The sequence below is a fragment of the Leadbetterella sp. DM7 genome (assembly GCF_040829825.2).
GTDB lineage: Bacteria > Bacteroidota > Bacteroidia > Cytophagales > Spirosomataceae > Leadbetterella.
On sequence record NZ_JBFOLH020000001.1, the window covers coordinates 246,060 to 303,730 of the forward strand.

Annotated in this window: 44 protein-coding genes (1 of these 44 only partly in view); 12 read left to right on the top strand and 32 right to left on the bottom strand. The window is 51.5% G+C overall.

What is annotated here, in order from left to right; translation table 11 throughout:
• Positions 1–628: 628 nt before the first annotated feature.
• Both AB2U10_RS01055 and AB2U10_RS01060 read right to left on the bottom strand, forming a co-directional pair.
• A complete protein-coding gene (locus AB2U10_RS01055) occupies positions 629–2,275 on the bottom strand; it encodes a VRR-NUC domain-containing protein (RefSeq protein ID WP_367914573.1) in 1,647 nt (548 codons plus the stop codon).
• Between the two features lie 12 nt (positions 2,276–2,287).
• Positions 2,288–3,241 carry a CPBP family intramembrane glutamic endopeptidase gene (locus tag AB2U10_RS01060; protein WP_367914572.1) on the bottom strand — a complete coding sequence of 318 codons (954 nt, stop codon included), beginning with the start codon at positions 3,239–3,241 and terminating at the stop codon, positions 2,288–2,290.
• A gap of 118 nt (positions 3,242–3,359) precedes the next feature.
• On the opposite strand from AB2U10_RS01060, the gene AB2U10_RS01065 reads away from it, so the two are divergent.
• Positions 3,360–4,802 (top strand): APC family permease, encoded by a 1,443-nt coding sequence (locus AB2U10_RS01065; protein ID WP_367914571.1) that lies wholly within the window; start codon positions 3,360–3,362, stop codon positions 4,800–4,802.
• 51 nt (positions 4,803–4,853) lie between these two features.
• On the opposite strand, the gene AB2U10_RS01070 is transcribed toward AB2U10_RS01065, so the two are convergent.
• The 4 genes from AB2U10_RS01070 to fbaA all read right to left on the bottom strand — a co-directional run bounded on the left by AB2U10_RS01070 (position 4,854) and on the right by fbaA (position 12,805).
• The gene (locus tag AB2U10_RS01070) at positions 4,854–6,359 is read right to left on the bottom strand and encodes an FG-GAP repeat domain-containing protein (protein ID WP_367914570.1); all 1,506 of its coding nucleotides are present in this window, start codon (positions 6,357–6,359) and stop codon (positions 4,854–4,856) included.
• Between the two features lie 67 nt (positions 6,360–6,426).
• Positions 6,427–8,208 carry a RagB/SusD family nutrient uptake outer membrane protein gene (locus AB2U10_RS01075; RefSeq protein WP_367914569.1) on the bottom strand — a complete coding sequence of 594 codons (1,782 nt, stop codon included), beginning with the start codon at positions 8,206–8,208 and terminating at the stop codon, positions 6,427–6,429.
• Positions 8,209–8,228: 20 nt separating this feature from the next.
• Positions 8,229–11,435 carry a SusC/RagA family TonB-linked outer membrane protein gene (locus tag AB2U10_RS01080; protein WP_367914568.1) on the bottom strand — a complete coding sequence of 1,069 codons (3,207 nt, stop codon included), beginning with the start codon at positions 11,433–11,435 and terminating at the stop codon, positions 8,229–8,231.
• A 287-nt stretch (positions 11,436–11,722) separates the two neighbouring features.
• A complete protein-coding gene (gene fbaA, locus AB2U10_RS01085; RefSeq protein WP_367914567.1) occupies positions 11,723–12,805 on the bottom strand; it encodes a class II fructose-bisphosphate aldolase in 1,083 nt (360 codons plus the stop codon).
• Positions 12,806–12,929: 124 nt separating this feature from the next.
• Here fbaA and AB2U10_RS01090 point away from each other — a divergent pair, with 124 nt between their 5' ends.
• The 4 genes from AB2U10_RS01090 to AB2U10_RS01105 are packed head-to-tail and all read left to right on the top strand — an operon-like array spanning position 12,930 to position 16,079.
• Entirely contained in the window at positions 12,930–13,451 is a 522-nt protein-coding gene (locus tag AB2U10_RS01090) for an NADPH-dependent FMN reductase (protein WP_367914566.1), read from the top strand.
• A gap of 13 nt (positions 13,452–13,464) precedes the next feature.
• A complete protein-coding gene (locus tag AB2U10_RS01095) occupies positions 13,465–14,247 on the top strand; it encodes a 3-keto-disaccharide hydrolase (protein WP_367914565.1) in 783 nt (260 codons plus the stop codon).
• A 27-nt stretch (positions 14,248–14,274) separates the two neighbouring features.
• Entirely contained in the window at positions 14,275–15,102 is an 828-nt protein-coding gene (gene prmC, locus AB2U10_RS01100) for a peptide chain release factor N(5)-glutamine methyltransferase (RefSeq protein WP_367914564.1), read from the top strand.
• 5 nt (positions 15,103–15,107) lie between these two features.
• Positions 15,108–16,079: an AAA family ATPase gene (locus AB2U10_RS01105; RefSeq protein WP_367914563.1), complete on the top strand. Its 972-nt coding sequence runs from the start codon at positions 15,108–15,110 to the stop codon at positions 16,077–16,079.
• Between the two features lie 108 nt (positions 16,080–16,187).
• On the opposite strand, the gene AB2U10_RS01110 is transcribed toward AB2U10_RS01105, so the two are convergent.
• From AB2U10_RS01110 to AB2U10_RS01125, 4 genes are read right to left on the bottom strand one after another with little or no spacing between them, the layout of a single operon-like run.
• Complete coding sequence (locus tag AB2U10_RS01110) at positions 16,188–17,174, bottom strand: VWA domain-containing protein (RefSeq protein ID WP_367914562.1); 987 nt, start codon at positions 17,172–17,174, stop codon at positions 16,188–16,190.
• Positions 17,171–17,998 (bottom strand): N-acetylmuramic acid 6-phosphate etherase, encoded by an 828-nt coding sequence (gene murQ, locus AB2U10_RS01115; RefSeq protein WP_367914561.1) that lies wholly within the window; start codon positions 17,996–17,998, stop codon positions 17,171–17,173. Before murQ ends, AB2U10_RS01110 begins: the two co-directional genes overlap by 4 nt.
• A complete protein-coding gene (locus tag AB2U10_RS01120) occupies positions 17,995–19,374 on the bottom strand; it encodes a dipeptidase (protein WP_367914560.1) in 1,380 nt (459 codons plus the stop codon). The genes murQ and AB2U10_RS01120 overlap by 4 nt, the downstream gene beginning before the upstream one ends.
• Before the next feature lie 35 nt (positions 19,375–19,409).
• Positions 19,410–21,824: an alpha-ketoacid dehydrogenase subunit alpha/beta gene (locus AB2U10_RS01125; protein ID WP_367914559.1), complete on the bottom strand. Its 2,415-nt coding sequence runs from the start codon at positions 21,822–21,824 to the stop codon at positions 19,410–19,412.
• A gap of 204 nt (positions 21,825–22,028) precedes the next feature.
• On the opposite strand from AB2U10_RS01125, the gene AB2U10_RS01130 reads away from it, so the two are divergent.
• The 3 genes from AB2U10_RS01130 (at position 22,029) to AB2U10_RS01140 (ending at position 24,202) form a co-directional block, all read left to right on the top strand.
• Positions 22,029–22,421, top strand: coding sequence for a DUF1573 domain-containing protein (locus AB2U10_RS01130; protein ID WP_367914558.1), 393 nt, complete (start codon positions 22,029–22,031; stop codon positions 22,419–22,421).
• A 97-nt stretch (positions 22,422–22,518) separates the two neighbouring features.
• A complete protein-coding gene (locus tag AB2U10_RS01135) occupies positions 22,519–23,724 on the top strand; it encodes an ATP-grasp domain-containing protein (protein WP_367914557.1) in 1,206 nt (401 codons plus the stop codon).
• Between the two features lie 31 nt (positions 23,725–23,755).
• Positions 23,756–24,202, top strand: coding sequence for a 3-oxoacyl-ACP synthase (locus AB2U10_RS01140; protein ID WP_367914556.1), 447 nt, complete (start codon positions 23,756–23,758; stop codon positions 24,200–24,202).
• A gap of 267 nt (positions 24,203–24,469) precedes the next feature.
• On the opposite strand, the gene AB2U10_RS01145 is transcribed toward AB2U10_RS01140, so the two are convergent.
• Together AB2U10_RS01145 and AB2U10_RS01150 are read right to left on the bottom strand one after the other, a co-directional pair.
• Positions 24,470–25,240: an MBL fold metallo-hydrolase gene (locus tag AB2U10_RS01145; RefSeq protein WP_367914555.1), complete on the bottom strand. Its 771-nt coding sequence runs from the start codon at positions 25,238–25,240 to the stop codon at positions 24,470–24,472.
• A gap of 6 nt (positions 25,241–25,246) precedes the next feature.
• Positions 25,247–25,627 (bottom strand): response regulator, encoded by a 381-nt coding sequence (locus AB2U10_RS01150; protein ID WP_367914554.1) that lies wholly within the window; start codon positions 25,625–25,627, stop codon positions 25,247–25,249.
• A 127-nt stretch (positions 25,628–25,754) separates the two neighbouring features.
• On the opposite strand from AB2U10_RS01150, the gene AB2U10_RS01155 reads away from it, so the two are divergent.
• Complete coding sequence (locus AB2U10_RS01155; protein ID WP_367914553.1) at positions 25,755–26,534, top strand: UDP-2,3-diacylglucosamine diphosphatase; 780 nt, start codon at positions 25,755–25,757, stop codon at positions 26,532–26,534.
• A 171-nt stretch (positions 26,535–26,705) separates the two neighbouring features.
• Here the strand turns inward: AB2U10_RS01155 and AB2U10_RS01160 are convergent, their stop codons facing one another.
• The 7 genes from AB2U10_RS01160 to AB2U10_RS01190 all read right to left on the bottom strand — a co-directional run bounded on the left by AB2U10_RS01160 (position 26,706) and on the right by AB2U10_RS01190 (position 35,394).
• Positions 26,706–28,160, bottom strand: a complete 1,455-nt coding sequence (locus AB2U10_RS01160) for a Gfo/Idh/MocA family protein (RefSeq protein ID WP_367914552.1) — start codon at positions 28,158–28,160, stop codon at positions 26,706–26,708.
• A gap of 88 nt (positions 28,161–28,248) precedes the next feature.
• Entirely contained in the window at positions 28,249–28,773 is a 525-nt protein-coding gene (locus AB2U10_RS01165; protein WP_367914551.1) for a DUF2911 domain-containing protein, read from the bottom strand.
• Entirely contained in the window at positions 28,770–30,779 is a 2,010-nt protein-coding gene (locus AB2U10_RS01170) for a ComEC/Rec2 family competence protein (protein WP_367914550.1), read from the bottom strand. The genes AB2U10_RS01165 and AB2U10_RS01170 overlap by 4 nt, the downstream gene beginning before the upstream one ends.
• The gene (panB, locus tag AB2U10_RS01175; protein ID WP_367914549.1) at positions 30,780–31,589 is read right to left on the bottom strand and encodes a 3-methyl-2-oxobutanoate hydroxymethyltransferase; all 810 of its coding nucleotides are present in this window, start codon (positions 31,587–31,589) and stop codon (positions 30,780–30,782) included.
• Between the two features lie 27 nt (positions 31,590–31,616).
• Positions 31,617–32,990 (bottom strand): murein hydrolase activator EnvC family protein, encoded by a 1,374-nt coding sequence (locus AB2U10_RS01180; protein ID WP_367914548.1) that lies wholly within the window; start codon positions 32,988–32,990, stop codon positions 31,617–31,619.
• 2 nt (positions 32,991–32,992) lie between these two features.
• Positions 32,993–33,769, bottom strand: a complete 777-nt coding sequence (gene lolB1 / locus AB2U10_RS01185) for a lipoprotein insertase outer membrane protein LolB1 (RefSeq protein ID WP_367914547.1) — start codon at positions 33,767–33,769, stop codon at positions 32,993–32,995.
• Positions 33,769–35,394 (bottom strand): tetratricopeptide repeat protein, encoded by a 1,626-nt coding sequence (locus AB2U10_RS01190; RefSeq protein WP_367914546.1) that lies wholly within the window; start codon positions 35,392–35,394, stop codon positions 33,769–33,771. The genes lolB1 and AB2U10_RS01190 overlap by 1 nt, the downstream gene beginning before the upstream one ends.
• A 216-nt stretch (positions 35,395–35,610) precedes the next feature.
• Between AB2U10_RS01190 and AB2U10_RS01195 the strand changes: the two genes are divergently transcribed.
• From AB2U10_RS01195 to AB2U10_RS01205, 3 genes are all read left to right on the top strand, one after another.
• Positions 35,611–37,356 (top strand): tetratricopeptide repeat protein, encoded by a 1,746-nt coding sequence (locus AB2U10_RS01195; RefSeq protein WP_367914545.1) that lies wholly within the window; start codon positions 35,611–35,613, stop codon positions 37,354–37,356.
• A 108-nt stretch (positions 37,357–37,464) separates the two neighbouring features.
• Positions 37,465–45,699, top strand: coding sequence for an MBG domain-containing protein (locus tag AB2U10_RS01200; RefSeq protein ID WP_367914544.1), 8,235 nt, complete (start codon positions 37,465–37,467; stop codon positions 45,697–45,699).
• A gap of 9 nt (positions 45,700–45,708) precedes the next feature.
• Complete coding sequence (locus AB2U10_RS01205) at positions 45,709–46,542, top strand: outer membrane beta-barrel protein (RefSeq protein WP_367914543.1); 834 nt, start codon at positions 45,709–45,711, stop codon at positions 46,540–46,542.
• A 4-nt stretch (positions 46,543–46,546) separates the two neighbouring features.
• Here the strand turns inward: AB2U10_RS01205 and AB2U10_RS01210 are convergent, their stop codons facing one another.
• The 13 genes from AB2U10_RS01210 to AB2U10_RS01270 all read right to left on the bottom strand — a co-directional run.
• The gene (locus AB2U10_RS01210) at positions 46,547–47,350 is read right to left on the bottom strand and encodes a siderophore-interacting protein (RefSeq protein ID WP_367914542.1); all 804 of its coding nucleotides are present in this window, start codon (positions 47,348–47,350) and stop codon (positions 46,547–46,549) included.
• Between the two features lie 38 nt (positions 47,351–47,388).
• Positions 47,389–48,315 (bottom strand): siderophore ABC transporter substrate-binding protein, encoded by a 927-nt coding sequence (locus AB2U10_RS01215; protein WP_367914541.1) that lies wholly within the window; start codon positions 48,313–48,315, stop codon positions 47,389–47,391.
• 101 nt (positions 48,316–48,416) lie between these two features.
• Positions 48,417–49,172, bottom strand: coding sequence for an iron ABC transporter ATP-binding protein (locus AB2U10_RS01220; protein ID WP_367914540.1), 756 nt, complete (start codon positions 49,170–49,172; stop codon positions 48,417–48,419).
• Positions 49,169–50,119 (bottom strand): iron chelate uptake ABC transporter family permease subunit, encoded by a 951-nt coding sequence (locus AB2U10_RS01225; RefSeq protein ID WP_367914539.1) that lies wholly within the window; start codon positions 50,117–50,119, stop codon positions 49,169–49,171. The genes AB2U10_RS01220 and AB2U10_RS01225 overlap by 4 nt, the downstream gene beginning before the upstream one ends.
• On the bottom strand, positions 50,116–51,033 hold the full coding sequence (locus AB2U10_RS01230; protein WP_367914538.1) for an ABC transporter permease: 918 nt from the start codon (positions 51,031–51,033) through the stop codon (positions 50,116–50,118). Before AB2U10_RS01230 ends, AB2U10_RS01225 begins: the two co-directional genes overlap by 4 nt.
• A 129-nt stretch (positions 51,034–51,162) precedes the next feature.
• Positions 51,163–52,353, bottom strand: coding sequence for an OmpA family protein (locus tag AB2U10_RS01235; protein ID WP_367914537.1), 1,191 nt, complete (start codon positions 52,351–52,353; stop codon positions 51,163–51,165).
• Between the two features lie 182 nt (positions 52,354–52,535).
• A complete protein-coding gene (mnhG, locus tag AB2U10_RS01240) occupies positions 52,536–52,889 on the bottom strand; it encodes a monovalent cation/H(+) antiporter subunit G (RefSeq protein WP_367914536.1) in 354 nt (117 codons plus the stop codon).
• A gap of 36 nt (positions 52,890–52,925) precedes the next feature.
• On the bottom strand, positions 52,926–53,192 hold the full coding sequence (locus tag AB2U10_RS01245; protein ID WP_367914535.1) for a cation:proton antiporter: 267 nt from the start codon (positions 53,190–53,192) through the stop codon (positions 52,926–52,928).
• Positions 53,189–53,665, bottom strand: a complete 477-nt coding sequence (locus tag AB2U10_RS01250; protein ID WP_367914534.1) for a Na+/H+ antiporter subunit E — start codon at positions 53,663–53,665, stop codon at positions 53,189–53,191. The genes AB2U10_RS01245 and AB2U10_RS01250 overlap by 4 nt, the downstream gene beginning before the upstream one ends.
• Before the next feature lie 15 nt (positions 53,666–53,680).
• Positions 53,681–55,180, bottom strand: coding sequence for a proton-conducting transporter transmembrane domain-containing protein (locus AB2U10_RS01255; protein WP_367914533.1), 1,500 nt, complete (start codon positions 55,178–55,180; stop codon positions 53,681–53,683).
• Positions 55,177–55,533 (bottom strand): Na+/H+ antiporter subunit C, encoded by a 357-nt coding sequence (locus AB2U10_RS01260; RefSeq protein ID WP_367914532.1) that lies wholly within the window; start codon positions 55,531–55,533, stop codon positions 55,177–55,179. The genes AB2U10_RS01255 and AB2U10_RS01260 overlap by 4 nt, the downstream gene beginning before the upstream one ends.
• 4 nt (positions 55,534–55,537) lie before the next feature.
• Positions 55,538–55,951 (bottom strand): Na+/H+ antiporter subunit B, encoded by a 414-nt coding sequence (locus AB2U10_RS01265; protein ID WP_367914531.1) that lies wholly within the window; start codon positions 55,949–55,951, stop codon positions 55,538–55,540.
• 5 nt (positions 55,952–55,956) lie between these two features.
• On the bottom strand, positions 55,957–57,671 hold the 3' portion of the coding sequence (locus AB2U10_RS01270; RefSeq protein ID WP_367914530.1) for a putative monovalent cation/H+ antiporter subunit A. Its footprint extends 595 nt past the window's final position; the window shows 1,715 of its 2,310 coding nt (coding positions 596–2,310); the start codon falls outside the window, past its right edge; it ends in the stop codon at positions 55,957–55,959.

Consider the following 57,671-nt stretch of genomic DNA (forward strand, 5'->3'; position numbering starts at 1 on the left):
GAGGAAAGGGCCGGGGAATAGCTCCCTATGAAAATGGTAGTATGAAAACCTTGCAAAGGGCTCCACCCTCTGCAGGGGGATTGCGCCACTTCGTGGCTGAGGCAAGGGCCGGGGAATAGCTCCCTATGAAAATGGTAGTATGAAAACCTTGCAAAGGGCTACACCCTCTGCAGGGGGATTGCGCCACTTCGTGGCTGAGGAAAGGGCCGGGGAATAGCTCCCTATGAAAATGGTAGTATGAAAACCTTGCAAAGGGCTACACCCTCTGCAGGGGGATTGCGCCACTTCGTGGCTGAGGCAAGGGCCGGGGAATAGCTCCCTATGAAAATGGTAGTATGAAAACCTTGCACAGGGCTCCACCCTCTGCAGGGGGATTGCGCCACTTCGTGGCTGAGGAAAGGGCCGGGGAATAGCTCCCTATGAAAATGGTAGTATGAAAACCTTGCACAGGGCTCCACCCTCTGCAGGGGGATTGCGCCACTTCGTGGCTGAGGAAAGGGCCGGGGAATAATTCCCTATGAAAATGGTAGTATGACAACCTTGCACAGGGCTCCACCCTCTGCAGGGGGATTGCGCCACTTCGTGACTGAGGCAAGGGCCGGGGAATAGCTCCCTATGAAAATGGTATCTATGAAAATCGCACGCGAAGTACACGGGCGTTGACTCCCAGATCGCGAAAGGTCTTCAGCCAGAACAGCTGCTGATTGCTCAGGGTATCGTTAGGCGATTTTATTTCCAGGAGCTCGTAGTGTGTTTCGTTCCAGATCAGCAGGTCGGGCATCCCCCGGGAGTTTTCCACCAGGTTTTCAGCCATGGTCTCCATTATTTTTCTCAGGGCGGGAAGGTCAATACGGGAAGCCAGCACTTTGACCATGCCCCATATTTCCGGATCCCACACCACAAACGGGTTGGCCGTACCGAAATTCTTTTCAAAGGTTTCCCATAAGCCGGCTACCAGCTCATCCGGGTCACGGAAGTTATCGAGGCGCTGCTGCACCTGTACCCGGCGCTTTTCGTAAAAATCAGGCAGGTACAGGTCAGAGGGCCTGCGCTGGAAAGGGTGGTGGAAAGCTACCAGGGAGGGGTCAAAGATGATATCCCACAAAAGCAGCCCGAACAGGGCTCTCCAGGAGAAGTTTTCGGAAAAAGCACCCGAATACCCCTGCTCCAGGAAATATTCGAGGCTACCCAGCTCTACACTGTGCCGGTATTCTGCCCCAATAGTGATCTCATCGGCTTCCTTCAGCCATTCGGTAGTTTGCTTCCGGTTCTTTTTGCCTGACAGCGTAGTGAGGAAGTATTCTGCAAAATATTGCTCATCTACATTGTAGGGAGAAACGATCATCTCCTCGCATACCGCCCGGGCCTCATCATAGAATTTACCCCGGGCCAGGCAGCGGGCCTTGCGCTCACGTGCCGGTGGAACCTGTGCGTCATCATACAGCTCAATGGCCAGGTCATAGGCTTTGCACCGCTCCAGGTGCCGGCCGATGTTCAGCTGAAGCTTCTGAAAGGCCGGAACGGCAACAGGGCTTAGCTGTCGGTGGGCATCTCTGAAGCTGCAATACCAGTCAAAGACCTGTTCAGGCCCGTAGGTCTCTTTTATTTCAGCAAAAACAAGGTATTGCTCGGATACCAGCCACTTGTCTTCTGCCTCTTTCCGGGTGGTGAACCGGGCCACCAGGTGATCGTCATGCTGCTTATAGTACTGCACCAGGCCCAGGTCGCGCAGCACAAATTCGGTCATATCCATGCTGCGGTTACCAAAAAAGAGAAACTTCAGGAAGGAAACCTCTTCTTCAAAGTTCACCTTCACCAGGGGAAAAGAGCTGCTGATAACGTGGATGATTTCTTCTACACTCAATGAAGCCCTGAGGTACCCGGTGATCTCTTCTTTTTTAGCCGTTTTCAGCTCCCGGAGGCCAAAGGCTCCTACCAGCTCGCTGCGGGTAAGGAGGGCCAGCAGCTCATTGAGCCAGAGCTGATGATCTTCAAAGTTCAGCGGGGTAATAAACCCGCGCGTCTTCAGTATTTCCAGGTTTCCCGGAATATCTTCTATTTCTGCATATTTGAGGGTGCTGACCTTAAAGAACAGGCCTTTCCGGTTCGTAAAACGGATAAACAGGCATTGGGCGTCTTCGGGCAGCGTATAGTATTTCCGCAGGAACCTCCACTCTGATTCTACCAGCAGATCTGCGTATTTGTCTTTGACAAAGCTTAGCAGGTACTCAAAGTTATCGTGATAGTACTTGGGCGGCAGCTCTATGGTACTCATAAGCAGCTACGATCAGGCGTCGGTTTGAGGGGCTTTTTGCCGGTAGTAAAACCTGTAGAGAAGAGCTGCAAATACCAGGGTGGAAAGCACTACCCAGGGCAGGGGAATGTTATCCATTTTCTCCAGTTCGGGTGACACTACCCCTTTGTGAATAAAATGAAAAAGGATCACCGCCACGGTATTGTTAAAAATATGCGCCGCTATAGGTACCCGGATATTCCCTGTCCATACATACAGGTATCCGAAAAAGGCACCCAGCATCATGCGAGGCAAAAAGCCGTAAAACTGAAAATGGATAGCGCTGAAGAGGATAGCCGATAACCAGATGGCCAGATGTTCATTATTCAGCCCTCTGAGCAGCTTCCGCAATACAATACCCCGGAATATGAGCTCTTCCCCGATACCGGCAATAACGCCGATCACCAGGATATTCATCAGCAGCTGCGGCAGGGTGTCTGATTTGGCCAGGTATTCGGTAATTTCTGCAGCCGACCGTTCCATTTCTTTCAGCGTATTTTCCAGTCCGCTCAGGAAGCCGGGAAGCTGAACATTTTCATTAATGCTGCCCAGGTAGGAGTTGAACGGCAGGAAGGCCATCTGGAGAATAAAAACCGTGAGAATTACACCGGAGGAGCTGAGTTGGCTGGAGCTGAAATCAGCTATTGGCTTTCTTTCTATCCACCGCCAGTAGGCCAGGGCCGTCAGGACAAATAAGATCAGTGAGGAAAGCCCCTGGGCCGTCACCAGCAGCCACCAGCCCGTCCGGCTGCCCATCATGCTACTCATTCCCCGGCTAAGTGCTTCGAGGTCAATGCTGCCTGATTCTTTTACAATAGCCGCTATCATCAGGCCTGCCTGCACCACGGAAGCCAGCACAAAACCCAGGCAAATAAACCCGAACAGGATCAACAGGGAAGACCAGGCGTCTCTTTCAGAGGAGTTCCTTACAAAACGTACAAAATCCATACGATCAATTTTTCAGCAAATATCGTTAATTTCCGATAGGATTTTAAGCCCTTCAAAATTGATTTTTTCTAAGCTATTTATGTATTTTTGCAAGCAACACCTTAACCAACTATTGTGAATGGCAAATTTTAAGCGCGAGATCAACCTCTACGATGCGGTAATGCTCGTATCCGGTACCATGATCGGTTCCGGTATTTTTTTAGTTTCTTCTGATGTAGCCCGGCAAACGGGCGATACCGGCTGGCTGCTTCTTTCCTGGCTTATTGCAGGCGGGCTGACCATGATGGCAGCCCTTTCTTATGGTGAGCTGGCTTCTATGTTTCCCCATGCCGGCGGACAGTACGTTTTTCTTCAGAAAGCCTATAACCGGCTGATCGGCTTTTTGTACGGCTGGTCGTTTTTTGCCGTTATCCAAACCGGGACCATCGCTGCAGTAGCCGTAGCGTTTGCCAAATACACCGGTGTGCTGGCGCCTTCGGTGATCAATGATGAGCCGATCATCCCGATATACGGTTCTTTCCAGATCTCGTCTCAGCGGCTGCTGGCTATAGCCACCATTATTCTCCTGACCTATTCCAATACCAAAGGGGTCAAGCTGGGCAAAATCATCCAGAATATATTCGGCAGCACCAAGTTGATCGCCCTGGCTTTCCTGATCGTAATCGGCTTTATCTATACCAATTCTGAGGTCATATCGGCCAATTTCTCGCATATATTCCAGGCCAACCCTACGGCGATGCTCTCTGTCAATAACGAATGGACAGCCACGATGATCGGTGGCATGGGCATTGTGCTGGCACTGGGTGTGACCCAGGTGGGTACGCTGTTTTCAAGCGACGCCTGGCACGGGCTGGCTACTGCCGGCGATGAGGTGATCAATCCCGAAAGGAATATCCCGCGGGGACTGGCCATCGGCACACTCCTGGTGACCGTTTTATACCTGCTGACCAACCTGGTTTATCTTTTTATACTTCCGCTGGAAGGGAGCCCTGAGGCCACTGATGTGATTGGGAGAGGGATCCAGTTTGCCTCCCAGGACCGCGTGGCAGCCGCAACGGCCGAGGCAATCGGCGGGCCGTCTATGGCTGTGTTTATGGCTATACTGATTATGATCTCTACGTTCGGTTGCAATAACGGGCTTATCCTGACCGGTGCCCGCATGACCTATACCATGGCCAAGGACAACCTGTTTTTCAAAAGCTTCGGAAAGCTGAATAAAGCGGCCGTTCCGAGCACTGCACTGTGGTGGCAATGTGCCTGGGCCGGGGTATTGTGCCTGAGCGGCAAGTATGGCGACCTGCTTGATTACCTGATGACGGTGGTTATCCTGTTTTATGTGCTGACCATTATCGGTATTTTTATTCTCCGGAAGAAAATGCCCGATCACCCCAGGCCCATCAAAACGCCTTTGTACCCGGTTCTGCCGCTGTTGTATGTCATAATTGCATCGGCTATCGTTATTATCCTGATTAAGGAAAAGCCGCAGTTTACGTTTCCCGGGCTGGGTATAGTGGCCCTGGGTGTGCCGGTTTATCTATGGTTCAGGAAAGGATTGAAGTAATAAAAGAGAGCAGAGAGAAGCGGCTCCGGCTATGCCGGAGCCGCTTCTGACTTAATTTTTGTTGATCAGTACGGCTACTTCTGACGGCAGGTGAGTAGCTTTGTTTTTCCGGGCCAGGTCATGAGCTCCCAGCAGGATATCCGGACGCCCGTCGCCGTTCACATCGCCCAGCTCCAAAGTCATCCACTGGCCTGATTCCACTTCTTTAAAGGTAGCAGGCGAGAAATCATAAGCACCGTTATTTTCGAGATAGGTAAACCCTTCTCTGGCATCTTTCCGGTAATAGGCAATAGCGGCAATATCGAGGTCGCCATCGCCGTCAAAATCAGCCGCCATGGCTTTGGTGGCCCCGTAAAGCGGGTAGAACCAGGCCTGCATAAAAGTATTTTTTCCTTTGTTTTCGAATATCCTTACGCCGTGGTAATTCTTCAGGGTAAAAGAATAGTCGGCGTTATCCCCGTTAGCATAGAGAATATCGGGCAGGCCGTCATGGTTAAAATCGGCCAGCTCAAACCACGAAGAGCCGTACACCGGTGAAAACGTTAAGACCGCCTCCTCTTTAAACCGGCCTTTTCCTTTGTTGTAGAAGATCGAAATGCCCTCCAGTCCCTGCGCGTACAGCACCACAATATCGTCTTTGCCGTCGTTATCCATATCTTTAATTACCATGTTCCGGGCTCCGGGCATATTTTTGATCACCTGCTCTTTCCGGGTTTTACCGTCATACCAGGCCAGGCTACCGGTTTCAAAGCCGAAGTTGCAGACGATGATATCTTCGGTACCGTCCTGGTTAATATCGGCAAAGGCAAAATCAGCCGGTTTGTGCAGCTTTTCCAGCACGTAGGCTGAACCTGTTTTATCGTTATACCGGATGAGCTTCCCCAGGCTTTTCTCGTGCGGGCCCAGCTGGCCCAGGTCCAGGAAATACCAGTCGTTTTTCCATTTCCTGATCACCGAAAACACGCCCGGCTCCATGATGGAATCGGTGACTACTTCGCCGTTTTTCCATACAAACCGCTTGATCTCACCCCTCGGGCTACCGGCCAGCACGGCACCCGATTGCCGGTCAAATCCAAGCGCCGTGGTGTTGTTCTGGTAACCTTCACTCCGTAAAAATGGGGTAAAGCTGAATCCGGGCAACTCTTCTTTCAAGGGCTTCCGGGCCGCCTGCGGCAACGGCGATTCCGGTGCATTTTTAAGGTAGAATTCTACTATTTTCTGATAATCTTCTTCGTGGATCTTCGGTCTCAGCGGGTATACGTTCTCATACACCAGGTTTTCAGTGCCCTGCTGCACCTGGAGTACATTTTTACTGAATACATCTCCTACGCCCAGGCGGAGGCCCATCTCAGGCAACGTCCGGGTTTCCCAGGTTTTCTTATCCAGCATCCAGGGCTCCACATACTGATGGCAGCTGCCGCAGTGCATTTTGGCCAGGGTTTCACCGGGCAGGCCAGAGGGTTCAGGAGGGTTTGTATTCTCTGCCTGATTACCTGAAGAGCAGGAAACCAGGGAGAAGCCAAAAACTGCAAGAAGCAGTACAGGAAAACATTTCATAAATAATTACTCAAAATAAAAGGGTCGAAGAATCACTTCTCCGACCCTTTTCGCATTTAACACATTTTTAATTATATCCCGGATTCTGCTTCAACGGCGATTGTCCGTTCTTGGTGCTCAGGTCAATCTGACGTTGCGGAATAGGATAAATTTCATTTTTGCCCTGGGTAAATTTGCCATTTCTTACGTCAGGAGTAATGGCTCCTTCATAGCTGAAATAGGCATTCATCGTTGTTGCGGCAATACCCCATCTCGACAGGTCAAAGAAGCGGTGGCCTTCCATAGCCAGCTCCAGTTTTCTTTCGAAATAAATGGCCTGCAGGGCACCGTCTTTACCTTTAGCAGCAAAGGCTCCGGCCGGATAGGTCTTAACCACATAGTTTGCAGCAGGCTTGCTTGAGAATCCAGCCGTCGGATCGCTTGGATCGGCATAATCATGCAGCCAGCTGTCTTCTTTGGCTGCCCGTGCCCGTACCATGTTCACCAGCTCCTGAGCCCTGGCCAGGTTACCCAGCTGAGCTTCTGCCTCGGCATTCATCAACAGAACATCTGCAAAACGGATAATGTTAACGTTAATGGCTGAACCCGGTGCCCATGAGCTTTTATCGGCATATACACCCTGAGTAGCTTGCCAGTAAACACTTTTCTTAGGTGAATACGGACCGGCGTAGCTCTGGTCACGAATCCAGGTTTGTCCGGGATGGTAGCCCCAGTCATGATAAGGAAGACCTCTTCTACCTACGGTCCAGTCAAGTCTTGGATCCAGAGGAGTGGTGTTATCCGGCGTAAAGGTCGCACTCGAAAGGACACCCTGGTCGTTTTTCAGCGCCTTGGCATTGTATGTACTTACTAAAGGCAGCCCGGCAGCATCGGTCTGGAACGAGTTGGCCAGGTCAATACTTGGCTGGTAGAATCCACAACATCCGAAAGGCGAGTTATACGGGAAGTTCAACATCCAGCCCTGGTTTCCGTTATTAATGGAGTTTGAACCGTCATTGGCCACCTGCTGTACTGCAAATACCGATTCCTTGCTGTTTTTGGTAGCGGCATCGAAGTTGTCCTGGTAACGATCCAGGAGACCGTATTTTTCACCGCTGGAAGTTACCCCATTGGCAATCACCGCATCAAAAGTGGCTTTGGCTTCGGCCCATTTTTTCTGGTACAGCTGTGCTTTACCCAGGTAAGACCCCGCAGCCCATTTGTTGGCCCGGCCTTTCTGGCTCTGGGTATTGGGCAGGTTATCGTAGGCAAATTTAAAATCAGCCTCAATTTTTGGCCATACATCTTCGGTATTGCCCACTGCTGTGGCATCTTCTGTGGTTTCATCCACCCACGGAATATTGCCAAACATTTTTTTCAGCTCAAAGTAATAGTGTCCTCTCAGGAAACGTGCTTCCGCCTGGATCCCTTTCTTATCTGCATCAGAAATATCAGAGGCTTCCACCACATTCTTCAGCACAGCGTTGGTCCGCGCCACACCTTCGTAAGACACCACCCATTTGCTGTTAAAGAAGCCGTTGCTGGGGTCAGCGATGTGCTGCATGATGGTGTTGATACCGGCCTGGTCGGTTCCGTCAGAACCTTTGTGGGCTTCTCCCCCACCAACTGTGCCATAAATCCAGTTATCGGCGGCCACATCCCAGGAAGAAGCGGCCCCCATATCGGTTCCGTCTAGTCCACCGTAGGCACCGATCAGGAGGGCATCCACACCGGCGCGGCTTTTCAGCTGGGCATCAGATAAAGCCCCCAAAGCAGGAAGGTCAAAGAATGAATCCTTACAGGCCGTAGTTCCGAAGGTAAGGGCGGCCGCCAGGATTATCGAATATTTAAATCTATTTGATGTTTTCATTTTCTCGAATAATTTAAGACTTAGAATGATAAGTTAAGACCGATCAGGAATTGCTTCGTATTTGGATAGGTTCCTTCGTCCAATCCGAACGCCGTAGAATTCTGTACCTGTCCCACTTCAGGGTCTGGTCCTGAGTACTTGGTGAATGTAAACAGGTTAGCTGCCTGAATATACACCCTTGCACTTTCAATTTTCACTTTCGACAGCAGATTAGCCGGGAGCCGGTATCCGATCTGCGCGTTTTTCGCTCTTAAGTAAGAACCGTCCTCAATGTAGTACGAGTTAGGTACTGTACTGGTACTGAACGACCCGGTGTTCTCCTGGATAGGCGCTGTAGCATTCTGGTGGCTAGGAGTCCAGGAATCATACAAGGCGGTTTTGCTCTTAGCGCCCTGGAAGCTTGGATAGAAATCTGTCCACCACCTTACCTGGTTCCAGATGCTGTTGCCCTGAACGCCATACAGGAAGATGCTTACATCAAACGCTTTGTATTTGGCACCCAGGTTCAAACCGTACGAAAAGTCGGGGCTGGGGTTGCCCAGGAAAGTCCGGTCATCGGCTGTGATTCTACCGTCACCGTTCACATCTTTGTACCGGAACCGGCCTACGGCCACGTCAGACTGGTATTCTCCGCCGGCTTTGGAATTGGCCGCATCAATTTCAGCCTGCGAGTTCCAGAAGCCTTCTATCTGGTAACCGAAGAAGCTGCCTACGGGGTGATCTACCTGGTTTCTTACGATAGCCGAACCGTTAAACCGGCGACCTTCCTGGTCAAAGTAATTGGCTCCGTCTGAGATCTTGATGATCTTGTTATTGTAGGTGGTAAAGGTCAGGGTAGCGTTCAGGCTCAGGTCTTTCTGTACCTTCTTCTCCCCGTAAATGGTCAGGTCGATACCCTGGTTTCTCATGGAACCGATGTTTACCGAAGGCCGGGTTCCCTGTCCGGCAGTAGCCGGCATATCCGGTGCAAACAGCATACCGTTGGTTTGCTTTTTGTACCAGTCAAAGTTAACCACAAGGGCATCGTTAAAGAAGCCGGCGTCAAAGCCTATGTTGGTGTTAACCACTTCTTCCCATTTCGCATTCGGGTTACCGATACGGGTTCTGATAAAGCCCATGACGGTGCTGTTACCGGTGCCGTTAATATCGTAGAAAGCACCACCACGGCTCTGGCCATACGTAGTGAACTGGTTGGCCTGATTTACGTTAAATTGGTTACCCATGGTACCCCAGCCACCGCGGATTTTCAGGTCGGATAACCACGAAACATCGCTCATAAAATCTTCCTGCTTAACTTTCCATGCAGCAGACACAGCCGGGAACACCCCGAAGTTTTGTGTAAACTTGGATGAACCGTCACGACGTACAATGGCACTCAATATATATTTATCAAATGCAGAGTATTCTACCCGGCCAAAATACGAGAACAGCGCCTCCTGGTACCGGCTACCTGCGTTGGTCTGGGCTCCGGAACCGGTGCTCAGCGTGGTGTAATCGGGGTCAAAGGAGAAATAGCCCAGGGTATGCGCTTCCATAGACTTAGATTTGCTGTTGTTCGCTTCAGTACCGGCCAGCACCTTGAAAACGTGGTCAGAGCCCAGGTTAAAATCATAGGTCAAGGTATTACTCCAGGTCCATCCAAAACCCTGAGAGGCATATTCATTATAGGCATTGGTTTTACCGTTTTCAGCATTCTCATATTCCGGATAGTTGAATGTGCTGCTATGGCTGTTAAACGAAGCTCCACCGAAATTGCTCCTGAACACCAGGTTTTTCAGGACGTCTATCTCCGCAAAAACATTTCCGAATACTTGGGTATCCAAACCTTTGTTGTTGACGGCACGCTCACGGATGGCCACCGGGTTCCGGGCGTTACCCATCCCGGAAGCAAATGAACCGGCAAAATTACCCTTGATATCGTATACCGGGATGATAGGCTGCTCGCGGTAAGCCATACCGATCGCACTACCCTCCGTTAAGAAATCTGAAGTCGGGTTATCTCTAAACGCCACGGCCAGGTTTTCTCCTACACGAATTCTTTTAGATATGTTGTACTGGCTGTTGGATCTCACCGTATACCTTTTCATGTAGGTATTCATGAGGTTACCCACCTGATTATAGTAATTCAGCGAGAGAAGGTAGCTTCCCTGCTGCCCGCCGCCGCTTACGCTAAGGTTATGGCTTTGCATGGGCGCATCTTTAAATATCTCGTGGAACCAGTCGGTACCTGCCTTGTTGGATTTCACAATCCGGTAAAATCCGTCGATATCACCCGAATTTGTATAAAAGGGGTTTACATTGTACAACGACTCATCTGCCGTAGCCGCACCGGTAGGAATAATGTAGTTCGGCAGAACAGGAGTAGCGCCTGTGCCGTACTGGGCATCTGAAAGCGGCAGGTTCATGTTTTTGTACATCATCCACTTCAGGTCTGCCATTTCCTGCGGATTCAGCAGGTTATATACATTTCCTTTGGCCACGGTCTGGGTGCCCAGGAAGGTATCGTAGGTCACTCTTACTTTGCCTTTTCCTTTCTTGGTGGTAATTACCACTACCCCGTTAGCCGCTCTTGAACCGTAGATAGAAGCTGTACCGGCGTCTTTCAGCACCTGCATGGTCTCAATATCGTTCGGGTTCAGGTAGTTGATATCCTGGGTAGGCATACCGTCAACCACAAACAGGGGGGCGTTATTACCGAAAGAGTTGATACCCCTGATCCTGATCTGCGGAGAAGTACCGGGCTGTCCGGTACCCAGTACCGTAATACCGGAAGCACGACCCTGCAGCTGGTTAGCCACGTTAGAGTTAGGCTGTTCTACCAGCTCAGATACTTTAACGATAGAAACCGCACCGGTCAGGTCTTTCTTTTTAGCGGTACCGTAACCCACAATCACCACTTCATCTAAAGCAGCCTGATCACTTTGAAGAGCCACATCCAGCTGGCTCCTGGTTCCTACGGTCTGTTCCTGGGTGATCATCCCTACGAAGGAGAACACCAGCACCGCATTATTTCCGGGCACTGAAATACTATACTCCCCGTCAACGTTGGTCTGTGCGGCCGTGTTTGTGCCTTTGACCTGTACGGTTACACCCGGGAGCGGAGCATTGTCTGCCGCATCTGTTACCCTTCCTTGAATTGTCCTGGCCTGTCCGAAGGTGTCGGTCTGAATCAACAGAAATCCCAACAATAAGACGAAGCCGTACTTAAAAAATAGATTTGTTTTCATACGGAAAATTAAAATGGTTGAATAATTGCCCGAAATATAAAGGATAATCTGAAATACCGTATAAACTGGCCGGTGAGAAATACTCATATTTTTTATATTTTTTTTACAAACTTCGCTTTTTATATGAATATTAAATATTATTTGTTAAAATTGTGTAAATATCACACATTTATATTAAAATAATACAAAAGCATTAGTTGCCATGACCAGGAAATCATGGCCGGAAAATAAAAAACCCCGGAGGCAAATCTCCGGGGTCTGTTATGTTGGTCAGATTAAAAAAACAATCAGAACAGGCCTTCGTTCCTGTTAAGGCAATTCAGGTCTTCAAAAGCGACTTTCAACCGGTTGACCATAGATTCTTCTGCTTTACGCAACCAGACTCTCGGATCGTAGTATTTTTTATTGGGAGAGTCTGCGCCTTCGGGGTTGCCCAGCTGCGACTGAAGATAGCCTTCCTTACTCTTATAGTAGTTCAGGATACCGTCCCAGGATGCCCACTGCATATCGGTATCAATGTTCATTTTAACGGCACCGTATTCTATAGCCTCCCGGATCTCTTCTCTTGAAGAGCCGGAGCCGCCGTGAAACACAAAGTTTACGGGCAGATCACCCGTACCGTATTTTTTCTGAATATAATCCTGTGAATTTTTAAGGATAACCGGCTTCAGCGATACGTTTCCGGGCTTATACACGCCGTGTACATTTCCAAATGCGGCCGCAATGGTAAAGTTCGGGCTGATTTTCAGCAGTTCTTCGTAGGCATAGGCTACCTCTTCCGGCTGGGTGTAGAGCTTTGAGCTGTCCACATCGGAGTTGTCCACGCCATCTTCTTCTCCGCCGGTCACACCGAGCTCGATTTCGAGCGTCATGCCCATTTTGGCCATTCTTTCAAGGTACCGCTTAGAGATCTCGATATTCTCCCGGATCGGCTCTTCTGAAAGGTCGATCATGTGCGAGCTGAACAGGGGGCTTCCTGTGGCCGCAAAATGTTTTTCACCGGCATCCAGGAGGCCGTCTATCCACGGAAGCAGCTTTTTAGCACAGTGATCGGTATGCAATACCACGGGGACACCGTACATTTCGGCCAGGTTATGCACGTGCAATCCGCCGGAAATGCTGCCGGCGATGGCTGCCTTCTGCCCGTCGTTAGAAAGACTTTTCCCTGCATAAAACGAGCCTCCGCCATTGGAAAACTGGATAATTACCGGTGAATTGACGGCTCTGGCCGTTTCCAGAACAGCGTTGATGGAGTTTGTTCCTACCACGTTAACCGCAGGCAGGGCAAAGTTATTCTCATTGGCAATTCTCAGAAGCTGGTTTAAAGCTTCTCCGGTAACCACCCCGGGCTTTATTAATGACTGACTCATCTGATATTTCGGGTTTAAATATTAAAGTGTGACAAATTTACGAATATTTTTGTGCAACTGCTTCATTTTTTAAGAACTGAAACGTCACAATATTGTTTTTGAGAAGAAAGATTTAAATTGCAACATGAGTATTGGTATTATAGTGGGTACTAACCGGGAGGATTCCTTTTCTGAAAAGATAGCGGGTTATTATTCGCAGCGGCTGACAGAAAGAAACAGGGAACATGAGATCATACATCTGAAAGATTTGCCTCATAATTTTATTTTTTCCAACACCTACGGCGCTTCTGACCCGGCCTTTGCTTCGTTTCAGAAACAGATAGACGCTCATCCCAAGCTGATCTTTATCATCCCGGAGTATAACGGCTCTTTCCCGGGTGTGCTGAAGTCGTTTGTGGATGCCTTGCGGCACCCCGACAGCTTCAGCCGGAAGAAGATTGCCCTGGTGGGCGTATCGTCAGGGGCGTACGGGAACGCCGTGGGCCTGAGCCATTTCAGTGACGTACTGGCCTATCTGAATGCAGATATTTTAGGTTTACGTTTAAAATTAGCCAATATTTTGGCCCATTTTTCAGACGGAGCCTTTACCTTTGAGGTGTACGCCCGGTTTGTGGAAAAACAGATAGACACTTTTATTGAATTTTAATCATATACCTATCATGAAGACCCGATTTCTAACGACAATTGCAGCCTTAACGCTTGCCGCCGGCACTGCCCGTGCACAATACTCCGATATTCCGCCGAAAGAATCTCCCATGAAGATGAAGCCCGAAATGACGGAAATCTGGGAACCCGAAGTAAAAGTAGTCACCCCGGGCAAAAATGCCGGTAACGCCCCTTCAGATGCCATCGTGCTTTTTGACGGGAAAAACCTGGACCAATGGGTGAGCAAGAAAGACCCCAAAAAACCCGCCCCCTGGAAAATCGTAGACAATGATTATATAGAGGTAGTGCCCCGCTCAGGCGATATCCAGACCAAAATGAAGTTTGGCGACTGCCAGCTGCACATAGAATGGAGCGCCCCTGATGTGGTGGAAGGCGTAAGCCAGGGCCGCGGAAACAGTGGTGTGTTCCTGCAGGACCGGTACGAGATCCAGATTCTTGACAGCTACAATAACCGGACATACGCCAACGGACAGGCCGGAAGTATTTACAAGGATCATCCGCCGCTGGTGAACGTTACCCGGGGCCCGCTGGAGTGGAACACCTACGATATTATTTACCGGGCTCCGCGCTTTAAGCCTGACGGCCGCCTGGATGCCCCTGCCACTGTAACGGTGATTCATAACGGTGTGGTAGTACAGAATAATTCAACCATTAACGGACTTACGCTTTACATCGGCCTTCATAATTATCCTGAAGCGCACGGTGAAGACGTTATATCATTACAGGATCACGGCAACAAAACCCAGTTCAGAAATATCTGGATCAGGAAGCTGTAAGCCCCGCTCCCGAGCGTTAAAGAATGTATGAGAAGCCTGAAAGAAATTTATGAGAAGGTTTGTGCGGAGATCTGGTTTTACAGCAAAGACGAGGCCCGTGAAATCGCTTTTCTGCTTTTACAAAAACTCTGGGGAATCACCCGGACCGATATCCTGGTGGGTGAAACCGACCGGGATGCCGGTTCCCTGGAGTTTTACATTGAACGGATCAACCAGGGCGAGCCCGTTCAGTACATCCTGGGAGAAGCCTGGTTTATGAACCGGCGCTTTGAAGTAAACCCCTCTGTGCTCATTCCCCGCCCGGAAACCGAAGAAATGGTCACCCGGGTTTCTTCCCTTTCGCCCAAAACAATTCTTGACCTGGGTACAGGTTGTGGCTGTATTGCAGTAACCCTGGCCCTGGAGATTCCGGATGCCCGGGTATATGCCATTGACATTTCAGAACATGCGCTCGTTACGGCAGAAAACAATGCCCGGGCTCACCAGGCACAGGTAACTTTTGCCCATGCCAATATGCTGGATTTCAAAAATCCTTTTGATACAGACACTTTTGACCTCATCATCAGCAATCCGCCTTATGTAAAGGAAAACGAGAAACCGGAGATGCGTAAAAACGTCCTGGATTTCGAACCCCACCTGGCCCTTTTTGTGCCCAACCAGGACCCGCTGGTTTTTTACCGGCATATTGCCGAAACCGGTTTCCGCCACCTGGCCCCGCGGGGCTCCATCTGGGTGGAGATCAACAGCTACCTGGGGGAAGAGACAGCCGGGGTCTTCCGGGACCGGGGTTATCGCCATGTTAAGCTACTGAAGGACTTTTTCGGAAAAGAAAGGTTCCTGGAAATAAAGAAATAATACCAATGGAAAGAAAAGAATATCTTCATCGTAAAATCAGTGAAATTCACACCGAAATAGGCAAGGCGGTCATTGGACAGGAGCACCTGATCAACCGTCTCCTGATCGGCCTTTTTACAGATGGTCATATTCTGCTGGAGGGTGTTCCCGGCCTGGCAAAAACCAAAACCATCAACTCGCTGGCCCAGGTGCTTGACCTGGGTTTTCAGCGGATCCAGTTCACCCCTGACCTCCTCCCCTCAGACCTGGTAGGCACCATGATCTACAACCAGAAATCAGGGGATTTCGAAGTAAAAAAGGGGCCTATTTTTTCTAACCTGATCCTGGCCGATGAGGTAAACCGCGCACCGGCCAAAGTGCAGTCAGCCCTCCTGGAAGCCATGGCCGAGAAGCAGATCACTATAGGCGAGGAGTCGTTCAGGCTGGATACGCCATTCCTGGTACTGGCCACCCAGAACCCCGTGGAGCAGGAAGGTACCTATCCCCTGCCCGAAGCCCAGGTAGACCGTTTCATGATGAAGGTATACGTGGATTACCTCGACAAGCGCTCCGAGCTGGAAATGATTCAGCGGGTTTCAGGCTATGATTTTGACCCGAAGATTCACCACGTACTGAACAAACGGGAGATTGAGGAAATAAAACGCCATATCCATGCGGTAACCATTTCGGAAACCCTGGAAAAGTATATTGTGGAGCTGGTGTTTGCCACCCGGAACCCGGAAGAGTACGGCTTAAAAGACGAGGCCCGGTATATTCTTTTCGGTGTTTCACCAAGGGCAGGCATTTCTCTTTATAAAGCCGTTAAAGCACATGCTTTCTTTAACCACCGCGATTACGTGCTGCCCGAAGATGTTAAGGCGCTGGTCAGCGATGTGTTCAATCACCGGATCATCCTGAATTACGAAGCAGAAGCAGACGGGATCAATACCCGGCAGATCATTGCTTCGGTGCTGCAGAAGGTAGCGATCGGGGGGTGAGTTCTCGACTACGCTCGAACTGACAGGAAGTGCTGTCACTTGTCAGTTCGAGCGTAGTCGAGAACCAAGCCTTAGTAAATCAAATGTACACAATCCGGAGACACTGCATCAGTCCTCCAAAAGATTTCCCAGGAAAGTAAATCTCAGGAATAGCGACATCAAAAAGAAGAGGATGCCCCAGTTGAGGTACTGGTAATAATAATCGGTCATGTCATACACCCGGGCGCTTTCGGCCAGGCTTTTCTCCAGGTGGTCAATCTGGTCAAAAATGCGGGTAAGCGCCGTATTATCGGTAGCCTGGAAAAAACGGCCTTCCGGTCCGCCGGCCAGCATACGCAGTGTTTTTTCATCCACTACTTCGTCTGAGCCCGGTTTTCCGATAGCAATGGTATATACCCGCACACCAAACGAACGGGCCAGCTCCAGGGCCGTTTCGGGCGGAATAGCCCCCGCTGTATTATCGCCGTCGCTGATAATAATGGCCACCCTTGATTTGCCCGGCACATCCCTGAGCTTGTTCACGCAGGAGGCCAGTGCCGTTCCTATGGCCGTTCCGGAGGTTTTGACCAGGTCGGTGCTAAGGTCTGCCAGGTACTCTTTCAGCGATACGTAGTCTGTGGTTAGCGGGCTCAGCGTAACGGTTTCGCCGGCAAAGGCTACCAGCGCGATGCGGTCATTGATCCTTCCCTCAATAAAGCGCCGGCCGATATTTTTGGCGGCTTCCAGCCGGTTGGGCTGCAGATCACGGGCCAGCATGGATTCAGAAATATCTACCGCAATGGCAATGTCAACCCCTTCCGTAAAGTTTTCAGAACCCGAACCGGGCAGCTGCGGCCGGGCGATAGCCAGCACCAGGCAGCCCACCCCCATCATGAAAAAGAGCGGAACCAGGAACCGGAATTTCACCAGAAGGCCCCTCTTCCCGGCCAGGCCTTCTACCGATAAAAGGAGCGTTTGTTTCCGGTGCGAGCTGAATACCCATTTCAGGAAGAAGAAAAAAGGAACCAGCCCCAGCAGCCAGAGCAGGTAAACGTTTGCCCAGTAAAAGGAAAGCAACGTTTTGGGATAGAACCAATAAGGAGAAAACCAATTCATTTACCCCGGTAAAAATCTACGGCATTCCGCACACTCCCATGCTCCAGCAACCCTGCTTTGGCCTGCGCATAATCTACACCGGTTTCGGCCATGATCATACGCACACCCCGCTCTACCAGCTTTTCATTGCTCAGCTGCATATCTACCATTTTATTGCCCCTCACCTTTCCCAGGCGGATCATGAGGGTAGTAGAGATCATATTCAGCACCAGCTTCTGGGCCGTACCTGATTTCATGCGGGTAGAGCCGGTCACATATTCGGGACCCACCACCACTTCTACCGGAAACTGCGCACCGGCCGCCACCGGGCTGCCCGAGTTACAAACGATACAACCGGTCAAAAGGCCATTTTCATTGGCCGCTTTAAGCCCGCCCACCACGTAAGGGGTACGGCCCGAAGCAGCTATGCCGATAACCGTATCAAGGGGGCCGGGATGGTACTGCGCCATATCTTTCCAGGCCTGATCGGGGTCATCTTCGGCATTCTCCACCGCTTTACGGATAGCTGAATCACCGCCGGCGATCAGTCCGATCACCAGGTCAAAGGGCACTCCGTAGGTTGGCGGACACTCCGAGGCATCTACAATGCCCAGGCGGCCGCTGGTGCCGGCACCGATATAGAACAGCCGCCCGCCCTGCTGCATTCTTTCTGCCGCCCGGTTCACCAGGCTTTCTATCTGCGGAATAGCTTTTTCTACAGCCAGGGGCACCGTTTTATCTTCGGAGTTGATCCCTTCCAGGATTTCCCGTACAGATTTCTTCTCCAGGTTATCGTGGTGAGAACCGGCTTCGGTCGAAAGCCCGTTCAGGTCAATAGAACTCATTGGAAACTCTCGCTATAGTATTTGTAAAACAGGGGAATCGTCTCAATGCCTTTCATGAAGTTGAAAATCCCGTAATGCTCGTTGGGCGAATGCAGCGCATCGGAATCCAGGCCGAAGCCCAGCAAAATCGATTTCAGCCCCAGCTCTTTTTCAAACAACGACACGATCGGGATACTTCCGCCGCCGCGGGTAGGTACCGGGGTTTTCCCGAAAGCCTCTTCCATGGCTTTAAAAGCCGCCTCATACCCCGCAGAATCGGTAGGCGTCACGTAAGGCTGCCCGCCGTGGTGCGGCTTCACTTTTACTTTGACGGTAGGCGGCGCAATGGCCGTAAAGTGGGCGGTAAACAGGTCGGAGATTTCGTGCCAGTCCTGGTCAGGCACCAGGCGCATGGAGATTTTGGCAAAGGCTTTTGACGGAAGCACGGTTTTCGAACCTTCTCCCGTGTACCCTCCCCAGATCCCGTTCACATCCAGCGTAGGGCGTATCGAAGCTCTTTCTCGGGTGGTATATCCTGTCTCTCCGCTGACTTCTGCTATGCCCAGGTCTTTTTTGTATTCTTCCAGGTCGAAAGGTGCAGCTTCCAGGGCCTCCCGCTCTTCCGCACTCAGCTCCTGCACCTTATCGTAAAACCCTTTGACGGTCACTTTCCCGTTCTCATCGTGCAGCGAAGCAATCATCTGTGCCAGCACGTTGACCGGGTTGGCTACCGCTCCGCCATATACACCGGAATGAAGGTCACGGTTCGGACCCTCTACTTCCACTTCCATATAGGCCAGTCCGCGGAGGCCGGTCTCTACGGAAGGAATATCGTTTCCAATGATAGATGTATCGGAAATAAGGATAATATCGGCTTTCAGCTTTTCTTTGTTTTGCCGGACAAATTCGCCCAGGTTTTCTGATCCCACCTCTTCTTCTCCTTCAAACATGATCTTTACGTTACAGGGAAGGCCGTCATGCTTCAGCATGGCCTCTATGGCCTTTACGTGCATATAGATCTGTCCTTTGTCATCGCAGGCACCGCGGGCAAAGATGGCTCCTTCGGGGTGAACAGGCGTGGTTTTTATGACCGGCTCAAAGGGAGCGCTGTGCCAGAGCTCGAGGGGGTCGGCCGGCTGCACGTCGTAATGGCCGTACACCAGGATAGTGGGCAGGGAAGGATCTACATTTTTTTCCGAATATACAACGGGATGCCCGGCCGTAGGACAGATTTCTGCCGTGTCCATACCGGCATCCAGGAGCTTTCCCTGAATGTATTCGGCGGCACGCAGCATGTCCTGCTGATGCCTGGAGTCTGCACTAACCGAGGGGATCCTCAGGAAATCAAAAAGTTCGTCGAGATAACGTTGTTTATTCGATTGGATGTAATCCTTCATGTATTTATAGTTTTAAAATCTTCTTATTCTGTCTTTCAGAAGGGCGGAAACCGGTCCGGCCGGGCTTCAGACATGAGCTCATAAACCACATCAAATACGGTTTCCGGGTTGGGCTTGGAATAATAATCCCCGTCGTTTCCGTAAGCCGGCCGGTGCGCTTCAGCGCTGATGGCCCTGGGTTTGGAGTCGAGGTAATGGTAGGCATCCTGTACCTCCAGCACCTGCTGCATCATATAGGCCGAACACCCGCCGGGCATATCTTCATCGGCAAACACCACCCGTCCTGTTTTTTTAACGGAATCCAGGATCATGTGATGAATATCAAAGGGCAGCAGCGTCTGCACATCGATCACCTCAACGCTGATGCCGAACTGCGCCAGCTGCTCAGCTGCCTTTTCCACGATACGGCACATGGATCCGTAGGTTACCACGGTCACATCGGAGCCTTCGCGGATGATCTCCGGCACGCCCAGCGGCTCACAGACCTCCGTAAGGTTAACCGGCATGAGCTCTTTCACCCGGTAGCTGTTCAGGCTTTCAATGATGAGGGCGGGGTCATCGCCTTTTATCAGCGTATTGTAAAAGCCGGCCGTTTTCACGTAATTCCGCGGCACCACCACGTGCAGTCCCCGCAATGAGTTCAGCATAACGGCAACGGGTGAGCCCGAATGCCAGATCCCCTCCAGGCGGTGGCCGCGGGTTCTTACAATCAGCGGTGCCCGCTGCTTTCCTACGGTCCTGTAGCGCAGCGAGGCCAGGTCATCGGTAAGAGTGGCCAGCGCATAGTAGATATAGTCGAAATACTGAATCTCTACAATCGGTCTCAGTCCCCGCATGGCAGCGCCGATACCCTGCCCGATAATGGTGGTTTCACGTATGCCCGTGTCGGTTATGCGAAGCTCGCCGTATTTTTCCTGGAGGCCGGCAAATCCCTGGTTTACATCGCCTATCTTACCGATATCTTCACCGATGGCAAAAACGCGGGGGTCGGCCGCAAAGAGCCCGTCAAAGTAGGTATTGATAATGGTTCTGCCGTCTACCAGCTCACTGTCTTCCGTATAAACCGGTGCCACCCGGCTCACATTCATCGGCGAATAGGGTGTTTCCGAATAGAGGTGGGTATTGAATTTCCGGCGGTTTACCTGCTCCAGCTCTTCCAGCAAAGCGGTGCCCTGCTGCCGTACCTGCCGGTCTTCCACGATACGGATAAACATTTTGAGCGCGGAGATCCCCTCCCGGCGGGTCGTCTGGGAGTTCCCTGACGCCAGCCGCTTTTTTATTTTTTCCAGCATTTCCGGGAACCCGCTGACCTGTGCGGTATGCTCCTGCACAAAGCGGGCTACGCGGCCGTTATGCTCGTCTATTTCTTTCCGGTATTCTTCCCAGGCTTTTTTGCGTTCATTTTTGACAAATTGTTCCGCTTCCTTTTCTATCCTGAGCAGCTCTTCTTCTGACGAGATCCCGTTTTCCAGTATCCATTCCCTGAATCGCGGGTTACAATCAAAGTCCAGCTCCCACTGCAGGCGCCGCGCCGGCTTATAGCGCTCGTGCGAGCCCGAAGCCGAATGGCCCAGCTGCTGCGTGATTTCTTCCACGTGAACCAGTACCGGGATATGCTCTTCCCGGGCCAGGATCTCGGCTTCCCGGTAAGCCCGGATCAGGTCGGGGTAGTCCCACCCTTTAACGGTGATGATCCGGATGCCGTTTGTACCGGGTTCTTTTTCAAAGCCTTTCAATGCTTCGGAAATGCTCTCCTTAACCGTCTGGTACTGAATGGGTACAGAAATCCCGTAGCCATCGTCCCATACGGAGATCACCAGCGGCACCTGCAGCACTCCGGCGGCATTAATGGTTTCAAAGAACATGCCCTGTGAGGTAGAGGCATCGCCTATGGTGGCGTAGCATACCTCGTTGCCCCTGTCGGAAAAAGGATTTTCCCCCTGCAGCTCCCTGAGGTGGCGGTACAGCTTGGAGGCATAAGCCAAACCGAGCGAGCGCGGGATCTGCCCGGCGGTAGAGCTGACATCCATCACGCTGTTTTTCATTTCTTTCAGGTTCAGCCAGTTGCCGTTATCGTCTATCCAATGGTTGCCGAAATGCCCGTTCATGGCTCTTCCGCCTGAATGAACGTCGTGGTCGAGATTGGCATGGGCATACATCTGGGCAAAGAACTGCTGCCAGGTGAGGCCACCGATAGCGGCCTGCAGGGTCTGGTCACGGTAGTATCCCGAGCGGTAGTCTCCTGCTTTAAAAACTTTGGCAAGTGCTATCTGAGCCAGTTCTTTTCCGTCGCCGAAAATTCCGAACTTCGCTTTACCCATGAACACATCTTTCCGGCCTATCACGCTGGCAACCCTGCTTTCGCAGGCCAGCCGGTAGTCCCTGAGAATTTCGTCTGTTGTGAGACCAATATCTCTGAAAGTATTGTTTTCAATAAGTATTTCACTCATATATGGTCTGTTAATTAGATAAGCGCACGCTAAATGCCTTAAATGATCAGGTTTCGTACGGTAAAGTTAACCTAATTTTTTTAAAGTTTACGTGTTTAAAAGCTTTGTTAATGCGGTGTTAAAAATTTTTATAGTTCAAAAATGACCGTTTAATTTGTATCGTTATATCAGAAACGGCATTTATTAAACTAAAAGCAATTAACGATGAAAAAATTATTTTTTACCCTGGCAGGTATCCTTTTTTTCGCAGTAGCATCGCATGCCCAGGGAAAACTGAAGTTCAACAAAATGGTTCACGATTTCGGTAAAGTGAAAGAAGCCGGTGTAATCAACTATTCTTTTGAAGTAACCAATATCGGAACGGCTCCTGTGGTGATCACCAATGCGCAGGCATCGTGCGGATGTACTACCCCGGAATGGTCTAAAGACCCTATCATGCCCGGCCAGACCAAGGTTATCAAGGTAGGATATGACACCAAAAACCGGCCTAACGCCTTTCACAAAACCATCACCGTGATCAGCAACGCCGAGAACAGCCAGGAAGTTTTAACCATCAAGGGTGACGTGATTCCCAAAGAAAAAACTTCAGGCAAATAAGTTCTGACAAAAAAATATTTGGCAAAAGCCGTCCGAAAATCGGACGGCTTTCTTATTTTTAGGCGAATTACCAAATTTCCTCCAATCGAAAAGCCTTATGACTATTCTTTGTATATGTACTTATTTCAAAGGTGTGGACTTCCTGCGTTCGGCCCGGGAAAGCGGAAACACCGTTCTCCTGCTGACCAATAAAAAGCTGGAGCACAAGGCCTGGCCCCGTGAAAGCATTGATGAATTCTTTTACCTGGAAGATATAGAGAATAGTTTCAGCACTTACCAGACCATTATTGAAGGAACCGCTTTTATTTTCCGGAACAGGAAGATCGATCTTGTGGTGGCCCTCGACGATTTTGACGTGGAAAAGGCGGCCCTGGTGCGCGAACACTTCCGGATACCCGGCATGGGACAAACCACCGCCCGCTATTTCAGGGATAAGCTGGCCATGCGCATGCAGGCACGCGACCACAACATTCCCGTTCCGCAGTTCAGCGCTTTGTTCAACGACGGGGATATCCGGCACTACCTCAGTACGGTTCCCGGCCCGTGGATCATCAAGCCGCGCTCGGAAGCCTCTGCCACGGGCATTAAAAAAGTGCTGACAGAAGACGAAGCCTGGGAGCACATCAACAGCCTCGGAGAAAAACGGCACAATTACCTGATCGAATCGTTTAAGCCGGGCGATGTTTTCCATGTGGATTCGCTGGTTTATGAAAACAAAGTAATTTTTGAACGGTGCAGCCGGTACCTCAACACCCCGTTTGAAGTGGCCCACGGAGGCGGTATTTTCCGGTCGGTGACGGTAGAGCACGGTTCCCTGGAGCAGGAGGCCCTTTCGCTGGTGAACCACCAGGTGATAGAGGCTTTCGGACTGCGGTTCTCTGCCGTGCATACGGAGATCATTCAATGCCACAGCGACGGCAACTTCTATTTCCTGGAAACCGCCTCACGCGTGGGAGGTGCCCACCTGGCCGAAATGGTGGAGGTATCTTCGGGTATCAATCTCTGGAAAGAATGGGCCCGGATAGAAACAGCCGTAGGAAACAAAACCCGGTACAAGCTACCGAAGGTCAGCAAAAACTACTCGGGCATCCTGATCACGCTCTCGGGTCATAAGCACCCCGACATGAGCCCGTTTAACGATCCGGAAGTGGTATGGACCATGGACGATGAATACCACCTGGGTTTAATTGTAAAAGCCAAAACGCAGAAAAAGGTCATCGACCTGCTGGATAAATACGCCCGGATGGTCATGGACCAGGGGTACCACGCTTCTGCACCGGCACCCGATAAAACACTGCATTAACCCGGTGATACTCCCATTATAACGGCAAAAAGTGGATAAGCACCAGGTGGTAACACAGGCACGGGTCCTGTTCGGAAAAAGGCTGGATGAGCTTGAACAGCATATCCTGAGCGTACAGCAATCGGCCAACCAGGAATCAAAAAGCAGCATGGGCGACAAATACGAAACCGGGCGGGCCATGGCCCATAACGAAGTGTTTATGCTGCGTACACAGCTGGAAAACCTGGGGCAGGAGCTCAGGAAATTTGAAGCAACCGACTTTACCGTTACCCGCGAAGAATGCACGGCAGGCAGCCTGGTACAAACGGGCAACGGGTGGTTTTTGCTATCCGCCGCCCTGGGAAAGGTAACCGTTTCGGGCCGGGTGGTGATGTGCATCTCGCTCGATTCTCCTCTCGGCCGTGCGCTGGCCGGGAAAAAGAAAGGAGAGCTCTTCTTGGTCAACGGCAGGGAGGGCAGGGTGCTGGAGGTCAGTTAAGGGAAAGAAGACTTTTTACAAACCGGTTTTTTCTCACCAGATTGTGAGCAGTGCGCCTTTTTCAGCCTTTCGTTTTTCTATACGTCCAAAGCCAGGCGTCTCCAATTTCTTCCTCCTGCACAATTTCGGTAAACACAAAATTATTGTTCTCCAAAATTTTGGTTGAAGCATTGTGCTTGGGCGCTGTCCTGGCTATAATGGTTAAGCCCGGATTAGTTTGGGTTGCAATAGTGACGAGTTCTTTACAGGCAGCGGTGAAATCCCTTTTCAGGCCCGTACCGCTAACCCGTCATAGGCCAGCTTTACACCTGCAGGAAGCTCCTTTTCTACCTCATGGTGGAGGCCCAGCTTGTGGCTGATGTGTGTAAAATACGTGGTTTCGGCGCCCAGCTCACCGGCCAGGGCCACGGCTTCAGAAAGCGTAAAATGAGAAATATGGGGGGTGCGCTGAAGCGCATTCAGCACCAGGATCCTTGAGCCTTTTATTTTTTCTTTTTCAGATTCCGAAATAAAATTGGCATCGGTAATGTAGGTAATATCGCCTACCCGGAAGCCCAGCACGGGAAGCTGATGGTGCATCACTTCAATGGGCCGGATGGTCATGTCACCTACCTCGAAGGGCTCGCTCCCGATGCTGTGCGTACTGACCAGCGGTACACCCGGATAGGGATTTTCTTCAAAAATATAGCCGAACTCCTGCCTGATCTGGGCCAGCACGTGCGGCCGGGCGTAAAGCGGGATCTGCTCTTTTCTGCCCCGCAGGTAGTTGTACGGACGGATGTCGTCAAGGCCGGCCGTATGGTCTTTATGCTCGTGGGTGTAGAGAACGGCATCTATGCGTACTCCGCCGGTCTGCAGCATCTGTTGCCGGAAATCAGGGCCGGTGTCAATGACCACACTTGTATTTCCTGACCGGATAAGCACCGAAGACCGCAGGCGCTTGTCGCGGTAGTCTGCCGAGCGGCACACCTCACAGGTACAAGTAAGAACAGGCACCCCTGAAGAAGTGCCTGTTCCTAAAAAAGTAATATTGACCACTGCTTTTTACTTATCGGTGAGCTCTTTTACCACCATAACCAGCTTATCAAAATTAAGCGGCTTCATCAGTACTTCATTGAAGCCGGCTTCCTTAAATTCTTCTTCCGAGTAGTTCCGGGCATTTCCCGTAATGGCCACTACAGGTACCCTGGCCTTGTCTTTATCGGCCAGCGCACGTATGGCTTTCACGCTTTCCATACCATCCATAACGGGCATATTGATATCCAAAAGAATGATATCAAAATGCTCTTTTTGCAACATTTGCAATACCTGTTCCCCATTTTTTACGGCTGTTATTTCAAAATTCTGGAATTCCAGGATCTTTTTTACCAGGTTCTGGATGACGGAACTGTCTTCAGCTATAAGCACCCTGTTTGGAGTAGGCATATCTAATAAATTTATTTTCCTCAAATATAGGTCAAATATAAATTCAACAAAAGTACGGGCAGAGTGATTTGCATTATTTTTTACATTTCCATCGGGATTATAATTAATTTTGAGGAAAAAATACCTTTTGGAACAAATCAATCTCAGGCCCGGAAAAAAAATTTACTTTGCCTCTGATTTTCACCTCGGCGCTCCGGGGCCCGAAAAGAGCAGGCAGCGTGAAAAGCTGATCTGTCGCTGGCTGGACGGGATCAAAGCCGATGCCCAGGTGATTTTCCTGGTAGGCGACCTGTTTGATTTCTGGTTTGAACATAAAAGAGTGATGCCCAAGGGGTATTCCCGCCTGTTTGGCAAGCTGGCCGAGCTAAGTGACTCCGGCATCCGCCTCATCATTTTCCAGGGCAACCACGACATGTGGATGCGGGATTATTTCACGCAGGAATTCGGCGCCGAAATTTACCGCGGGCCCCGCGAATACCTGGTAGGGGGAAAGCGCCTGTATGTGGACCACGGCGACGGCCTGGGACCGGGCGACTATACCTATAAATTCCTGAAAGTGATTTTTGAAAGCCGGATCTGCCGCTGGCTTTTCCGCAAGCTGCTGCACCCTGACCTCAGCTTATGGCTGGGCTATACCTGGGCCGGTAATTCCTGGAAAAAACACGATAAGGAGGAAGACGCTGACGGGTTCATTTCAAAAGAGAAGGAGCTGCTCTACCTCTACAGCCTCGAAGAAGAGAAAAAACAACACCGCGATTATTATATTTTCGGACACCGGCACCAAAAGCTGGATATTGCCCTTACTGAAAACAGCCGGTACATCAATCTCGGCGACTGGATCCGCTTCTTTTCGTATGCGGTTTTTGACGGAACGGAGCTGCAGCTGAAAGATTTCAGGGTGGAATAAGGGCTATGGTTATACCCGGTTCCCGACTTCGCTCGAACTGACAAGTGGCGACGGCTCCTGTCAGTTCGAGCGAAGTCGAGAACCGGGCGAAGTCGAGAACCGGGCGAAGTCAAGAACCGGGCGAAGTCGGGAACCAGGTACAATCAGGGAAACTCTCCCATCTCCTCCCGGTTAAATTTCCCAGCCTTTCCGGTATTTACGCGTTACAAACTGGTTGGCTTCTTCCATGTTGGTGATGCGCATATTCTCACCGTCCCAAAGCAGCTTTCTGCGGGCAAAAAACTCCCAGGCTCCTTTTTCATTCTGCCTGCGCATCATGTAGCTCCTGATGGCCAGGTTACCCATGAGCACGGTTTCGGTCATAGGGCCGGCATAGTCAAATGAAGAGGTAAGACCTTTGTGCTCTTTGCTGCTGAAGCCCGCTTTACAGGCATCCACCCACCGCCGCTGATGGCCGTATTCCGGCTCTTTTTCGCCGGCAGGTTCCTGGGGAAACTCGGTGGTGCCGTCGTTCAGGTACAGCTTGGGCGTCATGGGCGAGCTGTCATTGATATTGGTAGAGATAATTCCCTTCTCGCCGATCATCAGTACCCCGTTAGCACTTCCGGGTCCGCCGATATCGTGGTCTGCCGGGATGATCTCAGGGTGGGGTGGCCTCAGCCCGCCATCCATCCAGGTCATTTCTATTTTTGAGGCATTCTTTTTCGTTGCATTAAAATGGAGCGTGATAATAGACGACGGAGGCGCGCCTTCGGGGTTGTAGTCGGCATTCCACATTTTAGAGAATACCGAACCCACGCTGCATTCCGCATCGGTAGGATACATCAGCCCGAGCGTACGGAAAGGAATATCAATCAGGTGGCAGCCTACATCACCCAATGCGCCGGTACCGTAATCCCACCAGCCCCGCCAGTTGAAAGGATGCATGTTCGGAATATAGGGGGTTTCTTCGGCTGGTCCGAGCCACAGATCCCAGTTCAGATCCTGGGGCTTCTGGCTGGCATCCGGCTTCGGCATGGGATTTCCCTGGGGCCACACCGGACGATTGGTCCAGATCTGCACTTTTGACACCTTGCCGATCTTCCCTGAGTCTACCCAGGCCTGAACATTCTTCAGGAGGGGATTGGAAGCCCCCTGGTTGCCCATCTGGGTCACTACTTTATATTTACGGGCCATTTCGGTCAGCAACCGGGCCTCGCGAATATTATGGGTCATGGGTTTCTGCACATACACGTGCTTGCCTCTCTGCATGGCAAATGCCGCTGCCGGGCCATGTACATGATCAGGTGTAGAGATGGTCACGGCATCAATTTCCTTCATTTCTTCCAGCATGATGCGGTAGTCTGCAAAGAGCTTAGCTTTGGGGAATTCTTTCACGCTGGCCGATGCGCTTCCGGAGAAGTCTACATCGCAAAGGGCAATAACCCTTTCCCTTCCGTTTACCGAAGCATTTTTAATGTCGCTGCGCCCCTTGCCGCCCGCTCCGATGGCCGCCAGCACCAGCTGGTCACTGGGCGCAATAAAGCCCGGTCCACCCAGCACATTCCGCGGAACAATATAAAAGCCTGCGGCGGCCAGGGCTCCCTTCCGGAGAAAGTCTCTCCTTGAATTGTTGTTTTTTTTCATAAGGTCTACGAATAGTTTTTATCAAATGTATGAAAAATTCCGGGTTGTGAGCGCTTCATTCCGGGTGCAGCTGCGTAAAAAAACGTTTCTACCTGATTTCTACTTCTACCCGGGTGTATTCCCAGCGTATCTGTAAAACCGGTTTCCCCCTGCGGTTTTCCATTACCCGGATACTCAGGCTCTCCCGCCGGTCTGCCAGCTTCTCTGAGGGCACCCTGATCTGCAGGTAATCGCGCGAGGGGTCATAACGGGTACCGTACTGCCCGGTTTCCGAGTTCAGGATAACGATCCACTCTTTCTCGCCGGGCACGGTCCAGAGGCTGTAGGTACCGGCTTTAATTTTCTTTCCGCCAAAAAAGCAATCTTCTGAAAAACGGATTTCCGTGGCGTCACCTGAACCCGTCCGCCACACAATACCGTAGGGTACCCGGTAGCCGAAGATCCGGTCTTCCCCGGCTTCGGCTTTGTTGTATTTCACCGACACCACCAGGCTTCCTATCCGTTTTTCAGACTCTTCACTCTCATACAGCCGGCCAATGACGATCTTGAGCAGAACGGCCATGATAGCCATCAGGATGAACGTCCAGAAAAGGGTATTGAATAGTTTGTTCATAGGCGGGTTCCGGTAGGATATTCCGGATCGGGCAGCGCAAAGGTGGCTGACCCGGTCTCGTTCAAAACAATAACATCTGCATGGGCGGTCCGCATCTTTTCAATGTAGCCCCAGCGGTTGGTGGCATCCAGGATCAGGCGGGTTCCCTGCACTTCGGTACCCGGATCCAGGGCATTGTGCGACACCACCGTATAGCGGGCCCGGGGCAGGGTGCGCGTATTCCCGGCTTTCACCCAGAAGATATCGCCCAGCTCACTCCTGATCAGCTCATTGCTGCGGTCGGCCACGATCCCGGTTGTTTTCCCGGAAATGCCCAGGGCATCATAATAATTCCGGAGCTGGTATTTCTCTACCAGCGACTCACGGGTAAGCGAGTCAGACGATAAAAATACGGCCGACCGGCCTTTTACCATACTTATGCCGTACCCCCCGGGAATAGCATGAAAAGTAAGCCCTGCCTGCCGCGATTGCCGTATTCTTTTGCCCGTACCCCAGATCATCAGGCAGCACACCAGCGTAGCCGCCAGGTTGAGGTATACCACCCTTCCGAACTTCAGATAAGCCTGGAAAAGAAGAATTATACCGTACAGGAGGATTACACCGGTCACCGATAGCGCCAGGCCGTACGTAACGGCTGCAGGCAGTGTATGCACATAATACACACAGGCGTTCATGATCACAATAAGCCCTTTGAAAACCCAGCCCAGCACGAAGCCGGCCACCGGCACTTTAAACAGGAAAAGCAGCAGCAAGCCTACAGGGAGCAGGGGCATGGAGATCAGCCCCACCACCGGGTTGGCCAGGAGCATATAATTGGGAAACTGGTGAAAATAGTATAGCGTAAGCGGCAGTGTATACACCTGGGCAGCCACAGACACCGCCGTAGCCTCCCACAGCCATTGGAGGGCCCGCTGCCGGAAACGGAGCTTCCGGAGCAGCCAGGGATAAAGCACCAGGATGCCCAGAACAGCCAGGTAAGACAGCTGAAAGCCCACGTCATAGATCCAGGCCGGCACCATCATCAGCAGGATCAGTGCCGAAAAAAACAAGGTATTGACCGGGTTACCCGATCTTCTCAGGAAAATTCCTACCTGGAAGATGGTGAACATCAGCGTAGAGCGGCAAACACTGGGGCTCAACCCGGTAAAAACGGCATATGACCACAGGAAAAAGAGCACACAGGCAATAAAAGGCAGCTTACGCCTGTTCAGGAAAAAACCGAATACGGCGTTAAGCACCCAGAAAAGAATGGCAATGTGCATTCCGGATACGGCCAGGGCGTGCACAGTGCCGGTATCGGTATACCATTGCAGGGTTTCTGTGTTCAGCTCGGAACGCATGCCGCCGATCATGGCCTCTGCCACGCCCAGCAGAGCCGGGGTGTTCAGCACTTCGCTGAATACCCGGTGGGTATAAACGTTGGCCCGGTTGGCATAGTAAAACAACGACTTCTTTTCCGTGACGCCCAGCTTCCGGAAGTCGCCCTCCCGGAGAAACTGCTGGTGAAAGATGCCGTTCCGGGCCTGGTATTGCCGGTAATCAAATTCATAGGGGTTTTTCGGGCTTTCTATTTCCCTGAAGGGGCCCTTTACCGCATAAATCTCCCCGAATTCAGGGATCACCCCAACCTTCCGGTCAAAATACAGTAGGGCTTTACCTTCGGAAGGCTGCCACCTCTCCTGCCGGTATTCTGCCAATACCCGGGCCGTTGCCTTATACGAAGCCGGCCGGGTTTCGGTATACGAGCCGATCTCCACCAGGAGTCCCTCAGCCCTATGCAACAGGGGAGCCGGCGGCTGATGAAGCAGGGGAAGAGCCCCGCCCAGGAAGAAAAAAAATACGGGAACTGTGTGTCTCAGGCCTTTTATTTTCAGGGAAAGAAGGACGAAAAGAAGGAATATCCCGGCACCGGCCAGGAGCCAAAAGGAATTCAGCTTATCCGAAGATAAAATACCTGCTACAAGAAAAAGGAGGTATCGTAAAGCCGGATACGTTCTGAATATCATTTAGTACGATTCTTTTTCGTTCGGGAAGTCTCCCGCTTTCACATCGCTGATATAGTGGGTAAAAGCCGTTGTCATTACCTGGGCCAGGTCGGCATACCGGCGGAGGAAACGCGGGGAAAAGTCTTTGCTGATTCCCAGCATATCGTGAATCACCAGGATCTGTCCGTCGCAACCGCCTCCTGCGCCTATGCCTATGGTAGGAATATCCAGGGAGCGGCTTACTTCAGCAGCCAGGCGGGCCGGGATTTTCTCGAGCACCACGCCAAAGCACCCCAGGTTCTCGAGCAGGCGGGCATTAGACCGCAGCAAGGCGGCTTCCTGCTCTTCTTTTGCCCGCACGGTATAGGTACCGAATTTATAAATGGACTGGGGGGTGAGGCCCAGGTGGCCCATCACGGGGATTCCCGCACTTAATACCCGCCGTATACAATCTTCTATCTCCACACCGCCTTCCATTTTTACGGCATGGGCTTCTGATTCTTTCATGATTCTCACGGCAGTGCGGAGGGCCTCGGAAGAGTTGCCCTGGTAGCTGCCAAAGGGCAGGTCAACCACCACCAGTGCCCGTTTTACGGCCCGCACCACGCTTTGGGCATGGTAAATCATCTGGTCTACCGTAATGGGGAGCGTGGTTTCATGCCCTGCCATTACGTTGGAGGCCGAGTCGCCTACCAGGATCACCTCTATGCCGGCGGCATCCACCAGCCTGGCCATAGAGAAATCATACGCCGTAAGGCAGGCTATTTTTTCACCCTTCTGCTTAAATTCGCGAAGGGTGTTGGTGGTTATCCGTTTAATTTCTGTTTGCATACCGCTTACTGTTTTGCATACCGCTTACTATTTAGATCCCAGCCAGAGCTCAGGGTTTAATTTGGTAAAATTATGCCAGACCTGGAAGTTGATCTCGGGAACGCCGTCTTTCTCGGCTACCGTACCGATAATCTCCCGGCCCGAAACTTTCTGGTTTACCCGTACAGCCACGCTGGCCAGGTTGGCATAAACCGTATAATAATCGCCGTGCTGCACAGCTACCACATAGTTCAGCCCGGGAATTTCCGAGATATCCAGCACTACGCCTTCAAATACGGAACGTACCTCAGCCCCCGGCGCGGTACGGATGTCTACGCCGTGATTATCCACTTTAATGCCTTTCAGCACTGCATGGTCACGTACACCGAACTGGCTGGAGATAAAGCCGTTTGCCGGCCACGACAGCTTGTTTTTAGCGGCACTGAACTTACCGGTGGCCACGGTAGCCACTTCTGCACGGGTAGGTGCGGCTGCAGGCTCACGAACCGGCGCTTCCTCCCGTTTAGGGGCGGCCTCGGTTTTCGGCGGAGGGGCCTCCTCAACCGTTTTACCCGACGATTTTGCCAGCTCGGCCTTGCGGCGCTCGGCTTCCCTGCGTTCGGCCTCCAGCCGGGCCGTTTCTTCGGCCTTCTTGCGGGCCGCCTCCCGGGCTTTCGCCTCTTCTTCGGCTTTCCGCGCGGCAATCTCACGGGCAATGGCCACCGAGATCACCGAGTTCAGGCGCCGGAGGGCGTCCTGCTGTTTCTTCAGCTCGGTTTTCAGCTGCCCTTCTTTCGAAGTGAGCTCTTTGACGATCTGATCCTGCTTCTGCTTCAGGTCATCCAGCCCCTTTTTATCTTCAGATACCTGCTGGATCACGTTGGCCTGCCTTACCTTGCCCTGGGCCAGCTCGGCCTGCCGCTTCTTCAGCGCTTCGGCCAGGTTTTTGATTTTCTCGAATTTCCCCTTCCGGTTTTCCGAATACTGCTGCAGGTATTTGTACCGCATAAACAGCTCGGTCAGGGAGGTCGATGAGAAGAGAAAGCCCAGGCGGGTGAGCTTCCTGCTGTTTTTGGCTTCGCGCACAATGATCTCCGCATATTCTTTCTGCAGCGTTCCCAGCTCCAGTCGCAGGGTATCCTGCGTAGCCAGGTTTTCGGCCATTTCCCGCTGGATAAGGTCGTAATCCTGCTGGGCCAGCGATATCTTTTTCTCCTGGTTATCAATCTGGCGCCGGAGGGCCTGGGCCTGGCTGAGCGAAGTGCGCTTTTCTTTCTGGGTCTGGCCCAGGATCTTCTTCACCTGCTCTATTCTTTCCAGGTTTTCCTTCTTTTCCGCTTCCAGCGCCGCACGGCTCTTCTGTGTCTGTCCGAAAACAGATGAAACCGCTACCAAAAGTATTATAAATGTTAATCTCATCATTTCTATAGTCCGGGAAGCGGCTCTGTTTTGTAACCCGCGGGCACGCTAAAAGAGAAGCTCAGCCCCTCGTCGGCCAGTTCAATCCGTGAATGCGTGATCTCCAGGCGGGCATCGCTCCTGCCTGTTAAAAGCATGGAAATGACCGAAGGGATCAGCTGCTCTTTCTGTTCAATAAAACGGCTGAAGCTGAGTTCCAGCTTCGAGCCGCTGTGCGGGTCTTCTCCTTTTACCGCGAAAAGCTTATTCACCGAATTATCGATCCGGCTTTCAAAGGAAACCCCGTTACGCACCTGGCGGATAAGCGATACGCTGTTGCCCGGCTCGACGACGTCTTCTGCTTCAGGAGAAAACAGCATACCCCCGGTAAGCACGGCCTGCAGGAGGTTGTAATTCAGGTCAAACCCTGAAGACCCGCTCAGCTCTTTCCAGGTGCCAATATAGGCTTTCCGGTTAAATCTGTCTAAAAAAATAAGGGAATCCTTCGTGATTTTTGCCCGGCCCAGCTCCAGTCCTACGGAAACCGACGCCCAGATGACCGAGTCTTTCCGGATATGAAACGTAACCGGGAATTTCTGGGACAATGCAGCCGAGGAGATACGGGCTTCTGACCGTAAGCCCAGCTCGGTAAACTGCGGCCCGGTAACAGACACGTCCGGGGTAAAAACCGCAGAGTCGGCCGTTGTCTTTCCCAGATCCACTCCTTTCTTTTGCAATTTTCCTGATCGGCAGGAGGCCATCAGCAGGACAAGCAGAACGGTCACTATGGGGGTTATTCGCATCAGATCTGTTTTATTTTTTCCTGAATAATTTTGTTGGTCTTGTCAAGTTGCAGGGCTTTTTTCCATTCTTCCTGTGCCTCGGCGGTTCTTCCCAGGGCCGAGAGGGCATCGCCTTTTGCATCAAAATACCCGGGGCTCAGTAAAGCCTCTCCGGCAGGAATAAACCCGAGGGTTTTCAGGGCCTCTTCAGCCTTTTTATTGGCCGTTAAAACCTGCGCAAAAAGTATTTTGCAGGCATTGTTATCCGGGTACCCGGCGCTTAGCGCAGCGGCTGCCGGCAAAGCTGCTGCCGGCTGAGATGCCAGGATATGCCGTATAAAGAAGTATTGCACATACGGGTTGTCAGCATGGCTTTTGGCCAGGGTTTGCAGGGTTTCACCTCCTTTGAGCGCAGCCATCCCGGCTTCTGCTCCTGCTTTTACAGCGGCATCTCCACCCAGGCGAAGGGCTTCTTCAAAGGCTATTTCGGCGTCATCGGGCCGGCGGTTCTGCTGCTGTGCCAGGCCCAGATATAACCAGATGGCAGGTTGATTCGGGAAGTAAACGGTAGCCTGATCCGCATCTTTTTCCAGGCGGACAAAATCAGCCAGGCGGTAGTTGATCTGGAGCAGGGCCAGCCATACTTCAAACTGGTTTTTGTCCAGCTCCACGGCTTTGCTGTAATGCGCACGGGCCTGCAGGGGTTTCCCCAACCGGAAGCTGATATCGCCGGAATAGAGATAAGCACGGGCCTGATCCGGGTAGGCCGCCGCAAGGGCCTGGGCACTTTCGAGCAACGATTCCAGGCTGGCGGCATTATTCCCGAACGCCCGCAGGTGGTTTCCCAATACATTTACTTTTAACGAATAGGGGAAGGCCGCCTGCTGCAGCACCTGACCGGTGAGCTGACGGGAGGCTTCCCGGTTTTTCTCACCGGCATACAGCTCACTGAGCAGCCCGTAGGCATCGGCAAGATCGGGGTGGCCGGCAATGGCCTCCTCCAAAAGCTTTACGGCCTCTTTCTGCTTCCCGTTACGGATCAGTATAGCGGCCTGGTTAAGTACAAACTCCGGGTTCTCCGCTGCCATTTTATCGCCTTCTTTGAGGGCGGCTCCTACTTTATTTTCCTTCAGCAGGATAAGCTGCCGGGCTTTCGTGATCTTTTCTGAAGCGCCAAATTGCTTTTCTGCCAGCTCCAGGGTTTTCAGGGCTTCTTTAGACTCTCCTGCATCGGCCTGGAGCTCAAGCAGGTGATAATAGGCATCGGCATCACCGGGCTTCAGACGGATAAGCTCACGCCAGGCGTTCCGGGCTTCTTTGCTTTTATGATTTTTCTGCAGGATATCCGCATAATTCTGAAGGTAGTAGACGCTGCTGGGGTCAAGCTCTACGGCTGAGGCCGCACTTAATTCTGCTTTTGCGTTCTGTTCGAGCGCGCTTTCGGCCCGCGACTTCATGTAAAACGCCGCCGCCGACTTCTCGTTCACTTTTACGCAGGTCTCAAACTGCTTCAATGCCCCGGCATAATCTTCCAGCACAAAAAGCTTCATGCCCTCTGTGAAGGTGCTTTCTCCTGCCGTAGCCTCTGGCCGGGTCTGCCCCAGCGCCACTGCTGAAAAGAAAAAGAGAAAAGCCAGTAATCGCATGGTGAATAATGATATGCCTTTAAAAAACGTAAATTTCACTATTTTCTTGTTAATGCGCAAATCAGGGGTTGTTTCTTTCGGGCCTGCAGTACCCTTCTGTTCGGGTGAAAAACAGTTTTGACGGTCGTAAAACCACCGGAATTCCCGAGTTTCCCTTATCTTTGGTTTCGTTTTTGTCGGATGACCCTATTTATCAATCAAAAGTGTCTGCGTGTCATGGGGCTGAATCCTTGTTTCCCGGTATTGATCTGCCCGGTCAGGCACATAAGCAAATCGTTCTCTTTTACGGGACTACTGGTGCTGTGCCTGCTTTCTTCTCTTGCTGCACCCGCCCAGTACGACTCGCTGCTGCATAAGCCATACGGCAAAAAGGTATTGGGCATTCATGCCATGTACACCGACCTCATCCATATAAGCGACTCCGTAAAACGGGCCGAGAAAGCCGAAGAAATTAAAAGCTTCGCCCGAAAGCACAAAGACCGGCCCCTGGAGCTGAATGTAGACTTTTTTCTTGTTTTCTGGAATACCTTCTACCAGCTTCAGCCCAAAGACGTATCGCTTGCACAGCTAAAGAAGCAGCTGGACCAGGCTACCAAAGAAAATACCGATTTTTTAAGGGCCCGCTCCTTACGGGCCTTAGCCGAATTTTACTGGAAGATCGAGAAAAATTACGAGCTGGCTTTTGAGCAGTACCTGCTGCTGGACAAAGAGCTGACCACCATAGATGCAGACCAATACCCCGAAATGGCCCGCGACCTGATGCAGATAGGAGAAGCGTATTTTTATTTCCAGGATTACCCGCTTGCCAAAAGCTACTTCAAAAGAGCCGTGGCATTGCCCGAGAATACGTTTAATACCATGGTCATCAATGCGGCACGGAACAACCTGGGCTTATGCTACCAGCAGGAAAGTAAGCCCGACAGCTCCGATTACTACTTTGGGCAAGTGCTGAAGACCACTTTCCCCGAAGCCCAGGTCTGGAAAAGGATAAGCACGGGTAATATGGGTGCCAACCGCTACCTGAGCGGACAATACGACCTGGCCATTCCCCTGCTGGAGACCGATTTCTCCGGTGCGGTGGCTGAGAACGACTATGGCTGTGCTGCCGGGGCTTCTATCCTGCTGGCCGACATCTACCGCGAAAAAGGGAAAATGAACCTGGCGAAAACGTTCATTGCCCACGCCCGGCACTACATTCAAAAGGCAGAACAGCCCGACCGTCTACGGCTGCTGTACCCGGTCATGAGCAAATGGTATGCCGCTGCCGGAGATATGGAACGGTCCAAGCAGTACGTAGATTCCTCCATAACCGCACTGAACCGGTACAATGAAAAATTCAGCGCATTAAAAGTATTGCGGGCCCAGCAAAAAGTAGACCGCCAGAACGAAGAGCTGCACCAGGCGGCCATTACCCTGGAACGTGAAAGGAAAGCCGCCGAAAGAAACCTGCTCCTGCTGCTGGTGCTGCTGCTGTGCATTGCTATGGCCCTCACGTATTTCGTCCAGAAGAAAAGGCAGCTGGCCAAAGACCTGAAGCTGCAGAAGGCCTCCCAGGAACTGGAAGCGGCCCGGCTTAATTTAAAACGATTTACCGAAAGCATCCTGGAGAAAAACAGGCTGATAGAAGAGCTGGAAAAACAGCTGGATAAGCACACAGACCCTGACCTCCTTCTTCAGCTCCAGCAGACTACCATTCTCACCGAAGACGACTGGCTCCAGTTCAAATCTCTTTTTGAACAGGTGCACGGAGGCTTTCTCTACCGGCTCAGGGAAAAATACCCCAACTTCTCCCCTGCTGAGATCCGGTTTATTTCCCTCACCAAACTCAACTTCTCGACCAAAGAAATGGCCACCGCCCTGGGGGTCTCGTCGCAGAGCATTCGAACCAACTGGTACCGGATCCGGAAAAAGCTGGACCTCCCGGAATCAATGACGGTTAACGAGCTGGTTAAGACGATTTAACGAATATTTCGCTTAAAGTTGTGACGTTTTTGTGACAGCCTGCAGGCTGGCCTCTGCCCTTTCGTGATCTAATTTTGATCCACTTAATTACCGATAATACGTGCATCAATGAAGCACCCCGGACTCTTTTTCACCGTTATTGTATTTCTTTTTTCGTTAAGCCCTTTTGCCGGCGCTCAGACACCTGATGCCCAGGGTATCGTATATGTTACTCCCAACGGGGGCGGAGACGGCAGCAGCTGGGGAAGCCCGACCTCCAGCCTGCACAACGCCATCAATGCCGACGGAGCGAAAAAGGTATTTGTGGCCATTGGCACCTATAAGGTAGGCAATACCAGCTTTGTGATGAAAAACGGGGTAAAAATCTACGGTGGTTTTGATCCGGCCCATAGCATTACCAGCTTATCCCACACCCGTATTCTTCCGAACAAAGATACGAATGTCGGCTCCATACTGGATGGTGAAAATGTAAGGCCTGTTATCTGGAACGATATGCCGGAACGCGGACGCGGCCCGATGGACACGTCGGCCGTATTAGACGGTTTCACCATTACAAAAGGAAGATATTCCAGCCACGGGGCCGGTATCCGGAATATCAACGCTTCGCCGGTGCTCCGGAACCTGGTCATCAGGAACAATGACTGCTACTACCCGGGCCAGGGTGCGGGAATATACAATTATAATTCCTCGCCGCACATCAGCGATGTATTCATCACCCGGAACTCTGCGTCGGGCAACGGTGGTGGTATCTACAACGACATGGGGTCAAGCCCCTTACTGACCCGGGTTGCCATAACCGCCAACGTGTCAGCCTACCAGGGAGGAGGCATATACAACGATATGAACTGTAAGCCCGTGTACATCAACGTTCTTGTGGCAGACAATACGGCAAACGGGGCCAGTAATGCTGGCGGCGGTATTTTTCATGCGTTCGGAGAATCGGTATTTACCAATGTTACTTTTGTCAACAACAGCCCTTATGATGTCAATCTCTATGACGGCACCGTTCTGTTTAACAATTCAATCGTAGCCGGCAAGCTACGGCGCGGAGTCTCGGCCACCTATACCGGAAAACACTCTTTCATCAACGGGAACACCGATCTTACCAACGGCAACTTCAATGCTGCCGGTTATTTGCTTACCGATATTTTCAATAACCCGGGCACGGGTGATTATACACTAAAAGACGGATCCCGGGCAATAGATGCCGGCGACAATACCCTGTTTGCCGGTCTTGATGCCCATACCACCGATCTTGCCGGCAATGCGAGAGTTCATAACTACGCCACCAACGGGGTGATCGATATGGGCGCTTATGAAAGTCCTTTTAAGGGCCCGCTTACCCCCGATGGCAACGGGATCATTTACGTTACCCAGGACGGTGAAGGCAACGGCTCCAGCTGGGCCAATGCCACTTCTGATCTGCACAATGCCATCCATGCCAGGGGTGTGAAAAAAGTTTTTGTAGCGACCGGCACCTATAATGTAGGGGAGAATAGCTTCACTATGAAAAACAACGTGGAGATCTTCGGAGGGTTTGATCCGGCTCATGGCATCACCGATCTTTCTTCCAACCGTATTTTGCCCAACAGAGGCATGGGTGACGGTTCCGTACTGAACGGTGAAAACACACGACCAGTAATCTGGAATGTATTTGACGCAGACAGCAAGATGAACAATACGGCCGTGTTAGACGGCTTCAGCATTATTAACGGCCGGTACGGCGGAGGGCGTGGGGGTGGCATCAACAATGTTTATGCCTCGCCCTCATTGCGCAACCTGGTGATAAGAAACAATTCGGCAGAACGTGGCGGCGGTATCTCCAATACCAACAGCAGCCCGGTGATCATTCATACCGTTATAGCTTCCAACCGGGCGGGAGAGTACGGCCAGGGTGGCGGTGTTTACAATACCGCCGGGTCTTCTCCTCAATTTATAAATTGCCTGATCAACAATAATGAAGCGTATCAGACCGGCACTTTTGACGCGTATGGCGGAGGCATGTGGACGAACGACTACTCTCATGCGCTGCTGATCAACGTCACCATTGTCCAAAACCGGATTGTGGGTAATTCCATATCGGTTGGCGGGGGTTTTGGTGTAGCCGGCGATGCCAGCGCCACTTTATACAATTGTATTATCTGGGATAATAAAAAAGCGGGAAGCACCACCGAAGAAGGAGCCGACATTGCAGACTGGGGGCCGGTTACAATGAAGAACTGCCTCACACAGGTGTATTCTACCGGCAATGCCGCCGATCAGAACCTGGTGGGGGCAGATCCTTTGTTTTCGAACCCTTCTGCCGGTGACTTCAGCTTACAGGCTGCATCGCCGGCCATCAACAAAGGGAGCAATGCCTTGTTTACCGGATTAGACGGGGACACCAAAGACCTTGCAGGAAATGCCCGGGTCTACAATTATACCACAGGAGGGGTAATTGACGCAGGAGCATACGAAAGTGCTTTCAACGGAGAAGTTACACCCGGCGCTAACGGTATCGCCTATGTACGGGAAGGTTTTTCAGGAAATGGCGAAAGCTGGGAAACTGCTACCGGCGACCTGAAGAAAGCCATTGAAGCCACAGGAACACAACAGGTTTTTGTAGCTACGGGAAACTACGACGCCCCGGCCGGAAGTAGTTTCAAAATGAAGAACCAGGTGAAGATCTATGGCGGTTTCGACCCCGATCACGGCATCCGTACGCTGGACAACACCCGTATCCTGCCTACAGAAAGCACGGGCGGCTCTGTTCTAAACGGGCAGAATCAGCGGGGAATTATCCGGAATGATTACACTTCGTCTGACCCGCTGGACAACTCTGCTGTATTAGACGGCTTTACCATCATGAACGGTGAAACGTCAGGAAATACATTCGGAGCGGGGATACTTAACGTTTTTGCCTCGCCTGTTCTCCGGAACCTGGTGATTAAAAACAATAAGCTGCCGGCAGGAGGCGGGGCAGGAATGGCCAATGTAAGCGCTTCTCCCGTGATTTCCAACGTGATCATTACCCGCAATGAGGCCTTGCGCGGTGGAGGAATGTATAATATAGACAACAGCAGTCCGGTGCTTACCGATGTAGTCATCAGTCATAATAAGGCTACCAGTGATACCCAATTCGGCGGAGGAGGAATATTTAACCAGGAAACGTCTCTAAAGCTTACCCGGGTAACCATCAGCGACAATACGGCAGCAAATGCAGGCGGCGGAATTTACAGCATCAAAAATACCCGGATTGACGCAGGCAATTCGGTTATCGAAAATAACAAGGCCCCTTACGGCGGCGGATTCTACAACAACACTTCGGAAGCACAGTTTACCAACGTGATCTTCCGGGGTAATTCAGCCACGATGGTCGAAAGCGGCAGCGGTGGCGGAGCCCTGTTCAATCAAAAATCAGACTTACAGCTGACCAATGTGCTCATAGAGAAGAACCATGCCAACTTCCGGGGAGGGGGCTTGCGCAACCTTTCCGGGAACCCCGTACTAACGAACGTTACATTTATCCATAATACGGCCGCAGATACGGCCGCTACAGCCGCAGATATTGAAGGTGGCACACCCGGTTTCAACAATACCCTGGTTTTCGGAACGGTGAAAGGCAGCTATACAGCCCGGCATTCCCTGATCCAGGGCCATACAGACTCTGCCAATGGCAACATAGATGCTTCAGGCATTGCCCCCGTAAATGTATTTACGGATCCCGAAAACGGGGATTATACGCTGCTGGCATGCTCACCGGCCGTAAACTCGGGCGACAATACCTTGTTCCCCGGCCTCGACATTTCGAAGGTGGACCTGGCAGGCAACCCCCGGGTGTATGATTTTGCAAATAGCAAGAACATCGATATGGGCGCCTACGAGTTCCAGGGTGTTCCTGCAGATTACAGTGCCATAACGTTTGAAGACAGTACCGTGGTGTACGACGGCACTCCGCATGCGATAACGGTGCAAAATATACTGCAGGGAGCATCGGTTTCCTATCAAATTACCGATCCGGGTAACCAGACCGGCCAGGGAAATTCAGCCACCGCCGCCGGAACCTACAAGATTACCGCCACCATAACCCCTCCAGGGAACTGCCTGCCCATAAAACGAACCGCTACCCTGAAAATCAACAAAGCCGCCGCGGTAATTACCGCTGCCCAAACCCAGAAGCACACGTATGACGGAACGGTCAAAAATGTAAATGCTTCGCTGAATCATACCGAAATTACCTTAACCTTTACTCCCCAACGGGGCTATACGGCTGCCGGAACGTATCCTGTGATCGTTTCCGCTTCAGAAACGGCCAACTACCTGGCCGCTTCTGATACCGTTAGCCTGGTGATTGAAAAAAATGACCTGGCGGGTATCAGCTTCCGAGACTCTTCTTTTACCTATGACGGTACCGCCAAATCACTGGCGGTTTCCGGGCTGCCCGCCGGCGCTTCCGTAGATTATGCCGGCAACGGGAAAGTCAATGCAGGCATTTACACGGTCATTGCTACCGTGTCGCACCCCAATTACCGAGATTCCGTACTTACGGCTTCCCTGACTATTCAAAAAGCCACCGCGGTGATCACCACCGCTAAAATCCAGAAACATGTGTATGACGGAACGGTCAAAAACATAACGGCCTCCCTGAATCATGCCGAAACTACGCTCAGCTACTTTCCACAGCAGAGCTATACGGCTGCAGGAACCTACCCTGTCATTATTTCTGCGACAGAAACAGCCAATTACCTTAAAGCAGCCGACACCGTCAGCCTCGTCATCGAAAAAGCCAGCCTGTCGGGTATCACTTTCCGGGATTCTACCTTTACGTACGACGGTACCGCCAAATCACTGGCGGTTTCCGGGCTTCCCGCCGGCGCTTCCGTAGATTATGCCGGTAACGGAAAAATCAATGCCGGCATTTATACGGTCAGCGCTACCGTTTCCCGTCCCAATTACCGCGATTCCGTGCTTACGGCTTCCCTGATCGTTCAAAAAGCTGCAGCACAGATTACCGCTGCCCGCACCCAGAAGCATATCTACGATGGAACGGTCAAAAACGCAACCGCTTCCCTGAACCATACCGAAGCAACGCTTACCTATTCACCCCAGCAGGGTTATACGGCTGTCGGAACCTATCCCGTGATTATTTCTGCAACGGAAACGGGCAACTACCGGGCGGTTTCCGATACCGTCAGCCTGGTGATTGAAAAAGCCAATCTCTCGGGCATCACCTTCCGGGATTCTACCTTTACATACGACGGTACCGTAAAATCGCTGGCCGTATCGGGCCTGCCCGCTGACGCTTCCGTAGTTTATGCCGGTAACGGGAAAATCAATGCGGGCATTTACAGTGTCAATGCTACCGTTTCCCGTCCCAACTACCAGGATTCCGTACTTACAGCTTCCCTGATCGTTCGCAAAGCTGCAGCACAGATTACGGCCACCAAAACCCAGCAATACGTTTACGACGGAGCCGTGAAAAACGTAGCGGCTTCGCTGAATCATACCGAGACTACGCTTACCTACTCGCCCCAGCAGGGCTATACGGCTGTGGGAGCCTATCCTGTGATCATTTCTGCGGCAGAAACGACCAATTACCTTAAAGTAGCCGACACCGTCAGCCTCGTCATCGAAAAAGCCAATCTCTCGGGCATTACCTTCCGGGATTCTACTTATACGTACGACGGAACCATCAAATCACTGGCGGTTTCCGGGCTTCCCGCCGGGGCCACGGCAAGCTATACCAATAACGACAAAACCAATGCCGGCACCTATACCGTAACCGCTACCGTATCGCGAACCAATTACCGGGATTCTGTACTTACAGCTACCCTGAAGATCAACAAAGCCACAGCGGTAATTACTGCTGTCAAAACCCAGCAATACGTTTATGACGGAGCCGTGAAAAACGTAGCGGCCTCGCTGAACCATACCGAAACTACACTTACCTATTCGCCCCAGCAGGGCTATACGGCTGTCGGAACCTATCCTGTGATCATTTCTGCGGCAGAAACAGGCAATTACCTTAAAGTAGCCGACACCGTCAGCCTCGTCATCGAAAAAGCCAATCTCTCGGGCATTACCTTCCGGGATTCTACCTTTACGTACGACGGAACCATCAAATCACTGACCGTATCAGGCCTGCCTGCCGGGGCCACGGCAAGCTATACCAATAACGACAAAACCAATGCCGGCACCTATACCGTAACCGCCACGGTGTCTCGCCCGCAGTACCTGGATTCTACCCTGACAGCCGTTCTGAAGATTAACAAGGCCGCAGCGGTAATCACTGCTGTCAAAACCCAGAAGCACACTTATGACGGAACGGTGAAAAATGTAACCGCCTCCGTGAATCATACCGAGACCCCTATAAGCTACTCCCCTCAACAGGGATATACGGCTGTCGGAACGTATCCTGTGATCGTTTCCGCTTCAGAAACGGCCAATTACCTGGCCGCTTCTGATACCGTTAACCTGGTGATCGAGAAAGCCAACCTGTCGGGTATCACCCTTCGCGACTCTGTCTTTACCTATGATGGCACCGTAAAAGCACTGGCCGTGTCAGGCCTGCCGGCCGGGGCCACGGTAAGCTATACCAATAACAACAAAACTGAGGTCGGCACCTATACCGTAACCGCCACGGTGTCTCGCCCGCAGTACCTGGATTCCACCCTGACAGCCACCCTGACCATCAGCAAGGCCTCCTTCCAGGGTGTAGGACTTTCTAACGGTGAATTCACTTACGACGGCTCTGCCCATTTCATTTATGCCTGGGGAGCACCGGAAGGGTCCAGTATAACATATTATGGAAACGGGCAAACCAATGCAGGAACTTATTCAGTAAAAGTGCTTATACAAAAAGAAAACTACCAGGACATGGAGCTGTATACCAACCTGGTTATTCACAAAGCACAAGCGGCTATCTGGGCAGAACCTTTCCAGTCGCACGTATACGACGGCTCCGTAAAAACGGTACAAGCCTGGCTTAACCATTCGGAAACCTACCTGGCATATACTCCGCAACAGGGATATGCCGATGCGGGATCGTATACCATAACCGTTTCGGCCAACGAAACCCAAAACTACTTTTCAACGTCTGCTACGGTCACGCTGTTTATTGATAAGGCCAGATTCCAGGGCGTTTCTTTTCCAGGCGCTGAATACACCTACAACGGCTCTCCGTACGCCTTATCGGTGAACGGCGCGCCGGAAGGAGCCCGGGTTACCTATACGGGCAACAACCGGACCAATGCGGGCACATACAAGGTTACCGCCCTGGTGCAGATGAAGAACTACTATGACCTGGAGCTGGAAGCCGAATTAATCATTCATAAAGCTCCCCAGCAGATCCTTTTTGAAGAAATTGTCTTAAAGCACCTTGAAGATGACCCCGATTTCCAGCTGGAGGCCACCAGTACCTCCGGCCTGCCGGTCTCTTACAGCTATGCTTACGAAGCAGAGCTTCCGCCGGCTACCGTAACGCCGGAAGGCTGGGTGGAGCTCCGTACGTCGGGGTATGTAACGATAACGGCTCACCAGCCGGGCAATGAAAATTACCTTCCGGCTGAACCGGTCACCCGGCAAATGAAAATCAACAGCTCAGATGCCACGCTGCATACTGTTATCCTTGACGGGCAGGTTTTTGAAACCCCGGATGCCGAAATCTATTACCTGATCGATTGTGCCGACGAAACCGACCGGGTACAGACGCTGCTTAAAACAGAGGTAGGCGCTTCTGTGGTGCCCGGCCGCTCATTAACCATTGAGGTGCCGAAACCCGGGATTTACAGGCAAACCGTGGTAATCACCTCGCAGGACAGTACCAATACCCTGACCTATACCATCATCGTAGAGAAACGGTTTAACTTTGAAGACATCGGGGTTCAGAAGTTTAATAACCTGTTCCTGGTCAATAATAACCCGCAAACCAACGGCGGATATACGTTCATGGAATACGAATGGTACAAAAACGGGGAGAAGGCAGGTTCAGGGCAGTACTATTCTGCCGGCAACCAGGCCAGCGATATCTTAGACAAAGATGCGGTATATACGGTACGAATGAAAACAGCTGCGGGCGACTGGCTCTCCAGCTGCAGCTTCCGGTTCCGGTCAGATGCCTCATTTTCCCTGGGTATTTTTCCTAACCCCGTTCAGGCAGGCGGTCAGCTTAATCTCAAAGTAAATGAGCCGGGAGAAGCCCGGGTGCGGATCCTGACATCAACGGGTGTGCAGGTTATGGAGTCAGTGGTGAAAGGAAGCCCGGCTGAAATTAAGCTGCCCGCAGAGATTCCTGCAGGCACTTATATTCTTCAATATGACAATGGAAAATCCCGTAAAAGCATACCGTTTGTTCTTGAAAAGTAAATGTCAGACATGAAAAAATACCTGTCCGTTCTGTTCTTTTGGATAATCAGTCCTGTTTTCGGGCAACAGGCCGCCCACGAATTCTCCTTTTATGCCGGCGGCGGGCCCTCTCTCCTGCAGTACAATGCCGGATCTTCTTTTAACGCGGGCGGCTTGGCCGGATTAGGATACCGGTACTATTTTTCACAACGCTGGTCGGTGGGTAGCGGAGCTGAGCTCGAGGTCTACCATTCCCGGGTAAGCCTTGACCGGCTTAGCGGCAGCTCAGACGCCCGTGATGCGGAAGGAAGCTCCTTTGAATTCCGGTATGAAGCACAAAACTACCGGGAAAGCCAGCGTGCTTTTTATCTTGCCGTACCGCTGAATATTCAGTTTGAAACGGGTCATTCGAATACTTCCTGGTACATGAACATGGGAGGCAAGGTAGCCTATAATATCCAGGCCAGCTACCAGGCAGAAATACCTTCCCTGGTCACCACGGGGTATTATCCCGAATGGAACGTTGAGCTGGCTGACCCCGCCTTTATGGGTTTCGGCCAGTGGACCGACCGCCGCTCCGGTAAAAATGATTTCACGACAAAAACGGCCTTTCTGCTGTCGGGAGAAACCGGCATCAAGCGGCATAACGGCTTCCTGGCCTATATAGGCGCCTATGCCGATTACGGGCTGAACAATATCCTGAAAGCAGGTGAGCGGTCGGCGGTTATCCGGTACATGACCGATACACCCACCCGGTTCTCCTACCAGCCGGTGGCCAACTCCCTGAACGGAGACGGCAGCCCCTGGGCCCGGAAGCTGAACCTGGTTTCTTTCGGAATAAAGCTAAGATTCGTCCTGAATTAAATCCTTATCTTTCCCGTTCAGCCCGGCGATCCCGGGCCGACTGATCTTCGGCCACGCCGGCTTTCCAGTAAGAAAAGGCATAAAACTCTTCTTTGGTCCAGCGGTGCTCCCTCAGGTGCTCCCGCAGCTCTTTGACCGTACGGTACTCGGCTGCTATATAGGCAAAGCGATTCTCCACCGGCAATTCCAGCTCCCTGACCGTAGCTGCCAGCCGGCTGCCTTCTTCCGGGTGCGGGTTATGCAGCCAGATGAAGCGGATGTCTGCCCGGGTATGTACCGGTAGCTCATCTTCGGGGCCATGCACTTCCAGCACACATACACCGGAGACCCGAGCCGGCAGGGATTCCAGGATGCAGCTCAGCACCGGTAGTGCCGTAGCATCGCCCGCCAGCAGGTAATGGTCTGTACGCGGGAACAGTTCTTTCTCCACCGCTTTCATGGCCACGCCCAGCTCGTCGCCGGGCTGCGCATGAATGGCCCAGCGCGAGGCCGGGCCGTTTTCGCCATGATGTACAAAATCAATGACCATTTCCTTTTTCACCAGGTCAATGGCCCGGTGGGTATACGTTCTTACCGCGGGCACCAGGTGCGGTTCCGGGTGAAGCCAGATCTCCAGCTCTTCGTTGTACTCCGGGAAATGCACCTCTTTCACCCCGGCAGGGGGAATAAAGATCTTGTTGTTGTTTCCTAACGTACAGTCTTTGTATTCCGTTACAGCATCGCCTTCAAGGGTTACCCGTATCAGGTGCGGAGTGATATACGCTTTCCGTTTCAGCCGTAAAACATGTTTAATGATCCTGGGTTTCATCGTATTCCTGTTTTGAGTGATGGGATTCCGGCCGGCTATTAAAATGCCGCAACTACCTCGTCAATCATAGCGTTGACAGAGGTTATTCCGCCGCCGGCCAGGTACCAGATCTCGGGGTTAAGGTAAACGATCTTCCCGTTTTTATAGGCATTGGTTTTCTGTACCAGCACATTCTCGATCTCCGACTTCTCAGCCGCTTTTTTGTTGACCACAGCACCCCGGTCTATTACAAAGAGATAATCGGGGTTGGTCTGCTGGATAAACTCGCTTGAAACGGGCTGTCCGTGTCTTGATACTTCTATGTTTTCCACGGCTTCCTTCACGCCCAGCGCTTCGTGGATAAAACCGAAACGGGAATGCCGGCCGTAGGCACTGAATTTACCACCGTTGTACAGGGTAACCAGTCCTTTTCCTGGAGCAACTTCAATTTTCTCCCGTGCGGCCTTAATTTTATCGTCGATCCGGCTGAGCTCCGCATCCACTTCTTTTTCCTTTCCGAAGATCGTGCCGAAATACCGGGTCTTGTCCCTGAACGAATCCAGGAAATTCTCCTGGTCAATCCGGATATACACCACCGGTGCAATTTTTTTCAGTTCGGGATAGGAGCTTTCCAGCCTTTCCGACATGAAAATCACTTCCGGGTTCAGGGCGGCCAGCTTTTCGAAATTCACCTCTTTTACCGACCCCAGGTCAACCACTTCCGGGTCATCCCCGTATCGGGCAAGGTGGTGTGGTAAATGCTCTTTCGGAACTCCCAGCACTTTTATCCCCAGCACATCCAGGTTTTCCAGGCTCACGTAATCCAGGGCCACTACCCGTGTGGGGTTATGCTTCACTTGTACGGTATCCAGCTCATGAATCAGGGTAATTGTATCTCCGCCGGTGGTTCCGTCAGAGGTTCCTTTATTACAGGCCGTTAAAGCAATGGCTAAAGCCAGCATCGAAATTTTTACGATATTTTTCATCTTTACAACAGTTTTCAGCCCTCTGCGGTCAGCCATCCGTTCTGTTCATTAACGATGAGATCCGTTTCTGAAAGCGGTCAGCTGACAGCTTATGGCTATGATCAATAATAATTACAAATTCTTTTCCCGTCTGTTTCCACAATTCTAAAATCCATATCAAACACGCTCTGCAGCACTTCGGGCACGATTACCTTATCTACCTCATCAAAAAAGGCAACCCGGCTGTCTTTCAGCGCTACGATAAAATCAGAATACTGCGAGGCAAAATTGATGTCGTGGATCACCATCACGATGGTCTTCCCTTTTTCATCGCAGAGCCTCCGCAGGGTTTTCATGATCTGTACGGCATGCTTCATATCCAGGTTATTCAGGGGCTCATCCAGCAGGATATAGTCGGTGTCCTGGGCCACCACCATGGCCAGGAAAGCCCGTTGCTTCTGTCCGCCGCTGAGCTCATCCATATACTGCCCGGCAATGTCTTGCAGGTTCAGGTAACCGATCGCCTCGTCTATTTTTTCCTCGTCGGCAGCCGTCAGGCGGCCCTGTGAATACGGGAAACGCCCGAAGCTCACCAGCTCTCTTACCGTTAGCCGGAGGTCTATAAAATTGGCCTGCTTCAGGATAGACAAATGCTGGGCTAGGATACGGGTCTTATACGCTTCGATATCGCGCGAATCCAGCAGCACCGTACCCCCGTTTTGCTTCAGCAACCGGCTGATAATGGATAACAGCGTGCTTTTGCCCGCCCCGTTACTGCCAATCAACGAAGTGACCTTTCCCCGGGGTATACGCAACGATATTCCATCGAGAATGACATTCTCCCCGTAAGACCGCGATATGTCTTTTACTTCTATCATAGCTTCTTCGCCGTTAAAAGGATGTACAGAAAGTACGCTCCACCGATAAAATTGATCAGTATGCTGATGGTGGTGCTCATGTTAAACACACGCTCCACCATCAGCTGTCCCGCCACCAGCGTAATGCAGGATATAAGCCCGCAGGCCGGCAACAGCACCGAGTGCCGGTGGGTTTTGAACAGCTCATAGGTCAGGTTGGTTACCAGGATTCCGAAAAACGTGATCGGGCCCACCAGCGCCGTAGACACCGAAACCAGCACCGAAATAATGAATAAAAAGACCGCTACCACCCGGTTGTAATTGACGCCCAGGTTAATAGCCTGCTCCCTGCCCAATGCCAGCACATCGAGGTATTTATGGTACCTGACCGCCAGTACCAGCATCAGCCCCCCTGCCCCGGCCGCATAGCTAATCAGAGAAGTATTCATCTTATTGAAAGAGGCAAAAATGCGGGCCTCCACCAGTGAAAACTCGTTCGGATCAAGCAGCATCTGGACAAACGAGCTCAGCGTGGAAAAAAGCGTACCCAGGATCAGTCCCGTGAGCAGCAGGAAGTACATGTTGTTCTTCTCCCGCCGGAACACGAAAAGATAGATCAGCACCGCAAATCCCAGCATCATCAGCACCGACCACCCGAAATTCCGTGATTCGGTCAGCACCCGGAAGGTCTTATCGCCGTACAGGAATACAATAATGCTTTGGAACAGAAGGTATACCGCCTCAAAACCCATGATGGAGGGTGTAAGTATCCGGTTCCCGGTGAGGGTCTGAAACACCACCGATGAATAGCCGATGCTCCAGGCCACCAGCAGCAGGGCGGCCACCTTCCAGGCCCGTCTTTCCAGCACGTAATCCCGGTTCCCGGTCAGGTCATGAAAAAGAAATAAGCCGACCAGCAACAGGGTAAATATCGCCAGGAGAACGAGGGAGATGCCGTGCTTTTTCATCGCTTTCTGAAAAGTAAAATGAGAAACAGCACTCCGCCTGCAATACCTACCACTACCCCGATGGGCACCTCAAAGGGAAACATCACCAGCCGGCCGGCAATATCGCAGACCAGTAAAAAAAGAGCACCGAAAAGCGCCGTATAGGGCAGTGTTTTGCGCAGGTTGTCACCGTACACCAGGCTTATGATATTGGGTACCACCAGGCCCAGAAAAGGGATAACCCCTACGGTGATGACTACCACGCTAACGGTAAGCGACACACAAAATAAGCCGGTATTTACCACCTGCCGGTAATTCAGGCCCAGGTTCTTCGAAAAAGCCTCTCCCATGCCCGCCACTGTAAACCGGTTGGCGTACAGGTAGGTGACCAGGATAGCCGGTACCGAAAAAAACAGCACTTCGTAATTGCCTTTCAGCACCGACGAGAAATCACCCACCAGCCAGGCATTGACATTTTGTACGATATTGTAACGGTAGGCAAAGAACGAAGTGACCGAGCTGAGAATGTTACCGAATATGATCCCCACCAACGGGACAAATATGATGTTCCGGTACCGGATACGGTCAGTTATGTTCAGAAACACCAGGCTGGCGGCAAAAGTAAAAACGAAAGCCATGAGGGCCCGGTTAAGCAGACCGCTCTGCGGCATCCAGAGAAAAGCGATCAGCAGGCCCAGCTTGGCGGCATCCAGTGTACCGGCTGTGGTGGGGGATACAAACTTGTTCTGCGTAATCTGCTGAAGAATCAGGCCCGATATGCTTAAACCTATCCCTGCCAGGATGAGCGAGAGGGTCCGCGGTATACGACTGACCGTCAGGATCAGCATCTCCTCGTCGTCAGGGTGAAAAATATCAGTTATGGAAATATCTTTTACCCCGATGAATACGGAAACGCATGCAACCAGAATAAGCACTATAAGATACCCCGCAATCTTCAATTTATACTAAATCTAAATAACAGGCAAAAATAAGGGATAATTACGAAAACAAAAAATGCAGCCGCTTATTGATTTAAGCGGCTGCATTTCCTGTAGACGTATTATTTATTTTGCTGTTACACGCACTGCGATCCTGCGGTTCTGGTTCCGGCCTTCTTCGGTAGCGTTATCGGCTACCGGGTGCAGCGGTCCGTACCCTTCTGATTCCAGCCGGTCAGATGAAATGCCTCTTTGGATCAGCTCGGCCACCACGTTAGCGGCACGTTCTGCTGACAGGCGGGTATTTACTTCGTTTGAACCGGTGTTATCGGTATAGCCGCCCACTTTGATGCTTACCTGGGGATATGCCTTCAGAATCTCGGCAATATTATCCACTTCTTTTTCCGAGGAAGAATCAATTACGGCGCTTCCTGACTCAAATGTTAGCTTACGGAAGTTGAACCAGGTTTCTTTATCTACCGGCTTCTCTTTATTTTCTATAAAGCTGATAAGCTCATTTTCAATAGACTGCTCGGGAAAGCTCAGGTGCACGCCCGTTGAAAGCGTTTTCAGGATCATGGCTTCCGCGCTGTCGCTTAGGGTCTCTGTTGAATCTTCGGCTACCGTAGCTACTTCCGAAGCTTTGTTCTGGCAGCTTTTCCAGAAATACAATCCGCCGAGAATAAGCAGTGCCAGGAGCAGCCAGGGCAGCAATCCGCCCGGTATACCTTTTCCTTCTCCTTTTCCGGGAACATATTTCGCATTCATGTCTCCTGCAAAGTTCCCCAGCGAATCTACACTTAAAATACTGCCTATACCGGCCGGGAGCACTTCTTTTACCGCTTCTTTCTGCTTCATCAGCAGCGAGGCAAAACCCGAAACCCCCAATCCTTCTTCCTTCACTTTTTTACCCAGCACTCCCGTTAGCAGGGACGTTGCCAGGCCCAAAAGGGCGGAAGAGTTGGCTTTAATACCGGAAATATTCCCTATCAGGTCTTCCAGCATACCTAACTTATCTCCGAATACGGACCGGAGTATTTTACCGCCCGAAGAAATCATTCCTGCCGCCTGCCCGTTTCTGAACGATTCTGCAAGATCACCGCCGAATTCTTTACTGTGAGTGTCATTGTTAATCAGGGTCAGCAGATCACCTGCCCCCTGAATAGTAGAAGCTTTTCTCATAAATCCAGCCAATATAGCTGGCAAACCGGCAGACAGGCCTGAGATAATATCCGCCGTATCCTCTTCGAGGAAATCACTGATTCGCGAAATAGCGGCTGTTGTCAGCTGCCCCTTTACAAGTTGCAGTATGTCCATTAACTTAAAGTATGTTTAACGAATTGTAAGGTATGTTTAACCAACGCTCTATTATTCTGACGTGCGAATTAAAGAAAAGTAACGCTCAAAATAAACAATTATATTATAATGATTATGCAACAGCGGCTTTATTTATTTTTAGGTAGGTCTCAGGGCGTAGTTTTTCGGGCACCTTCTTTTCGTTAATGCTCACTTTTCAGGTTGTGCTCTTCATCGTACATACCGTCCAGCTCATCCAGCTCGGTACCTTTCCACAGGGCAATTCCCGACAAATAAGACACTCTGCCGATCATGTGGGCAGCCACCGGGGTGGTCAGCAGCAGGAAAAATCCGATGGCAATGGCTTTGGTGGTCACAAATACTTCGGGAAATACCATAGCCGCAGCGGTAAGCAGAAATCCTACCCCCAGTGTAGAGGCTTTTACCGTTACCGAAAGCCGCAGGAAAAAGTCAGGCATCCGCAGTATACCGATAGAGGCAAACAGAATGGCCAGCGTTCCTATGGTACAAAACAATATCAGGATAATCTCTTTCATAAGGATAAAATTAGTTCCGGGTGGTTACTTCTGTTTTCATGTTTTCTTTTCGAGGTAATAGGAAAATGCCACAGTACCCAAAAAAGCAATCAGCGCCAGGATCATGGCTACATCCAGAAACAGCTCCTTACCGGAGCGGATACTGAATACGGTAATAAAAGCAATACCGATGGTGATGATCAGGTCAAGGGCAATCACCCGGTCAACCACCCGCGGCCCCCTGACAAAACGGATAAACGTTAGCATCATGGACACCGACAAGAGCGGTAAAATCACGTAGTCCAGGTAGTTATTTAAATTCATCTTAATATTTCAAGTAACCGGCGTTCAATGCCGTTTTTGGTTTGCTTTATAAAAGAACGCTTATCTTTCAGGTACATAACATGAATATAGAGCGTTTTTTTGTCTTCACTGATATCCAGGATCAGCGTACCGGGGGTCAGGGAGATAGCCGTGGAAAGCAGGTTGATCTCCAGGTCGGTACGGGCGCTCATGGGATATTTCACAATGCCCGGCTTAAAAAAGTATTTGGGAGTGATTACATCGTATGCTACCTGTATATTGGCCTTGATCATCTCATAAAGAAAATAAAAGATGAGGTAGATGGTCTTGGGTACCCGTGTAAAGTAGCGCTGGTCTTCTTCCGCCCTGTTCATCACCCAAAGAATAGCAAACCCGATCAGGAAACCAAACAGGAAATTGGAGTAATATAAAGCCCCTGTCAATGCCACCCAGATAAAGGCCAGCAGCAGGTTCATTAAAAATTGTTTGATCATAGCTGTACGTGTTTATTATCCCAGCACCGCCTTAATATACGGCGCCGTATTGATCATCTCATCGGTTATCCGGTCTACCACCTCTATGAAAAACTGGGCATCAAAGCCTATGACCAGGCTGCAGCAACAGAGTAGCACCACCGGAAGCACCAGGAAAGCTTTCTTATGCCGGGGCAATGAGGCAAAGGTATCCTGAATACGCTCGTCGCCCGAAGGGTTCTTCCAGAATGCCTCCGACCACATCCGGGCAATCACAAACAAAGTTACAAAGCTGCCAATAATAAGGGCGGTCACCAGCAGGAAATTCCGGCTGTCTACCCCCGCTTCAATCAGGTACAGCTTCGGCCAGAAGCCCGATAACGGGGGTATCCCCACCAATGAAAACAACACCAGGGCTATAACCAGCGATATGCCCGGGTATTGGGCGTAAATGCCCCCCAGCAGCTTGATATTCATCGACCCCCGGAGCTGGCGGATCAGCCCCGCAATGAGAAACATGTTGGTCTTCACGAGGATATCATGAAAAAGATACAAAACCGCCCCCATCATGGCCACTTTTGAATACAGGCCCAGACCGCCCACCATAAAACCGATATGGCAGACAATCAGGGAAGAGAACAGCCGCCGGATATTGTCTTTGATCAGCGCACTGAACATGCCCGTAACAATGGTGAAGACTGCCAGGATAACCAGCAGGTTTTTCAGGTTATCGTCTGGCGTAAAAAGCAGGGTAAATACCCGGAACAGCGCATAGATCCCCACCTTGGTCAGCAAGCCGCCGAAGGTAGCCGCCACGGCCGACGGCGGGGTATGGTATGACGACGGCAACCAGAAATAAAGCGGGAATACGGCCGATTTGATCCCGAAACCCAGCAGGAAGAACACCGAGGCCAGGTTGGTCAGCGACTGGTTCTGTACCTTCGGGATCCGCAGCGCCAGGTCAGCCATGTTCAGTGAGCCGGTGATGCCGTAAAGCACCCCGATCCCCGTTAAAAAAAACATGGAGGCCAGGATATTCAGCGCCATGTATTTCACGGCTCCTTCCAGCTGGGCCTTCCGCCCGCCGAGGGTCATCAGCACAAAAGAAGAAATGATAATGACCTCAAACCATACGTACAGGTTAAAAATATCACCGGTAAGAAACGCTCCGTTCAGTCCCATCACCAGGAAATGAAAAATAGGGAAATACCCGTACAGCATACGCGCCCGGTTAATTCCTGCTGCCGAAAAAACAGATACGGCCAGCGAGGCAATGGCCGTGATCAGCACCAGCGAGCTGCTGAACAGGTCAGCCACAAACACAATGCCGAAAGGAGCCCGCCAGTTCGCTGCATTCATGATCAGGATCCCTCCCGAATATACCTTATAAAACAAAGCCGCCGCCGAAATCAGCCCCAGGAAAGCCGCCACCACACTGATGTACCGCTGTGTAACCGTTTTCCGCCAGAAAGCCAGCTGCAGCAGGGCGGCCAGCAGGTGAATGATCACGGTTGCTATTATACTGTTATCTGTCATATATCTTCTTCTTCCGGGGTATTCAGGTCATCCAGGTCATCCGAGTCTACCAGCACATAAACGCGCTTCAGCAGCACAATGGCAAAAGCCGTTAAGCCGAAGCTGATCACAATGGCCGTCAGGATCAGTGCCTGGGGAATAGGGTCGGCATAGATATCGTTGAAAACCTTCAGGCCCGGCGGAATCACCGGAGGCTTGCCTGCCGTAAGGTTTCCCAGTAAAAAGATCAGGATATTGGTGCCGTTACCCAGCAGCAAAATACCCAGCAGGAGCTTGACCATACTCCGCCGGAGTATCATATACATGCCGCTGGCATACAAAATCCCGATAAGACATACCAATATCAGCTCCATACGCTTATTCCGAAAACAACGATATCGTAAAAAGGATGGTCAGCACCACGCCCACCACCAGTAAATACACACCTATATCAAAAAACAGGGTGGTGCCCACATTTCCAAATACCGGGATCTGGTCAGGCACCCACAAAGAGGTCATTACCGGTTTCCTGAAAAATACCGGCACCAGCATGCTTGCAGTAGATATGCCCAGCCCGATCGGGATCAGCGATAACGGCTTGTACCGGATGATCCGCATGGTATTTTCCACCCCGTTGGCAAAGCTGTGCAGCACAAAGGCAATAGAAGCCACCAGGCCGCCCACAAACCCGCCTCCCGGCGAGTAATGCCCCCGGATCAGCAGGAAAAACGAGAACAGCAGCAGGATAGGTAGCAGGTACTGCGATGCCGTTTGTAAAATAGTGCTTCTCATATCTGTTATTCTTTTTCAGATGCTTTTAACCGTAACTTCAGCAGGCTGTACACCCCTATGGCAGCCACACTCAGCACCACGATCTCAAACATGGTGTCAAATCCCCTGAAATCCACGAGGATCACATTCACTACATTCCGCCCCTTGCCCAGCGTATAGGCGTACTTGGCATAAAAGTCTGAAATGTTGTACCGGGCAGGCTCCATCAGCACCCGCAGGCAGATAATGGCCAGCAGAACGCCAAAAAGAATGGAGATGGCGGCATCACGCACCATCACCTTCAGCGCCTTTACTTTCAGGAAAGGCGGAAGGCGGTACAGCACCAGCACAAAAAGCACCACGGTAAGGGTATCAATCGTAAACTGGGTCATGGCCAGGTCAGGCGCGCTGTAGATAACAAAAAGCAGACAGATGGCATAGCCCACAATACTCATACACACCACAGCCGTAAGCCGCGACGAGGTTTTCAGCGTTTTATAGAGCGCCCCAACCAGGATAAATACAATAGCGATATCATAGAAGCGCACCGGCGACAGCTTGCTGAAATCAATGCGGAAAGGCCCGCCCCGGTAAACCTCATAAATCAACAGGGCCTCGGCAAACAGGATGATCTTGATAATGTACGACCGGAGGTAACCGTCATGAAAGAAGTTGGTATAGGCCGCGGCCACCTGTTTGGTACGGATATACATTCTTCCGAACACCACACCGGGCCTGATCCGTTCCAATACCGAAATGAATTCCCATCTGCGGAAACCCGGCGTATTGATAAAATACACCACCAGGCCGGTTGCCAGCGTGCCCAGGCTCAGGATAAATACGAGGTTAAAGCCGTGCCATACCTTTAGCTGCACCGGGATATACTGCTGGAAAATGCTTTTCACCGCCGGCTCGGCCAGGTGGGCGCCTGTCCATCCCGGAAACACCCCGGACACCAGCCCCAGCACAGCCAGCAGCAGGGGCGGTACCCAGAAACCCGCTCCGGGTAAATGAACCTGCCGGTACTCTTCCCGCTCCCTGCCCGTAAAGGGCCTTACCCCGGCAAGAAAAGCGGCCGCCACCAGGCCCACATTGGTCACGATAGCCACCCCGGTAAAGTACCAGGCCCACAGGGGCTTATAATGCAGCGTAGATTCATATATGAGGTCTTTCCCGATAAAGCCCAGGGTAAAAGGCAACCCGGCACCCGAGAGTGCAGCCAGACCGCCGGCCAGTGCTACCGGCCAGAGTACCCTGCCCAGGCCCGACAGCCGTGTCAGGTCTCTTGTACCCGTTTCATGGTCAATGATACCCGTAACCAGGAACAAAGGAGCCTTATACAACGCATGCGCCAGTAAAAAAATACATGCGGCAATTACGGCGTAATCGGTACCCATACCCAGCAAAAAGGTCAGTACGCCCAGGGCCGAAATGGTAGAATAGGCCAGCAGGCTTTTCAGGTCACGCTTTGATAAAGAAAGCAGGGAAGCATACAGCATGGTAAAGCCGCCCACTCCCATGAGGGTCCACTGCCAGAGCATAGTACCGCCCAGCACCGGCGTAAACCGGGCCAGGAGAAAAATACCGGCTTTCACCATAGTGGCCGAATGCAGGTAAGCAGACACCGGTGTAGGTGCCTTCATGGCTGCCGGAAGCCAGAAATGAAAAGGAAACTGGGCCGATTTGGTAAATGCCCCGGCCAGGAAGAGCAGCAGGATAACCGGGTAATACACGCTCCCCC

Excerpts from the sequence above, each read along its gene's own strand:
- AB2U10_RS01260 (WP_367914532.1), bottom strand. The coding sequence starts at position 55,533 with ATGGAGCTGATATTGGTATGTCTTATCGGGATTTTGTATGCCAGCGGC.
- AB2U10_RS01245 (WP_367914535.1), bottom strand. The coding sequence starts at position 53,192 with ATGAATTTAAATAACTACCTGGACTACGTGATTTTACCGCTCTTGTCG.
- AB2U10_RS01135 (WP_367914557.1), top strand. The coding sequence starts at position 22,519 with ATGACTATTCTTTGTATATGTACTTATTTCAAAGGTGTGGACTTCCTG.
- AB2U10_RS01090 (WP_367914566.1), top strand. The coding sequence starts at position 12,930 with ATGAGTATTGGTATTATAGTGGGTACTAACCGGGAGGATTCCTTTTCT.
- AB2U10_RS01075 (WP_367914569.1), bottom strand. The coding sequence starts at position 8,208 with ATGAAAACATCAAATAGATTTAAATATTCGATAATCCTGGCGGCCGCC.
- AB2U10_RS01210 (WP_367914542.1), bottom strand. The coding sequence starts at position 47,350 with ATGAAACCCAGGATCATTAAACATGTTTTACGGCTGAAACGGAAAGCG.
- AB2U10_RS01215 (WP_367914541.1), bottom strand. The coding sequence starts at position 48,315 with ATGAAAAATATCGTAAAAATTTCGATGCTGGCTTTAGCCATTGCTTTA.
- AB2U10_RS01220 (WP_367914540.1), bottom strand. The coding sequence starts at position 49,172 with ATGATAGAAGTAAAAGACATATCGCGGTCTTACGGGGAGAATGTCATT.
- AB2U10_RS01125 (WP_367914559.1), bottom strand. The coding sequence starts at position 21,824 with ATGAGTGAAATACTTATTGAAAACAATACTTTCAGAGATATTGGTCTC.
- mnhG (WP_367914536.1), bottom strand. The coding sequence starts at position 52,889 with ATGAAAGAGATTATCCTGATATTGTTTTGTACCATAGGAACGCTGGCC.
- AB2U10_RS01265 (WP_367914531.1), bottom strand. The coding sequence starts at position 55,951 with ATGAGAAGCACTATTTTACAAACGGCATCGCAGTACCTGCTACCTATC.
- prmC (WP_367914564.1), top strand. The coding sequence starts at position 14,275 with ATGAGAAGCCTGAAAGAAATTTATGAGAAGGTTTGTGCGGAGATCTGG.
- AB2U10_RS01120 (WP_367914560.1), bottom strand. The coding sequence starts at position 19,374 with ATGAAGGATTACATCCAATCGAATAAACAACGTTATCTCGACGAACTT.
- AB2U10_RS01150 (WP_367914554.1), bottom strand. The coding sequence starts at position 25,627 with ATGCCTACTCCAAACAGGGTGCTTATAGCTGAAGACAGTTCCGTCATC.
- AB2U10_RS01180 (WP_367914548.1), bottom strand. The coding sequence starts at position 32,990 with ATGATGAGATTAACATTTATAATACTTTTGGTAGCGGTTTCATCTGTT.
- AB2U10_RS01080 (WP_367914568.1), bottom strand. The coding sequence starts at position 11,435 with ATGAAAACAAATCTATTTTTTAAGTACGGCTTCGTCTTATTGTTGGGA.
- AB2U10_RS01095 (WP_367914565.1), top strand. The coding sequence starts at position 13,465 with ATGAAGACCCGATTTCTAACGACAATTGCAGCCTTAACGCTTGCCGCC.
- murQ (WP_367914561.1), bottom strand. The coding sequence starts at position 17,998 with ATGAGTTCTATTGACCTGAACGGGCTTTCGACCGAAGCCGGTTCTCAC.
- AB2U10_RS01160 (WP_367914552.1), bottom strand. The coding sequence starts at position 28,160 with ATGAAAAAAAACAACAATTCAAGGAGAGACTTTCTCCGGAAGGGAGCC.
- AB2U10_RS01105 (WP_367914563.1), top strand. The coding sequence starts at position 15,108 with ATGGAAAGAAAAGAATATCTTCATCGTAAAATCAGTGAAATTCACACC.
- AB2U10_RS01225 (WP_367914539.1), bottom strand. The coding sequence starts at position 50,119 with ATGAAAAAGCACGGCATCTCCCTCGTTCTCCTGGCGATATTTACCCTG.
- AB2U10_RS01130 (WP_367914558.1), top strand. The coding sequence starts at position 22,029 with ATGAAAAAATTATTTTTTACCCTGGCAGGTATCCTTTTTTTCGCAGTA.
- AB2U10_RS01235 (WP_367914537.1), bottom strand. The coding sequence starts at position 52,353 with ATGGACATACTGCAACTTGTAAAGGGGCAGCTGACAACAGCCGCTATT.
- AB2U10_RS01065 (WP_367914571.1), top strand. The coding sequence starts at position 3,360 with ATGGCAAATTTTAAGCGCGAGATCAACCTCTACGATGCGGTAATGCTC.
- AB2U10_RS01250 (WP_367914534.1), bottom strand. The coding sequence starts at position 53,665 with ATGATCAAACAATTTTTAATGAACCTGCTGCTGGCCTTTATCTGGGTG.
- panB (WP_367914549.1), bottom strand. The coding sequence starts at position 31,589 with ATGCAAACAGAAATTAAACGGATAACCACCAACACCCTTCGCGAATTT.
- AB2U10_RS01205 (WP_367914543.1), top strand. The coding sequence starts at position 45,709 with ATGAAAAAATACCTGTCCGTTCTGTTCTTTTGGATAATCAGTCCTGTT.
- AB2U10_RS01200 (WP_367914544.1), top strand. The coding sequence starts at position 37,465 with ATGAAGCACCCCGGACTCTTTTTCACCGTTATTGTATTTCTTTTTTCG.
- AB2U10_RS01060 (WP_367914572.1), bottom strand. The coding sequence starts at position 3,241 with ATGGATTTTGTACGTTTTGTAAGGAACTCCTCTGAAAGAGACGCCTGG.
- AB2U10_RS01170 (WP_367914550.1), bottom strand. The coding sequence starts at position 30,779 with ATGATATTCAGAACGTATCCGGCTTTACGATACCTCCTTTTTCTTGTA.
- AB2U10_RS01190 (WP_367914546.1), bottom strand. The coding sequence starts at position 35,394 with ATGCGATTACTGGCTTTTCTCTTTTTCTTTTCAGCAGTGGCGCTGGGG.
- fbaA (WP_367914567.1), bottom strand. The coding sequence starts at position 12,805 with ATGAGTCAGTCATTAATAAAGCCCGGGGTGGTTACCGGAGAAGCTTTA.
- AB2U10_RS01255 (WP_367914533.1), bottom strand. The coding sequence starts at position 55,180 with ATGACAGATAACAGTATAATAGCAACCGTGATCATTCACCTGCTGGCC.
- lolB1 (WP_367914547.1), bottom strand. The coding sequence starts at position 33,769 with ATGCGAATAACCCCCATAGTGACCGTTCTGCTTGTCCTGCTGATGGCC.
- AB2U10_RS01165 (WP_367914551.1), bottom strand. The coding sequence starts at position 28,773 with ATGAACAAACTATTCAATACCCTTTTCTGGACGTTCATCCTGATGGCT.
- AB2U10_RS01055 (WP_367914573.1), bottom strand. The coding sequence starts at position 2,275 with ATGAGTACCATAGAGCTGCCGCCCAAGTACTATCACGATAACTTTGAG.
- AB2U10_RS01110 (WP_367914562.1), bottom strand. The coding sequence starts at position 17,174 with ATGAATTGGTTTTCTCCTTATTGGTTCTATCCCAAAACGTTGCTTTCC.
- AB2U10_RS01070 (WP_367914570.1), bottom strand. The coding sequence starts at position 6,359 with ATGAAATGTTTTCCTGTACTGCTTCTTGCAGTTTTTGGCTTCTCCCTG.
- AB2U10_RS01195 (WP_367914545.1), top strand. The coding sequence starts at position 35,611 with ATGGGGCTGAATCCTTGTTTCCCGGTATTGATCTGCCCGGTCAGGCAC.